Origin of the sequence: Vibrio cionasavignyae (assembly GCF_050337155.1) — a bacterium.
Taxonomy (GTDB): domain Bacteria; phylum Pseudomonadota; class Gammaproteobacteria; order Enterobacterales; family Vibrionaceae; genus Vibrio; species Vibrio nomapromontoriensis.
This window is the reverse complement of sequence record NZ_JAKJSR010000025.1, coordinates 1-57149: the sequence shown is the minus strand read 5'-3', so window position 1 is coordinate 57149 and position 57149 is coordinate 1. Positions and strand designations below refer to the sequence as shown.

60 protein-coding genes and 3 tRNA genes (1 of these 63 running past the window's edge) are annotated in these 57149 nt (G+C 45.4%); 31 read left to right on the top strand and 32 right to left on the bottom strand.

Features of this window, described 5'->3' with window-relative positions; genetic code table 11:
* The 3 genes from L4D74_RS19550 to L4D74_RS19540 form a co-directional block, all read left to right on the top strand.
* Positions 1-78: the 3' portion of a PAS domain-containing hybrid sensor histidine kinase/response regulator gene (locus tag L4D74_RS19550; protein ID WP_428754131.1), read on the top strand. 3351 nt of this gene lie to the left of the window's left edge; 78 of the gene's 3429 nt are visible here — the last part of the coding sequence; its start codon lies off the left edge, out of view; the stop codon is at positions 76-78.
* A gap of 163 nt (positions 79-241) precedes the next feature.
* The gene (locus tag L4D74_RS19545; RefSeq protein WP_428754129.1) at positions 242-574 is read left to right on the top strand and encodes a DUF3316 domain-containing protein; all 333 of its coding nucleotides are present in this window, start codon (positions 242-244) and stop codon (positions 572-574) included.
* A gap of 154 nt (positions 575-728) precedes the next feature.
* Positions 729-1064: a DUF3316 domain-containing protein gene (locus L4D74_RS19540; RefSeq protein ID WP_428754128.1), complete on the top strand. Its 336-nt coding sequence runs from the start codon at positions 729-731 to the stop codon at positions 1062-1064.
* Positions 1065-1165: 101 nt separating this feature from the next.
* Here L4D74_RS19540 and L4D74_RS19535 read toward each other — a convergent pair whose 3' ends face one another.
* Together L4D74_RS19535 and L4D74_RS19530 are read right to left on the bottom strand one after the other, a co-directional pair.
* Positions 1166-2869, bottom strand: coding sequence for a sodium:solute symporter family protein (locus tag L4D74_RS19535; RefSeq protein ID WP_428754126.1), 1704 nt, complete (start codon positions 2867-2869; stop codon positions 1166-1168).
* Positions 2870-2879: 10 nt separating this feature from the next.
* Positions 2880-3146, bottom strand: coding sequence for a DUF4212 domain-containing protein (locus L4D74_RS19530; RefSeq protein WP_250618715.1), 267 nt, complete (start codon positions 3144-3146; stop codon positions 2880-2882).
* Positions 3147-3479: 333 nt separating this feature from the next.
* On the opposite strand from L4D74_RS19530, the gene L4D74_RS19525 reads away from it, so the two are divergent.
* Positions 3480-5216 carry a potassium/proton antiporter gene (locus L4D74_RS19525; protein WP_428754124.1) on the top strand — a complete coding sequence of 579 codons (1737 nt, stop codon included), beginning with the start codon at positions 3480-3482 and terminating at the stop codon, positions 5214-5216.
* A gap of 115 nt (positions 5217-5331) precedes the next feature.
* Here L4D74_RS19525 and L4D74_RS19520 read toward each other — a convergent pair whose 3' ends face one another.
* The 4 genes from L4D74_RS19520 to aspA form a co-directional block, all read right to left on the bottom strand.
* The gene (locus tag L4D74_RS19520; RefSeq protein WP_428754122.1) at positions 5332-5961 is read right to left on the bottom strand and encodes a response regulator; all 630 of its coding nucleotides are present in this window, start codon (positions 5959-5961) and stop codon (positions 5332-5334) included.
* A gap of 99 nt (positions 5962-6060) precedes the next feature.
* Positions 6061-7848, bottom strand: coding sequence for a protein-disulfide reductase DsbD (locus L4D74_RS19515; protein ID WP_428754188.1), 1788 nt, complete (start codon positions 7846-7848; stop codon positions 6061-6063).
* A 158-nt stretch (positions 7849-8006) separates the two neighbouring features.
* A complete protein-coding gene (locus L4D74_RS19510; RefSeq protein ID WP_265674670.1) occupies positions 8007-9317 on the bottom strand; it encodes an anaerobic C4-dicarboxylate transporter in 1311 nt (436 codons plus the stop codon).
* A gap of 150 nt (positions 9318-9467) precedes the next feature.
* Positions 9468-10919, bottom strand: coding sequence for an aspartate ammonia-lyase (gene aspA, locus L4D74_RS19505; protein ID WP_265674672.1), 1452 nt, complete (start codon positions 10917-10919; stop codon positions 9468-9470).
* Between the two features lie 348 nt (positions 10920-11267).
* Between aspA and L4D74_RS19500 the strand changes: the two genes are divergently transcribed.
* Genes L4D74_RS19500 through mutM form a run of 3 tightly spaced genes read left to right on the top strand, consistent with a single transcriptional unit; the run spans position 11268 to position 13174 of the window.
* The gene (locus L4D74_RS19500) at positions 11268-11786 is read left to right on the top strand and encodes an FxsA family protein (protein WP_265674673.1); all 519 of its coding nucleotides are present in this window, start codon (positions 11268-11270) and stop codon (positions 11784-11786) included.
* Positions 11787-11792: 6 nt separating this feature from the next.
* Positions 11793-12347 (top strand): hypothetical protein, encoded by a 555-nt coding sequence (locus L4D74_RS19495; protein ID WP_428754121.1) that lies wholly within the window; start codon positions 11793-11795, stop codon positions 12345-12347.
* Between the two features lie 8 nt (positions 12348-12355).
* Positions 12356-13174, top strand: a complete 819-nt coding sequence (mutM, locus tag L4D74_RS19490; protein WP_428754120.1) for a bifunctional DNA-formamidopyrimidine glycosylase/DNA-(apurinic or apyrimidinic site) lyase — start codon at positions 12356-12358, stop codon at positions 13172-13174.
* 101 nt (positions 13175-13275) lie between these two features.
* Here mutM and lpxM read toward each other — a convergent pair whose 3' ends face one another.
* The 4 genes from lpxM to coaBC form a co-directional block, all read right to left on the bottom strand.
* Entirely contained in the window at positions 13276-14226 is a 951-nt protein-coding gene (gene lpxM, locus L4D74_RS19485) for a lauroyl-Kdo(2)-lipid IV(A) myristoyltransferase (RefSeq protein ID WP_428754119.1), read from the bottom strand.
* 7 nt (positions 14227-14233) lie between these two features.
* Entirely contained in the window at positions 14234-15175 is a 942-nt protein-coding gene (gene lpxL / locus L4D74_RS19480) for an LpxL/LpxP family Kdo(2)-lipid IV(A) lauroyl/palmitoleoyl acyltransferase (protein WP_428754118.1), read from the bottom strand.
* Between the two features lie 5 nt (positions 15176-15180).
* Complete coding sequence (gene slmA / locus L4D74_RS19475) at positions 15181-15771, bottom strand: nucleoid occlusion factor SlmA (RefSeq protein ID WP_250618704.1); 591 nt, start codon at positions 15769-15771, stop codon at positions 15181-15183.
* Between the two features lie 240 nt (positions 15772-16011).
* Positions 16012-17223 carry a bifunctional phosphopantothenoylcysteine decarboxylase/phosphopantothenate--cysteine ligase CoaBC gene (gene coaBC / locus L4D74_RS19470; RefSeq protein ID WP_428754116.1) on the bottom strand — a complete coding sequence of 404 codons (1212 nt, stop codon included), beginning with the start codon at positions 17221-17223 and terminating at the stop codon, positions 16012-16014.
* Between the two features lie 213 nt (positions 17224-17436).
* Here coaBC and radC point away from each other — a divergent pair, with 213 nt between their 5' ends.
* The 3 genes from radC to rpmG all read left to right on the top strand — a co-directional run bounded on the left by radC (position 17437) and on the right by rpmG (position 18826).
* A complete protein-coding gene (gene radC / locus L4D74_RS19465; RefSeq protein ID WP_428754115.1) occupies positions 17437-18111 on the top strand; it encodes a RadC family protein in 675 nt (224 codons plus the stop codon).
* A gap of 296 nt (positions 18112-18407) precedes the next feature.
* Entirely contained in the window at positions 18408-18644 is a 237-nt protein-coding gene (rpmB, locus tag L4D74_RS19460; protein ID WP_076589033.1) for a 50S ribosomal protein L28, read from the top strand.
* 14 nt (positions 18645-18658) lie between these two features.
* Positions 18659-18826, top strand: a complete 168-nt coding sequence (rpmG, locus tag L4D74_RS19455) for a 50S ribosomal protein L33 (RefSeq protein ID WP_002535344.1) — start codon at positions 18659-18661, stop codon at positions 18824-18826.
* A gap of 114 nt (positions 18827-18940) precedes the next feature.
* Here the strand turns inward: rpmG and L4D74_RS19450 are convergent, their stop codons facing one another.
* From L4D74_RS19450 to L4D74_RS19435, 4 genes are all read right to left on the bottom strand, one after another.
* A complete protein-coding gene (locus L4D74_RS19450; RefSeq protein ID WP_428754114.1) occupies positions 18941-19417 on the bottom strand; it encodes a tRNA (cytidine(34)-2'-O)-methyltransferase in 477 nt (158 codons plus the stop codon).
* Positions 19418-19596: 179 nt separating this feature from the next.
* Positions 19597-20721, bottom strand: a complete 1125-nt coding sequence (locus L4D74_RS19445; protein ID WP_428754113.1) for a M14 family metallopeptidase — start codon at positions 20719-20721, stop codon at positions 19597-19599.
* 89 nt (positions 20722-20810) lie between these two features.
* On the bottom strand, positions 20811-22199 hold the full coding sequence (gene cpxA, locus L4D74_RS19440; protein ID WP_428754112.1) for an envelope stress sensor histidine kinase CpxA: 1389 nt from the start codon (positions 22197-22199) through the stop codon (positions 20811-20813).
* A 2-nt stretch (positions 22200-22201) separates the two neighbouring features.
* The gene (locus L4D74_RS19435) at positions 22202-22885 is read right to left on the bottom strand and encodes a response regulator (protein WP_428754186.1); all 684 of its coding nucleotides are present in this window, start codon (positions 22883-22885) and stop codon (positions 22202-22204) included.
* A 184-nt stretch (positions 22886-23069) separates the two neighbouring features.
* Between L4D74_RS19435 and L4D74_RS19430 the strand changes: the two genes are divergently transcribed.
* The 3 genes from L4D74_RS19430 (at position 23070) to pfkA (ending at position 25889) form a co-directional block, all read left to right on the top strand.
* Complete coding sequence (locus L4D74_RS19430) at positions 23070-23576, top strand: CpxP family protein (RefSeq protein WP_428754110.1); 507 nt, start codon at positions 23070-23072, stop codon at positions 23574-23576.
* Positions 23577-23710: 134 nt separating this feature from the next.
* Positions 23711-24619: a CDF family cation-efflux transporter FieF gene (fieF, locus tag L4D74_RS19425; RefSeq protein WP_428754109.1), complete on the top strand. Its 909-nt coding sequence runs from the start codon at positions 23711-23713 to the stop codon at positions 24617-24619.
* 307 nt (positions 24620-24926) lie between these two features.
* Complete coding sequence (gene pfkA / locus L4D74_RS19420) at positions 24927-25889, top strand: 6-phosphofructokinase (protein ID WP_428754107.1); 963 nt, start codon at positions 24927-24929, stop codon at positions 25887-25889.
* Between the two features lie 165 nt (positions 25890-26054).
* Here the strand turns inward: pfkA and tpiA are convergent, their stop codons facing one another.
* Positions 26055-26825 (bottom strand): triose-phosphate isomerase, encoded by a 771-nt coding sequence (gene tpiA / locus L4D74_RS19415; protein ID WP_250618694.1) that lies wholly within the window; start codon positions 26823-26825, stop codon positions 26055-26057.
* A gap of 243 nt (positions 26826-27068) precedes the next feature.
* Here tpiA and L4D74_RS19410 point away from each other — a divergent pair, with 243 nt between their 5' ends.
* Together L4D74_RS19410 and L4D74_RS19405 are read left to right on the top strand one after the other, a co-directional pair.
* On the top strand, positions 27069-27416 hold the full coding sequence (locus L4D74_RS19410; protein ID WP_250618693.1) for a 5-carboxymethyl-2-hydroxymuconate Delta-isomerase: 348 nt from the start codon (positions 27069-27071) through the stop codon (positions 27414-27416).
* A gap of 14 nt (positions 27417-27430) precedes the next feature.
* Entirely contained in the window at positions 27431-27856 is a 426-nt protein-coding gene (locus L4D74_RS19405) for a DUF805 domain-containing protein (protein WP_265674863.1), read from the top strand.
* Positions 27857-27903: 47 nt separating this feature from the next.
* Here the strand turns inward: L4D74_RS19405 and L4D74_RS19400 are convergent, their stop codons facing one another.
* The 3 genes from L4D74_RS19400 to glpX form a co-directional block, all read right to left on the bottom strand.
* Positions 27904-28233: a DUF3135 domain-containing protein gene (locus L4D74_RS19400; protein WP_428754106.1), complete on the bottom strand. Its 330-nt coding sequence runs from the start codon at positions 28231-28233 to the stop codon at positions 27904-27906.
* A gap of 129 nt (positions 28234-28362) precedes the next feature.
* Entirely contained in the window at positions 28363-28986 is a 624-nt protein-coding gene (locus L4D74_RS19395; protein WP_428754105.1) for a helix-turn-helix transcriptional regulator, read from the bottom strand.
* Positions 28987-29134: 148 nt separating this feature from the next.
* Entirely contained in the window at positions 29135-30142 is a 1008-nt protein-coding gene (gene glpX / locus L4D74_RS19390) for a class II fructose-bisphosphatase (protein WP_428754103.1), read from the bottom strand.
* 335 nt (positions 30143-30477) lie between these two features.
* Here glpX and zapB point away from each other — a divergent pair, with 335 nt between their 5' ends.
* The 3 genes from zapB (at position 30478) to L4D74_RS19375 (ending at position 32610) form a co-directional block, all read left to right on the top strand.
* Complete coding sequence (zapB, locus tag L4D74_RS19385) at positions 30478-30720, top strand: cell division protein ZapB (RefSeq protein WP_428754102.1); 243 nt, start codon at positions 30478-30480, stop codon at positions 30718-30720.
* A gap of 151 nt (positions 30721-30871) precedes the next feature.
* Positions 30872-31516: a TetR/AcrR family transcriptional regulator gene (locus L4D74_RS19380; RefSeq protein ID WP_428754101.1), complete on the top strand. Its 645-nt coding sequence runs from the start codon at positions 30872-30874 to the stop codon at positions 31514-31516.
* A gap of 119 nt (positions 31517-31635) precedes the next feature.
* A complete protein-coding gene (locus L4D74_RS19375) occupies positions 31636-32610 on the top strand; it encodes a DHH family phosphoesterase (protein ID WP_428754100.1) in 975 nt (324 codons plus the stop codon).
* Between the two features lie 53 nt (positions 32611-32663).
* Here the strand turns inward: L4D74_RS19375 and L4D74_RS19370 are convergent, their stop codons facing one another.
* Both L4D74_RS19370 and gpmM read right to left on the bottom strand, forming a co-directional pair.
* Positions 32664-33794, bottom strand: coding sequence for a murein hydrolase activator EnvC family protein (locus L4D74_RS19370; protein WP_428754099.1), 1131 nt, complete (start codon positions 33792-33794; stop codon positions 32664-32666).
* A 125-nt stretch (positions 33795-33919) separates the two neighbouring features.
* On the bottom strand, positions 33920-35452 hold the full coding sequence (gpmM, locus tag L4D74_RS19365) for a 2,3-bisphosphoglycerate-independent phosphoglycerate mutase (RefSeq protein WP_428754097.1): 1533 nt from the start codon (positions 35450-35452) through the stop codon (positions 33920-33922).
* Positions 35453-35835: 383 nt separating this feature from the next.
* On the opposite strand from gpmM, the gene L4D74_RS19360 reads away from it, so the two are divergent.
* The 4 genes from L4D74_RS19360 to cysE all read left to right on the top strand — a co-directional run bounded on the left by L4D74_RS19360 (position 35836) and on the right by cysE (position 39047).
* Complete coding sequence (locus tag L4D74_RS19360; RefSeq protein WP_250618684.1) at positions 35836-36270, top strand: rhodanese-like domain-containing protein; 435 nt, start codon at positions 35836-35838, stop codon at positions 36268-36270.
* Between the two features lie 161 nt (positions 36271-36431).
* Positions 36432-36899, top strand: a complete 468-nt coding sequence (gene secB / locus L4D74_RS19355) for a protein-export chaperone SecB (protein ID WP_250618683.1) — start codon at positions 36432-36434, stop codon at positions 36897-36899.
* Between the two features lie 175 nt (positions 36900-37074).
* Entirely contained in the window at positions 37075-38097 is a 1023-nt protein-coding gene (gpsA, locus tag L4D74_RS19350; RefSeq protein WP_428754096.1) for an NAD(P)H-dependent glycerol-3-phosphate dehydrogenase, read from the top strand.
* Positions 38098-38225: 128 nt separating this feature from the next.
* Positions 38226-39047: a serine O-acetyltransferase gene (gene cysE, locus L4D74_RS19345; protein ID WP_428754094.1), complete on the top strand. Its 822-nt coding sequence runs from the start codon at positions 38226-38228 to the stop codon at positions 39045-39047.
* 50 nt (positions 39048-39097) lie between these two features.
* On the opposite strand, the gene L4D74_RS19340 is transcribed toward cysE, so the two are convergent.
* Positions 39098-40435: an MATE family efflux transporter gene (locus L4D74_RS19340; protein ID WP_489686387.1), complete on the bottom strand. Its 1338-nt coding sequence runs from the start codon at positions 40433-40435 to the stop codon at positions 39098-39100.
* A 232-nt stretch (positions 40436-40667) separates the two neighbouring features.
* Between L4D74_RS19340 and L4D74_RS19335 the strand changes: the two genes are divergently transcribed.
* From L4D74_RS19335 to L4D74_RS19325, 3 genes are all read left to right on the top strand, one after another.
* Entirely contained in the window at positions 40668-40958 is a 291-nt protein-coding gene (locus L4D74_RS19335) for a co-chaperone GroES (RefSeq protein ID WP_102471149.1), read from the top strand.
* A 69-nt stretch (positions 40959-41027) separates the two neighbouring features.
* Positions 41028-42665, top strand: a complete 1638-nt coding sequence (groL, locus tag L4D74_RS19330) for a chaperonin GroEL (RefSeq protein ID WP_428754090.1) — start codon at positions 41028-41030, stop codon at positions 42663-42665.
* A 188-nt stretch (positions 42666-42853) separates the two neighbouring features.
* Entirely contained in the window at positions 42854-43420 is a 567-nt protein-coding gene (locus L4D74_RS19325; protein WP_428754089.1) for a VC2662 family protein, read from the top strand.
* Positions 43421-43519: 99 nt separating this feature from the next.
* Here L4D74_RS19325 and L4D74_RS19320 read toward each other — a convergent pair whose 3' ends face one another.
* Together L4D74_RS19320 and epmB are read right to left on the bottom strand one after the other, a co-directional pair.
* Positions 43520-44002 carry an MgtC/SapB family protein gene (locus tag L4D74_RS19320; RefSeq protein WP_428754087.1) on the bottom strand — a complete coding sequence of 161 codons (483 nt, stop codon included), beginning with the start codon at positions 44000-44002 and terminating at the stop codon, positions 43520-43522.
* An 82-nt stretch (positions 44003-44084) separates the two neighbouring features.
* Positions 44085-45107, bottom strand: a complete 1023-nt coding sequence (epmB, locus tag L4D74_RS19315; protein ID WP_428754085.1) for an EF-P beta-lysylation protein EpmB — start codon at positions 45105-45107, stop codon at positions 44085-44087.
* A 34-nt stretch (positions 45108-45141) separates the two neighbouring features.
* On the opposite strand from epmB, the gene efp reads away from it, so the two are divergent.
* Positions 45142-45708: an elongation factor P gene (gene efp / locus L4D74_RS19310; protein ID WP_250618675.1), complete on the top strand. Its 567-nt coding sequence runs from the start codon at positions 45142-45144 to the stop codon at positions 45706-45708.
* Positions 45709-45791: 83 nt separating this feature from the next.
* Here efp and L4D74_RS19305 read toward each other — a convergent pair whose 3' ends face one another.
* The 5 genes from L4D74_RS19305 to frdA form a co-directional block, all read right to left on the bottom strand.
* A complete protein-coding gene (locus L4D74_RS19305) occupies positions 45792-46487 on the bottom strand; it encodes a VV20781 family protein (protein ID WP_428754083.1) in 696 nt (231 codons plus the stop codon).
* 152 nt (positions 46488-46639) lie between these two features.
* Positions 46640-47002: a fumarate reductase subunit FrdD gene (gene frdD, locus L4D74_RS19300; protein WP_265674879.1), complete on the bottom strand. Its 363-nt coding sequence runs from the start codon at positions 47000-47002 to the stop codon at positions 46640-46642.
* A gap of 10 nt (positions 47003-47012) precedes the next feature.
* Entirely contained in the window at positions 47013-47396 is a 384-nt protein-coding gene (frdC, locus tag L4D74_RS19295) for a fumarate reductase subunit FrdC (RefSeq protein ID WP_250618672.1), read from the bottom strand.
* Positions 47397-47398: 2 nt separating this feature from the next.
* Entirely contained in the window at positions 47399-48157 is a 759-nt protein-coding gene (locus L4D74_RS19290; protein ID WP_428754081.1) for a succinate dehydrogenase/fumarate reductase iron-sulfur subunit, read from the bottom strand.
* Positions 48157-49974, bottom strand: a complete 1818-nt coding sequence (frdA, locus tag L4D74_RS19285) for a fumarate reductase (quinol) flavoprotein subunit (RefSeq protein WP_428754080.1) — start codon at positions 49972-49974, stop codon at positions 48157-48159. Before frdA ends, L4D74_RS19290 begins: the two co-directional genes overlap by 1 nt.
* A 248-nt stretch (positions 49975-50222) precedes the next feature.
* On the opposite strand from frdA, the gene epmA reads away from it, so the two are divergent.
* A complete protein-coding gene (gene epmA / locus L4D74_RS19280) occupies positions 50223-51194 on the top strand; it encodes an elongation factor P--(R)-beta-lysine ligase (RefSeq protein WP_428754184.1) in 972 nt (323 codons plus the stop codon).
* Between the two features lie 35 nt (positions 51195-51229).
* Here epmA and L4D74_RS19275 read toward each other — a convergent pair whose 3' ends face one another.
* From L4D74_RS19275 to rsgA, 4 genes are all read right to left on the bottom strand, one after another.
* Complete coding sequence (locus tag L4D74_RS19275; RefSeq protein ID WP_428754078.1) at positions 51230-52123, bottom strand: DMT family transporter; 894 nt, start codon at positions 52121-52123, stop codon at positions 51230-51232.
* Positions 52124-52256: 133 nt separating this feature from the next.
* Complete coding sequence (locus tag L4D74_RS19270) at positions 52257-53672, bottom strand: SLC13 family permease (protein WP_428754077.1); 1416 nt, start codon at positions 53670-53672, stop codon at positions 52257-52259.
* Positions 53673-53913: 241 nt separating this feature from the next.
* Entirely contained in the window at positions 53914-54786 is an 873-nt protein-coding gene (gene asd / locus L4D74_RS19265) for an archaetidylserine decarboxylase (protein WP_428754076.1), read from the bottom strand.
* Between the two features lie 152 nt (positions 54787-54938).
* The gene (gene rsgA, locus L4D74_RS19260; RefSeq protein WP_428754074.1) at positions 54939-55997 is read right to left on the bottom strand and encodes a small ribosomal subunit biogenesis GTPase RsgA; all 1059 of its coding nucleotides are present in this window, start codon (positions 55995-55997) and stop codon (positions 54939-54941) included.
* A gap of 97 nt (positions 55998-56094) precedes the next feature.
* Here rsgA and orn point away from each other — a divergent pair, with 97 nt between their 5' ends.
* From orn to L4D74_RS19240, 4 genes are all read left to right on the top strand, one after another.
* Positions 56095-56640 (top strand): oligoribonuclease, encoded by a 546-nt coding sequence (orn, locus tag L4D74_RS19255; RefSeq protein ID WP_428754072.1) that lies wholly within the window; start codon positions 56095-56097, stop codon positions 56638-56640.
* A gap of 177 nt (positions 56641-56817) precedes the next feature.
* Positions 56818-56893: transfer RNA gene (locus L4D74_RS19250), tRNA-Gly, on the top strand.
* A 58-nt stretch (positions 56894-56951) separates the two neighbouring features.
* Positions 56952-57028 (top strand) — tRNA-Met (locus tag L4D74_RS19245).
* Positions 57029-57058: 30 nt separating this feature from the next.
* A tRNA-Gly gene (locus tag L4D74_RS19240) sits at positions 57059-57134 on the top strand.
* Positions 57135-57149 lie beyond the last annotated feature (15 nt).

Sequence of the window (57149 nt, the reverse complement as noted above, 5' to 3'; positions counted from 1 at the left end):
ATTAAATCTAATGGCTTTAGCTTTTTACCAAAACCCGTTAAACCCCTCAAATTAAGGGCGATGCTCAATCGCACTTAGTCAGATAAAAGTGATGGAAAACATTAATGTCATGATTGTGTTGTTAAGTTTTCCATTGCTTTACCTTATATAACGCTTCCTTTACATAGCTTGACAGACGCTTTACATCAGGTGAGTTACGCTAGAGTCCTCTTCAAACACGTCAGTTAGAAAAGGTGAATATATGAAAAAACGATTAGTTGTAGCGTGTGTTGCGCTTATGTCTGGAAGTGTATTCGCAGGAAGCGATATTGGTAATAGCAAGTTGGAAACCGAAGCATTTTCCAGCAAGCAGAAAGCCTATGAGGCTGGCTACCAGTTGGTTGATGAACTTAATGAGATGTCCAGTGGTGCCTTGGCGCATCAATTCAAGCTGAATGCTCACAGTGACAACATCCAAGATGTTGAATTAAAAAACACTGAAATATCAGTTCAAGAATTCTCCGAAAAACAAGGAACTATAAAGTATCGCGCTCAGGTGAATGTCAGTTATCAATATGACGCGAAAGATAGTTAGTACTGTTCAGGTCTTATCTTAGGAAAAGGCAATATAATAGGGTGGCAAAAACAGGTTTATTCTCAATATCACCAAACTTAACGAGAATACGAACTTTTATTTGACGCACTATCTTTATCTCTAATGAGAATTTAGTAAGTAATGAGGTGTCATCATGAATAAACTAGCATTAATTACCGCGTCTTTGGTTCTATCATCTACAGCAATGGCGACCACAACATCACTGGTTGGTGATGTCGACTTACATTCAGAAGGCTTTAGCACTAAACAGCAAGCTTATGATGCAGGCTTTCAGATGGTTAATGATTTGAAAGCGATGCCTTCGACGGATTTAGTTTATAAGTTGAGAGTGCATGAAGGCGATTTATTGCGAAACAGTGTCCAAGTTGACGATGCGCAGGTCACCGTGCAGGAATATGCAGAAAATCGCGGTGAAATTAAGTACCGAGCGATTATCGATGTTGAGTATTCGTATAAAGAGCGCTCATAGCGGCTTACTTACCGTTTAGGTGACTGCCTGCGAGTCGCGTAAAAAAGACCAATGCGAACGCATTGGTCTTTTCTTCTTTAGCCAACGAATAAACGTTGTTATTAGTGGTCGTGTGCCTCACCAGCACCTTTCGGGTAGCGGATAGACTCAACCATTTCTTGTACATCTTCAGGTACTTCAGCAGTAAACTTGTTCACTACGATAGAGACAACAAAGTTTAGACACATACCCAGCGTACCGATGCCTTCTGGGCTGATACCAAACCACCAGTTTTCTGGTGTGCTTGCTGCTGGGTTAATGAACTTGAAGTAAATGATGTAGCTTGCTGTGAAGGCAATACCTGACAACATACCTGCAATTGCGCCTTCCTTGTTCATCTTCTTGTAGAAGATACCTAGGATGATGGCAGGGAAGAAGGATGCTGCGGCTAAGCCGAAGGCAAACGCTACTACCTGTGCTACAAAGCCTGGTGGATTAATACCTAAGTAACCTGCACCGACAATCGCGACCATGGCGGCTAGACGAGCAGCTAATAGCTCCTGCTTGTCGGTCATATTTGGTCTGAAGCCTTTCTTCAACAAGTCATGTGAAATCGACGTTGAGATGACCAATAGTAGACCAGCGGCTGTTGATAGTGCGGCTGCTAGACCACCAGCTGCAAGTAGTGCAACAACCCAGTTTGGTAGTTTCGCTAGCTCAGGAGAAGCCAGTACGATGATGTCACGGTTAATCTTCATTTCGTTGCGTTCATCGCCCGAGTAGAACATTTTGCCATCGCCGTTCTTATCTTCCCAGCCTACTAGGCCAGTGCTTTCCCAGTTTTTGTACCAGCTTGGTGCTTCTGCTGCGGGTACCCCTTTCATATCAGGGCCGTTAATGGTCTCAATCATATTAACACGAGCAAAAGCAGCAACACCTGGCGCTGTTGTGTAAAGCAAAGAGATGAACAGTAGTGCCCAACCTGCTGAGATACGTGCATCACGTACACGAGGTACAGTGAAGAAACGAATGATTACATGTGGCAGACCCGCAGTACCGACCATTAGAGCTGCACAGATGAAGAAGACATCGACCATGCTCTTGTTACCTTCGGTATAGGCGGTGAATCCGAGCTCTTCGGTTAAGCCATCGAGTTTATCGAGTAAGTAAACGTCCGTGCCTGAGATGGTCGACCCCATACCTACTTGTGGTAACGGGTTACCTGTCATCATAATAGAGGTAAAGATTGCTGGTACTAGGAAGGCGAAAATGAGGACACAGAATTGAGCAACCTGCGTATAAGTGATGCCTTTCATACCACCCAGGACGGCATAGAAGAACACAATGCCCATACCAATGATGATGCCTAAGTTAATGTCAACTTCTAGGAAGCGGGAGAAGACGACGCCCACACCACGCATTTGACCTGCTACATAGGTAAATGAAACGAAGATGGCACAAAATACCGCTACCATACGAGCTGTTTTCGAGTAGTAACGCTCACCGATGAAATCAGGAACGGTAAACTGACCGAATTTACGTAAGTAAGGTGCTAAACATAGTGCGAGTAGTACATAACCACCAGTCCAACCCATTAAGTAAACCGCACCGTCGTAGCCAACGAATGAGATGATACCTGCCATAGAAATGAACGATGCTGCAGACATCCAGTCTGCTGCGGTAGCCATACCATTTGCGACGGGGTGAACACCACCACCAGCCACGTAAAATTCACTGGTCGAGCCTGCTCGAGCCCAGATTGCGATACCGATATACAGTGCGAATGTAATACCGACGAGAATAAACGTCCAAGTTTGAATATCCATGTTCTAGCCTCTAGTCTTCCTGTACGTTGTATTTTTTGTCGAGCGCATTCATGCGAGCAACGTAAATAAATATCAGCGCCACGAAGGTGTATATCGAACCTTGTTGAGCAAACCAAAATCCTAGCTTGAAACCGCCAAATTGAATGGTATTAAGGGCATCAACAAATAGAATGCCTGCGCCGTAAGATACAACGAACCAGATGGCGAGCAGTGTCCCCATGATTCCCAAGTTTTCCTTCCAGTAGGCTTGCGCATGTTCCGATGATTCGAACGCCATGGCTATCTCCTTATTAAGTGGTGTTAACGTTATGTTACGTTTAATAAGGTAGCAGGGTCGTAGCAAGAACTCTGTGCAACTTTAGTCGAGCGGGGAGTCGGGTGAAATGCATTAATAACAAGGTGTTGAGTGGGATGCTTGCCAAAAGTGTGATGTTAAATTGCTGTTAAATTAGCCAAAGGTCTAATATTTAATGGTATCAACAAGCCGCGAGAGTGAAATTAAGTACACATTAATACACATGTGCTTAGTAAATTAGCTGAATTGATAGCCCACAAGTATGTTTTAATCGTCATGTTAGTAATGGGTTACAGAAATCACGGAGAGTAATGAGTGGACGCAGATTCAATTAACGGCCTGTTTTTGACTGGAGCAGTACTTGTCGCATTAAGTGTGCTGTTTAGTCAGGTATCCGCAAAGCTGGGCGTGCCTATCCTAGTGATGTTTTTAGGTGTCGGTATGTTGGCGGGAGAAGATGGCCCAGGGGGCATCTATTTTGATGATTATTCCATTACTTATTTAGTGAGTAACCTAGCGTTAGCGGTTATTTTGCTTGATGGTGGCATGCGTACACGCGTGGCCAGCTTTCGAGTCGCTTTTTGGCCTTCAATCACTATGGCAACACTGGGCGTTGCTTGTACCACAACGCTGACCGGCTTAATGGCCATGTGGCTGTTTGACTTAGAATTACTGCAAGGCATTTTGGTGGGGGCCATTGTCGGCTCTACCGACGCAGCCGCTGTGTTTTCTTTATTAAAAGGACGCCAGCTCAATGAGCGTGTTGGAGCAACACTAGAAATTGAATCCGGAACTAACGATCCCATGGCGGTATTCTTAACCGTCACGCTTATTGCTGTGCTTGGTAGCTCTGGTATGGATTTGGGCGCGACCTTCCTTATCAAAAGCTTTCTGATGCAATTTGGTATTGGAATTATTGTTGGTTTAGCTGGAGGGTGGTTACTGTGGAAGCTTGTTAACCGTACGCAATTGCACGAAGGATTATATTCAATACTGGTGATTAGTGGTGGTGTGGCGTTATTGGCGTTAGCCAATCATCTTGGTGGCAGTGGTATTTTATCTATCTATCTTGTTGGGCTATTGCTGGGCAATAAGCCGACACGTTCGCGTCATTCAATACTTAGTGTACTGGATGGTATGACTTGGCTAAGTCAGATTGTGATGTTTGTGGTGTTGGGTCTATTAGTGACGCCGTCGAGCCTGGTCGACATTATGGTGCCGGGTTTTGCCTTAGCCTTTGGTATGATCTTCTTTGCCCGGCCAATTTCCGTGTGGCTAGGTTTATCTCTGTTTAAGAGTTTCGGTGCTCGTGAAAAGTGGTTTATTTCTTGGATAGGCTTACGTGGTGCGGTTCCCATCATTTTGGCTGTGTATCCGATGATGGCGGGTTTACCTAATGCTCAGCTGTATTTCAATATTGCCTTCTTCGTCGTACTGGTGTCATTGGTGGTGCAAGGAGGTACGTTAATGAAAGCGGCGGCGTTAGCCAAAGTTGAGCTCCCTCCTAAACCAGAGCCTATTTCTCGCTCTGGCGTGGAAATATTTCCCGCCAGCGAGTGGGAGATGTTCATCTACAAACTGAAACCAGAAAAATGGTGTGTCGGCGAGCCGCTACGTAAATTAAAAATGCCAGAAGGAACCCGAATTGCAGCATTATTTCGAGATAATCAGTTGTTGCACCCGTCGGGAAGCACAGAGTTGCGAGCGAGTGATACTTTATGTGTATTAGCGCAAGATCAAAATTTAGATGCATTGAGTTTATTGTTTAGTGAGGCCCCAGAAGATGAAAATCTTGCTCGATTCTTTGGTGACTTTTTCCTTGATGCCACAGCGAAGCTGTCTGATGTTTCGACGTTTTATGGCCTTGAGTTTGAGTTTGAGGATGTCGATGCGGATATGACTCTCAAAAGTTTGGTTGAAAAAGAGCTGGGTGCTCAGCCTGTCTTAGGGGATAGCTTTGAATGGCACGGACTGCAATGGGTTGTTGCCGCCATTGACGAGAATGAAGTGACGAAACTAGGGCTTTGTTTGCCAGAGGCTCCGGATGAGTAGCGATATGGCGTGAATGGCATTATGGCGTGAATAGCACTATCGCGCCTTAATACTACAACGATGGGTATAGAATAAAGAACCCCCAAGCAATCATAAGGATTGTTTGGGGGTGTTTTTATTCGCTCGCCTCATTGAGTAAAATGACCGCTTGGGTTCGATTCTTTACGCCAAGTTTTCTAAAAATTGCCGTCATATGCGCTTTAATAGTGGCCTCCGACACATTCAAGTCATAGGCAATTTGCTTATTTAGCAACCCATCAGACAACATGCCTAGCACCTTGTATTGTTGAGGTGTCAGTGTGGCAATTTTTTCTGCGAGGTCACTGTAAGCGGAGTCCTCAGACATTAACTCGATAGGGAAGTAGGGTTCGCCTTCAAGCACTTGATTTAGAGCACCGATGAGAACTTTCATATCGCTTGATTTAGGGATAAAGCCAAAAGCGCCATGCATTTTTACCTGAGAAACAATGCTGGCTTCTTCGCTTGCTGAAATAACCACGATGGGGATATCCGGGTGGTCTGCTCTAAGTTGAATCAGTCCCGACATGCCATTTGCGCCCGGCATTTTTAAATCAAGCAAAATCAAATCTGGCTCTTCGCTTTTTTCAAGCAAACTAAGTAGAGAAGACAATGAATCCGCTTCTAATAGGTTGGCACCACTTATCGCCATATGTACTGATTGAAAAAGCGCGTTTCTAAACAGCGGATGATCGTCAGCGATAATGATGGTGTACGTCGGTTCCATGCTATCTCAACTTTTTAAAAAAATGTTAATACTATTATTGATTCTCTTGCGCTAGCAAACAATTAGCTCAATGCAAAACTCTGATGAGAATCGAATTTTTTACCGAGTTAGTTGGTTTTTTCTCAGGTGTTGCAAGAAATCTTCAGCTGGTACAAACCCTGTCAACCTTGCATTGGGTTGCGCTTGCCCTTGAGCGTCCCAAAATTCAATCGTCGGTAGCCCTAAAACATTCATGGCTTTGAGCAGTTCAATATCTTGAGGTTGGTTTTTGGTGACATCCGCTTGCAGTAGCACAAAGTCATCTAATACCGACTCAACGGCAGGATCGTGGAAGGTGTACTTTTCAAACTCTTTACACGCGACGCACCAATCTGCATAGAAATCGAGCATGACAGGTTTACCCGCGAGCTTTGCTTGTTCGAGTGCTTGATTGAGCTCGTTGATATTATTGACGCGTGTAAAGGTAATCTGTGCTTCATTCTGGGCTGCGTCACCAAACCAATATTGTAAGGCGGGTTGAGCAGAGGCGAACAGGCCGAGGATCGCGACAATACCGACAAAGCTTTGCTTCCAGCCACCAAAAGTGAGGCTATTTTTTTGATGATATAGCCAGCCAAATGCGACTACCCCTAAACCAGACCAAAGTAGGGTTGCCCACAGCTCTGGTAGAATTCGTTCAAGTAAGAAAATAGGTGCCGCGAGTAATACAAAACCAAACAACACTTTCACGCGGTCCATCCATCCGCCCGCTTTAGGCAGTAGCTTGTTACCAAAGACGGCAGCGGCAATAAGCGGGATACCCATCCCGAGTGCCAGCGCATATAAAGCAATACCACCCACCAGAAGATCACCACTTTGTGCGACGTAAAGTAAAGCACCAGAAAGAGGGGCGGTTGTGCAAGGCGAACAGACGAGCCCTGAGATGGCGCCCATTAAGAACACACCGAGTAGATTGCCTCCCTGCTGTTGATTACTCAGGCCGTTTAACCAAGTTTGAACTTTAGATGGTAACTGTATGGTATATAGACCGAACATCGAGAGCGCGAGCGCGACAAAGAGCACACTAAGGCCAATTAGGACATAAGGGTGCTGCATCGCTGCTTGAAATTGCATGCCAGCCGAAGCGACGACTAAGCCAAGCAAGGTATAGGTAAGCGCCATGCCTTGAACGTAGACAAAAGAAAGACCGAGCGCTTGTTTTTGAGTACGTTTCCCTCCACCTAATACAATACTGGTCAGTATCGGATACATGGGGAGCACGCAGGGAGTAAACGCGAGTCCAACACCGAGTAATAAAAACAGTGCTGGTGTCCACCAGACCTGTGAGAGTTTACTGGTTAGATCATTGTCTAATGCTGGCGCAGGTATTGCGGACTCTGCGGGTGTATCATTGATTACTTGAGCGGAGCTTGTTGTCGTAGCGGCATCATCGAAGGTAAACGGGGCAATATCAATGATACGAGTTTCCGGAGGGTAGCAAAAGCCTGCTTTGGCACAACCTTGGTATTGAACAATCAGTTTGCCATCGGGTTGATATGACTCCAGCGGTACCTGAATAAATAGCGGTTCAGTGTAAATGTTAACGTTGCCAAAAAACTCATCTTGGTAGGGGGTGCCATCTTCCATTTCAATGGCGCCAATGGTGATATTATCACCACTGATAAGGATTCTATCTTGATATAGGTAATAGTCGTCTTTGACCTGCCAGTCGATAAAAACGCGCTGTCCTTGTTGATAATAATTAAGTGGAAATGCCTCATCTACTGGGACAAAGGTATTGCTAGATTTAGGCGTAAAGGCTAAATCGGATCCTTGTCCAAATTGTGCAAAGCTTGACCATGAGAAGGTCATAAGAGAGAGCAATACGAGCTTAACGAATATTCTTATCATAAGGCGTTACTTGTGAGTTCACGTTTGAGTTATCGAAAATTACCGAAAGTTATCTTAACCTAAGACAGGCAGATAGGAAGTTTTGTTTCAAGGAAGGATAAAAAAAGAGCAACGTAATGCGTTGCTCTTTTAAATGGAGGCTATGTAGGTCGTGCTTAGCCTATGAGTAGACCACCAAAAGCAAACCCAAGTGCGACGGCTGTACTAATCGTCGCAACACCTGGGATGAAAAACGGGTGGTTAAATACGTATTGACCAATACGTGTAGAGCCCGTGTCATCCATTTCTACCGCAGCCAGCAGCGTAGGGTAGGTTGGCAATACAAATAGTGCGCTCACCGCAGCAAAAGAAGCCACGGCGGTAAGCGGAGCAACACCAATCGCGAGTGCTGCTGGCATCAACGCGACGGTTGTTGCACCTTGAGAGTAAAGCAGCATGGAAGCAAAGAATAAGACTAGCGCTAGCATCCATGGGTAGTCTTGTAATAAGGCTCCTGCAAAGTCTTTAATTTCATCGACATGGGCATTGACGAATGTTGAACCTAACCACGCGACACCTAACACACAAACGCACGCTGTCATACCTGAACGGAATGTCGCCGCCGCAGGAATTTGTGAAGCATCGATCTTTGTAAAAAGCGTGATAGCGCCAGCGGCAGCCAACATGATGGTCATAATGGCTTCATTACGGCCTAGTGCTGGATTTTCAATCAAACCTACTGAGCCGGAGATAGCCGCGGCATAACAAACCACAAATATGATTGCTGCTAAGAAAATATAGGTAGCCGTCTTTGCTGTCGGCAGAATATCGCGCTTTTGGGTAGTGTTGAGCTTAATCAAACCCTGAGCAAGACGTTCTTGATAAACCGGATCATCTTTTAGTTCACTGCCCATAAAGTTGGCAACAAACGCACCAACCATACAGGCGATGAAAGTGGTTGGAATACAAACCGCAAGTAGCGTTAAGTAATCGACGCCCATTGGTGCCAGCATGGCGGCAAACGCTACCACTGCGGCAGAGATAGGCGAAGCGGTGATGGCGATTTGCGACGCAACAACGGCAATTGACAGCGGGCGAGAAGGACGAACACCTTGGCCTTTTGCTACCTCAGCGATAACTGGCAATGTAGAGAAAGCGGTGTGACCCGTACCCGCGAGCAGTGTCATGAGGAAGGTGACGATGGGAGCGTAAAAGGTAATACGCTCGGGGTGTTTTCGTAAGAAGTTTTCTGCAATTTGTACTAACCAGTCCATACCGCCGGCCACTTGCATCGCCGCGATTGCGGTAATAACAGACATGATGATCAAGATAACATCAACGGGGATGTATGATTGGCTTGTAGGGACACCTAAAATGAGAGAAAGAGCGATGACACCAGCGCCCCCTGCTAAACCAATACCAATACCGCCGATACGTGCGCCCAAATAAATGAACAGTAGTACGACGGCGAGTTCTATAGCAACCATAGTAATTCCTCGAGTTATCGTTCGCTTAATCAATCCCAACAAGCATAGGCGGAAAGCGAACGGTTGTTTTGCGTTAAATCTGCATTGTTGAATGCGATGTGTTCGTAATAACCAGTAAAAAGGCCCCCGATAGGGAGCCTTAAGTAAACGTTATTCGTAGCGCTTGGCTTTATACTGAGGTTTCATCAGGTTGTCTACCGAGAAAATATCATCAAGCTCTTCTTCTGATAGAAGACCACGCTCAAGTACCACCTCTTTAACACTTTTACCGGTTTCTGCGCAGATTTTTCCGACGATATCGCCCTCGTGGTGACCGATGTAAGGGTTCAGATACGTTACGATACCAATTGAGTTATACACATAACTTTCACAGACTTCTTTATTCACAGTGATGCCATCAACACACTTGTCTCGTAAGTTTACACAGGCATTTTTTAGGATCTCTAAGGATTCAAACATGCTCTGTGCAATGACTGGTTCCATCACGTTGAGTTGCAGTTGTCCACCTTCAGCAGCAAACGAAATGGTATTGTCATTACCAAGGACTTTAAAGCACACTTGGTTTACAACCTCTGGAACTACCGGGTTTACTTTTGCTGGCATGATGGATGAACCAGCCTGCAGCTCTGGTAGGTTTAACTCATTTAAGCCTGAGCGAGGGCCAGAGGAGAGCAGGCGAAGATCATTACAGATTTTAGATAGCTTAACAGCTAAGCGTTTTAGGGCGCTGTGCGTCATTACGTAAGCACCACAATCTGACGTTGCTTCAATCAAATCTTCTGCAGGTACACACTCAAGTCCGGTAACGCTGGATAGGTGCTTAACGGCTAATTCTTGATAACCAGGTGCTGCGTTAAGGCCGGTACCAATTGCGGTTGCGCCAAGGTTGACCTCGAGTAAAAGCTTAGAGGTATAGTCAAGATTTTTAATTTCTTCGTTGAGCGTCACCGCCCAGGCGTGGAACTCTTGGCCCACCGTCATCGGTACGGCATCTTGTAGTTGAGTACGACCCATTTTTAAGATACCAGAGAACTCTTGGCTCTTAGATTCGAATGCCCCTTTTAGGTATTCGATTGAGTCCATGAGTTTTTTTACGCTGTTAAAGACCGCGATACGGAAGCCTGTTGGATAGGCGCAGTTGGTTGACTGACTTTTGTTTACGTGGTCGTTAGGGTTAATGAATTCGTATTGGCCTTTTTCCTTGCCCATTAATTCAAGGGCAACGTTAGCAATCACTTCATTGGTGTTCATGTTAACAGACGTACCCGCACCACCTTGGAAAACATCCGACGGGAATTGATCCATGCACTTACCCGTTTCTAAGATCACGTCACAGGCTTGAATAATGTACTGCGCCACATCTTTAGGTAAGACACCTAGCTCGCGGTTAGCCAGTGTTGCTGCCTTTTTCGTCATGACCATGCCGCGCACAAAATCAGGCACGTCAGAGATAGTTGCATTAGAGATATTGAAGTTTTCAATCGCGCGTAGAGTATGAATGCCGTAATAAGCATCCGCTGGAACATGACGTTGACCTAATAGATCTTCTTCGATGCGAGTGGCTTTAGCCGCTGTGTTTGGAGCGAGGGTGGAAGTAGCCATACTTGGATCCTTAGATAATTGTTCTGCTTAGATTACAGGGTCTTTGCCATATCTGTTTTAAAGAATCCATTCGCCAGAATAATTGGCTAGTTATTACGTCCTGATTTATAGGAAACATATTACTTAAAGTGGCACATAAAAATAGTAGCTAGATCACCTTTTTAACCTAATTATTGCAGAAATCTTATCGATTGATGTGGGATGAGATGCGCATCAAATAATTCGTTGCTTACGTTGTGGGACATATCCTGAAAAACTATTTCTTTGTTAATGCCAAGCAATGTGAGCGAATTATTTGTGGTTTGCTTCAATGTGGGCGTAAACTGACAGCAAACCAAGGAGGACACTGTGTTTCCGATATTATTATTACTCTTTATTTGTGTGCCAATTATTGAAATTGGCTTGTTTATTCAAGTGGGTGGCTTTTTAGGGCTATGGCCGACCATTGGACTAGTCCTAATTACGGCTTTTGTTGGGGCAACATTAGTTCGTAGCCAAGGACTACAAACTTTGATGTCGGTACAAACGCGCCTTCAGAAAGGTGAAATGCCAGCCCAGCAAATCGTGGAAGGCGTTATGCTTGCTGTGTCTGGTGTGCTGTTACTGACGCCCGGCTTCATGACGGATGCGATGGGAATGTTGGTGCTATTACCGGCTCCTCGTGCCGCCATTGCAAAATACTTGATGAGCAAAGTAGTGGTTAACACCATGCAAGGTGGTTTCCATCAAGGCCACGGCTCTCAAGGTGGATTTCAGTCCCATGACCCGTTTCAGCGTGGTCCATTTGACGGCCAAGGGCAAGATAGCAATACGTTTGAAGGTGAATTCGAGCGTAAAGATGACAACGATAGAAACAAGTTGAACTAACGGGCTATGTTAACTCGCTTTAAACTGACTCGGCGACGTTGGAATAACGTTTTGATTGTCGCCATTTCTCTCTTTATGGGAGTCATGGCTGCACCAACGCTTATTAAGCAGTATCTTATTTCCCCACAACCCCAAGCCTCCGCTCAACTGCAGGGGTCGCCCGGGATAATTTTAAATCCTAACGATCACGTAATCGAAATAAACGCGGCGGGGCTGCAGCTCTATTTAGAGGATAGTTCGTCTTCGGTAGAGCGAGTTAATTGGCTCGCGATTCCAGAGCGCTTTAATGAACAGGCAAATCAGTTGGCGCAGAATTGGCAAGGGATCCGTGGCACGGTTGTGGATGAACCTACTTTACAGCGCCTGAAACCTGCCCTTGAAAACCCAATAACCATTGAAGTGTGGTATCAAGAGGCAGAGGAACCACAACGTGTCACGGCCTATCGACTCGACCAGTTTTGGTTAATGACCACTTATCAGCAAGAGTGGGTCGCGGTGAGCTTTGATGAAGGTGATCTTTTGCCACTTTACGAGACGTCATCGCACAATAGAAACAAATAGAGGAAGTTATGCCTGAGTTGCCAGAAGTAGAGGTATCCCGTCTTGGTATTAGCCCACATTTACTTAATCAAACCATTCAAGAAATAGTTGTTCGTAAGCGTCAGTTACGTTGGATGATCCCTGAAGATATTCACCAGTTACACGGTGAAGCGATTTTAAATATTCGCCGACGTGCTAAATATCTGTTGGTTGATACCGCAAAAGGTAGCGCTATCATTCATCTGGGGATGTCGGGGAGCTTACGAGTTCTTGATAGCCCTCCACCACCAGAAAAACATGACCACGTCGACTTAGTGTTAAGCAATGGTAAGGTCATGCGTTATAACGATCCTCGTCGCTTTGGCGCATGGTTATGGTGTGCGCCTGGCGAGTCTCATGAGCTTTTGGACAACTGTGGACCAGAACCACTAACGGATGATTTTTCTGCGCAGTGGATGATGGAGCGGGCTAAAAATAAGCGTGTTGCAGTGAAGACGTTTATCATGACCAATACGAATGTGGTCGGTGTTGGTAATATTTATGCAAGTGAATCTTTGTTTAGTGCCGGTATCCATCCATTAACAGCAACTCACAGTTTAAACATGTCCGATTGGCAACGGCTTGTTAAAGAGATAAAAGCGATACTCACCCAGGCCATTGCACAAGGGGGCACTACGCTAAAAGATTTCTCCCAAACAGATGGTAAGCCTGGATATTTTGCCCAAGAATTATTGGTGTATGGTCGAGCTGGTGAGCCCTGCAAGCTGTGTGGCGGGGAGATTAAAGAGCAAAAGATAGGCCAGAGAAACACCTTCTTTTGTGAGGTCTGCCAGCCAGAACGAAAATGAATGAACTAGGGTGTTAGGTGAGAGGGTTTGAAGGCACTATCACTTGATAGGACGAGACAAGTAAAAAGGGCTTACCGTGGATGACGATAAGCCCTTTTTTGTTATTGGTAGATCCTAGAACCGTCTCTTTGTGTTTCCAGTAGATACAAGTTCCACATATATTGTTCTGGTCTTTCTCTTAGTAGATCTTCAATAGCCTTGTTCATGGCGCGAGCATCTGATTCTTCATCACCCGTTGGGAAGTCCTCAATCGCTGGAAGGATGTGGACTTCATATTGGCTGGTTTTGTCGTTATAGGCAGGTAATACCGGTACCACTTTTGCTCGTGATAGCCGGGACATTTTACCAAATCCTTTTAGCGTTGCTTTCTCTGTTGCAAAGAAAGGGACAAAGACTGAGTTTTGAGGGCCATGGTCTTCATCTGGTAGCCAGTAGCCAATGTAGCCATCCTTGATAGAGCGTACGAATGGCTTAACACCCGCGCTACGAGCAAAGATTCTGCCGCCATATTGCATGCGCTGTACATGCATGAGCCAGTCGCCAATAGGATTGTTTTGTGGCTTCATAATCGTGGTGACTTTATGCCCTTGAGCGGCCAACATGACCGCTGGGTAATCAACGGCCCACGCGTGTGGCGCGAGTATGATGACGTTTTCTCCGGCATCGAGCAGAGGCAGTAAGTTTTCTTCGCCTATCATCACACCACGGCTTTGGTTGTGCTTGGTCGAGCGTACTAAAAATTCAGAGTAACCCAATAAGTACTGCGCCGCCTTGGCAAAGGTTTCATCAACAATGGCTTGAATTTCTTGCGGCGACTTTTCCGGAAAGCATTTCTCTAGGTTAATACGAGCACGGCGTATGACACGGCCGTTCTTTTTAACAATGAACGTTGATAGATAGCGAGCAAAGCGGTCGCGAGGTTTAGCCGGAATAAACGCTAAAAACGCCGCGAGCAGAATGCCTAACCATGTTCCCCAATGTTTTGGGTGTAGGAAAGACCATTGAAAACGCGGGTCATAGAGGTGCTTCTCAGTATTATTTTGGTTGCTCATAGCACTCCTATAGATAGCGAGAGTTAGTGAGTGAATGATCAGGAAGAGACTTAAAGCGCTTGTGCATCCATAACCATTGCTCTGGCGCTCGCAAGATAATCTCTTCGACATAGTGATTCATATAGGCTGCGGCAGCGACATCGTCTTTTTTAGGGTACTGATCTTCGATGGATTGACCGGCAATGATTTCATACTTGCCATCGGAGTTTCGAAAGCCAGAGCCCGGCACAATCGCGCAGCGACTGGTGTGAGCCAATATACTGGTGCCTGTTGTTGTACAGGTCTCTTGCACCGCGAAAAAAGGCACAAAAACCGATTTATTGTGGCCATAATCCTGATCTGGAAGATAAAACAGACGGTGACCCTGACGCATAACCTTGATCATTTTTTTTAAATCGGTGCGGTAAATTAGTTGGTTACCATTGCGTGTGCGTCCACGATATTGAATGAATTCGTAGGCAGGGTTGCTGTGTGGACGATAAGCCCCATAGCCAGGTAGGCCTAAGACGGCAAAGGCGCGGGCGGTAATTTCTAGATTCAGGGCGTGTACACAGCACAAGAGCACCCCTTTATTATCAGCGTCATGCTGTTTGAGAGCGGTGATGTCCTTGACGACGAGTAAGCGCTGAAAACGCCAAGTTGGCCAAAACCAAGTGATACCAGTCTCAATTAACGCCATGCCAGAGTTTTTGAAATTCTCTTCAATAAAGTCATCCATCTCTTGCGGCGTTTTTTCCGGGAAAGCTAACTCGAGGTTACGACGAGCGATATCGGCGCGTTTGCCCCCAAATCGCATACCAAACTTGCCAATACCACGACCTAACCTAAACAGTAAGGAGTATGGTAGTACGTTGACGATGAGGGCGAGTAAGCCAAATCCAACCCAGACACCCCAGTGTTTTGGGTGCAGTAAGGATAGAGTGAAATCGGGTTTCTTATCTATTTTCATAAGGGTTACTGTAGTTGCAATTTTAGGAGTGCCCAATATTCATCAAAGGTTGCTGTTGGTGAATACTTAAAATCAGAGCGAACGAATCGGTTCAGGCTGCCTTCAACTTGACCAAGTAATTGCGCGGCAAGGATCTTATCATCAACAGGAAAGCTTTTTCCTTCGCGAATTTTGCGCTCACGCAAGATTTGACGTAAAGATGTCTCAATTCTTTCGTAGAGCTGATTGATACGATCGCGTAATCGTTCATTCTCAAACATCAGGGCATGACCGGAAAGTATACGGCTGAGTCCTGGGTTACGCTCGGAAAAAACCAAAATGAGCTGTAAAACAAGTTGAATACGGGTAAGGGTATCTTTTTCTTCGTCTAGAATGCGATTAATACGAGACATGAGCGATTCTTCAATGAACTCAATTAATCCTTCAAACATACGAGCTTTGCTTGGAAAATGACGATAGAGTGCCGCTTCAGACACACCCACTTGCTTGGCAAGTTTAGCGGTTGTGATGCGAGAGGTGCCTTCGTTTGACTCTAGCATTTGAGCAAGAGCTTGCAGGATTTCCTCTTTTCTATTCGACTTTCTCGTAACGGACATAAATCCTATTCCTTTTGATTACAGCTTTGCCAATTGATCACAAAAAACCTTAAGTAGACTAAATAGTGTACCTAAGGTCATTTTATCCACGTAGGTTTAGATGCTAAATGATTGAGCTAGGTAACAATCTCTGTTCAATTCTCAAGCGTTATCTGATTGTAGAAATCACGCGTGCACCTGGCATAAACCTACGGGGTCAGGATGGGCTTCTATTAATGTGTCTTGCTAAATCGTGTTTTGCTAGCTCACAGCCAACATTTGATCGGCGATTGTCAGCATAATGCTATGGCTGAGTGCTAGCTTTGTTGCGCAGCCTAACGTTTGCTGGCCACCATTCCAGTACACGGTAATCGTATTTGTGTCGCTATTAAAGCCCTGTCCTTCCACAGAGACATCATTTGCACAAATCATATCCAGATTCTTACGTTTGAGCTTATCTAAAGCGTACGCTTCGACATCTTGAGTTTCTGCGGCAAACCCAACGGTGAATGGTCGAGAGACTGATAACGCGGCAACGGCGGCGATGATATCAGGGTTTTTCACCATAGTGATTTGCATATCATCATTATCGGCAGTCTTCTTGATTTTCTGAGTTGCAATATTAACGGGTCGGTAGTCAGCAACAGCAGCGCAACCTATAAAAACGTCGTGGCTGGTGGCTTGTGCCATCGCGGCTTGATGCATATCCTCAGCACTGACCACATTAATACGTTTAACGCCGTGTGGCGTTGTCATTGATACGGGGCCGGCAATAAGAGTGACGTCTGCACCGAGCTGCTGGGCGGCTGAGGCTAATGCGAATCCCATTTTTCCAGAGCTATGGTTGGAAATATAACGAACTGGGTCAATCGCTTCGCGGGTTGGGCCAGCAGTAATGACGACAGATTTACCGGCTAAAGGTTTAGGGCTAAAGAATTGCTCGCACTTCTCTACGAGTTGCATTGGCTCCAACATGCGACCAGGACCAACATCGCCACAGGCTTGTTCACCCGCGGCTGGGCCCCAAATCATCATATCGCGACGAGCAAGTGTCGCGATGTTTTCTTGGGTCGCGACATTAAGATACATCTGTTGATTCATAGCAGGAGAGACGGCAATCGGAGCGTCAGTCGCCAAGACTAAAGTCGTCAGTAAATCATTCCCCATGCCTGCAGACATTCTGGCGATCAGGTCGGCGGTCGCAGGTGCCAATAAAACCAAGTCAGCCCACTTTGCGAGTTCAATATGTCCCATTGATGCTTCGGCGGCTGGATCTAGCAAGCTATAAGAAACAGGGCGACCAGAGACAGCTTGCATGGTGAGCGGAGTAATAAATTCTTTGGCTGCATTTGTCATGACCACTTGAACTTGGGCGCCTCGTTCAATGAGTCGACGAGTCAGCTCGGCACATTTATAAGCAGCGATACCGCCACTGATCCCAAGTAGTATTTTTTTTCCCGCCAACGTTTGCATAACTAGCTCCTTAAATTTAGCTGCGGCTAAGATAGCAAATGCGTCCGAATCTCGCTACTTTCAAGCATTTCTCACGCGTCGCTCAGTATAAAGAAACATCATTATTACAGCGAAATAGCGCCTATCTCGCGTCTGGGTGTCACCGGACTATCTTTCTATCGATGATTAGGAAATAACCGACATCTTCATTTATAGAATAAATAGGTGTCAGTTATGGGGCTCAAATTGTTACCGCCAGAGTCACTTCCACGAGAAAAGCTGCTTAAGCAGGGCAGTTCAGCGTTAACCGATGCTGAACTGCTTGCTATCTTTTTACGAACCGGTATTAAGGGCACCAATGTGATTCAGTTATCTGACTCACTCATTAAGAGCTTTGGTTCATTGCGGGCACTTTTTTCATCCTCAGCTGAGGATTTTTGTCAGCATAAAGGGTTGGGCGTTGCAAAGTATGTTCAATTACAAGCGGTGCTGGAAATGAGCAAGCGATATTTGTCCGAACGGATAGAGCGTGGCGATGCGCTGCAAAGTGCCGAGCACACCAAGCAGTATTTGACGAGCATGCTTCGAGATCGTCAGCGAGAAGCCTTCTACGTGCTGTTTTTGGATAATCAACATCGCGTCATTGCTGATGAAGTGATGTTTGAGGGGACCATTAACGCAGCGTCAGTGTATCCGAGAGAGGTGGTTAAGCGTGCACTTGCCCATAATGCTGCTGCGGTGATACTTGCTCATAACCATCCTTCTGGCATTGCTGAGCCTAGCCAAGCCGATCGGCGAATAACCAGAAGGTTATCTGATGCATTGGGTTTAGTGGATATTAGAGTGTTAGACCATTTTGTGGTGGGAGAGGGGGAAGTGGTATCATTTGCGGAAAGAGGCTGGATTTGACCAGATTGGCGATGAAATTAACTTTTTATTGTAATATCTGTGAGACGGGTCTTTTGTTTTGATATTTTTCTGCTATTATTCGCGCACTAAAAGTATCATCTAACGCCAGCTCGCAGCAAAAAGATCAACAAATCCTAAAAAAGGATCTGTTCGGGTCTTGAGCAATGCATTGCAAGTTAGTATAATGCGCGACCTTTGATAGCCTTGTATGGGTATTCCATAATGGTAAGGCCTCTTGTATTTGAGGTTCGGCCACCAAGGTTGATATCGAGCTGAAACGATTTGGAGAGACATTCATGTCCCGAGTATGCCAAGTAACTGGTAAGCGTCCTGTAACGGGTAACAACCGTTCACACGCACGAAATGCTACTAAGCGTCGTTTTCTGCCGAACCTACAAACTCATCGTTTCTGGGTAGAAAGCGAAAAACGCTTTGTTAAACTACGTCTAACCGCTAAAGGTATGCGTATCATTGATAAGAAAGGCATCGATGCTGTTCTTGTTGACGTACGTGCCCGTGGCGAGAACGTTTAAGAGGAATTACGCAAATGGCTAAAGGCATTCGTGAGAAAATTCGTCTAGTATCTTCTGCAGGTACTGGTCACTTCTACACTACTGACAAAAACAAGCGTAACATGCCAGGTAAATTTGAGATCAAGAAATTTGATCCAGTTGTTCGCCAGCACGTTATGTACAAAGAAGCTAAAATCAAGTAATTGATTGGTTTCAATTTGTCATGTAATGAAAACCCAGCTTTTAGCTGGGTTTTTTATTGTCTGCAAGAAAGGCAACACCAGCGTGGTGCGTAGTCGTTACCTTTGTGTCAGCAATTAGCTTGCACCTTGAAAATCAAACTGACGCCATGCTTCGTAAGCGATAATAGCTACCGCATTGGATAAGTTTAGGCTTCGTGCATCAGGCATCATTGGGATGCGAATGCGCTGTTCCATAGGTAGGCTATCGATAAGATCTGCGGGCAACCCGCGAGTTTCTGGACCAAATAACAGCACGTCCCCTTTTTTAAAGTTAGCATCGGTATGATGTCCCGTCGTTTTTGTCGTACAGGCAAAGATGCGATGCCCCGGGTTATGCTCATCTAAGTAGGCAATGAACGCGGCATAGTCTTTGTGTCGCTTTACACGGGCTAAGTCATGGTAGTCCAGTCCAGCACGTCTCACTTTTTTCTCTTCAAGATCGAACCCTAGCGGCTCGATGAGATGCAAATTAGCACCACAATTGGCACTTAGGCGGATAATATTACCGGTATTAGGAGCGATTTCTGGCTCGTAGAGTGCGATATCAAACATCACGTGACTTCTCACTAATTTCTAAATTATGGCGAGAGTATACCTTATGTGGTTGGTAATGTGTTCAAGGGGAGTGTGGAGGAGTTCGCGGTATAAGCAAAGTGGCGAAGGGAATCCGAAAGCCCTATACCAATGGATGTGCATTTAGCATAGGGCGATATCCTTTCTAATTCATGTCGTTAGATTTTGTCGCTCACAGCAAGGGTTGCAGCGAGCATATCGTGGCCAAAGATAACGCTGCGCTCGGGTGACCAACCATAAAGAGGGTCTGGATAGCTGTTGTTATCTTTAAATGGCATTTCAATTGTGTACGACAAGCAGTGAAATTGCTCTGCTACCCAATTAGAACCAACGGTCAGGTTGGCTTTGCCTGGTTCGTCTTTGTCGTAACCGATGTCATCTTGGAATTCAGGTGTTATCGTTAATAATGCTTGTTTGAACGTGGATTCTAGCTCGGCAAAAGCAGTATCGTAGCTAGGGATGCCTTCAGAGCCGGCAGCAAAATTATAAGGGATGGCTTCGTCGCCATGGATATCGAGGAACATATCCACGCCAGTTTCTAGCATACGCTCACGCACCAAGAAGACTTCTGGACTCTGCTCCATTGAAGGGGTTTGCCACTCACGGTTGAGGTTAACCCCTGCTGCGTTAGTCCTTAAGTGTCCACGAATACTGCCATCTGGGTTCATATTAGGGACGACATACAGAACGGCTTTTTCTAGTAACGCTCGGCTTACAGTATCACTGTCATCAAGTAAACGCTGGATCATACCTTCAATGAACCATTCCGCCATGCTTTCCCCAGGATGCTGACGCGCAATGACCCAGATTTTCTTTTTTCCTTCTTCCGGCTCACCAAAGGTAAGCAGGCTCATGTCATTATTGTCTAGCGTATGACCAAGTGTTTCTAATGAGCAGTGGTGCGCGCTTTGCGCCATGTGCAGCAGGTCTTGATGGCGGTCATAGGTGTAAGGCGCAAAGTAAGCAAAGTAAATAGAACCATGCTCAGGAATGACGTTAAATGAGAGCGTGTCGCCATCAAATTCGGCGGGAATACGAAACCATTCTTCACGATCGTAAGAGGCAACCACATCATAGCCTTTCCAACCTTCAGGATAGGCGGATTTAGCCAAATCAATAAGCTTAATGGTATGTGACTGCTCCGGCGTCGTTTCTAGGCGGAAGTGAAACCATTGATAGAATTCAGATTGATTATCGTTGTTGATACGTAGTTGAATATCATCTTTGTTATCAGCGTTGACAACAGATATGTTGCCACTATCGAAATTACTAAAAATTTTCATTGGTTTTGATACCTTTTAGACTAAGCAATAACTGCGAGGCTACCACAAAGATAGCAGAATCTATATCGCTTGATAGAGTGATTTAGGTCTTAGGCCAAGGGCAGCTCTACACGCATCTTAAGTCCACCCAACTCACTGCGAGATGCTTCAATTTGGCCACTGTGCTGCAGTATGGCGCTTTGTGTTATTGCTAGCCCAAGCCCAGTTCCTCCTGAGTCGCGATCTCGCGCGGTTGAGACTCGATAGAAAGGTCGGAAAATATCGCTCAATTCATCTTCTGGAACTCCAGAACCATCATCTTCAACGGTGATAATCAAGCTTTCCGAGTGCTGCTGAATATTGACATTAATGACCGTATCACCATAACGAATCGCATTACGAATGATATTTTCGATGGCACTCATGAGTAGTTTTGGGTTTCCGCACACGCTTGCCTCTGGGATGGTTGAAAATGTGAGCGTTTTATTCATTTGTTCCGCCTCAAATTGTGCATCATCTAATATGGCTTCCCATAAGCTACTCGCGGGTTGAGTCTCACGAACAATATGGCTATCAGTGTTCATTCTAGACAGTTCAAGCAGCTCGCAAATCATTTGTTCGAGGCGTTGTGCTTCGGTGTCTATTCTGGAGAGTTCGGAGCTTTCTCCCTGTTTACGAGTCGCCAAAGCGGTAGCCATGCGCAGACGAGTCAAGGGGGAGCGTAACTCATGAGAAATATCGGACAGTAATCGCTGCTGACCTGAAATCATTTGATTCACTGCCGCCACCATTTGGTTAAAGCTTGCACCCGCTTGTTTGAATTCAGAGGTGCCTTTTTCTAAGCTTGGATCTGGCTTAAATTCACCTTTTGCTACTCGTTTTGCAGCACGCTCTAAGCGTCTCGCAGGTTGCGTTAATGCCCACGCAAGCCAGAGTAATAATGGGGTGCTCACGACCATGACAACGAGCAGTAGCTGGAATGGTTTATCAAACATTCTCAGTAGAAAAGGGGGGGGCTGGTTCCACTTTAAGCCAATGAATAACTGTAAATCTTGCTCGGCAAGTGTGACCGGTACTGGACCCGCGAGCATGTATTTACCATAGAGTTTTTGCATCGGTTTCTGTGGTGATTCTACCGAGGTAATGAAATTCTTTAGTGCTTTTATTTTAAAGTCTTCATGGCGCTGAGTGCTTAAGATGTTCCCATCCATGTCAGCGATAAATAGTCTTGGTCCACTAGAGTTCCGGTGGTTGTTTTTCCGTGTCGGGGGTTTATCAAAACGATAAATGATTTTACCCAGATTTTTTTGACCATCGAAGCGCTTTTCGACGCTATCGCGTAATTTGTATAGTCGTTCAAGGTGTTCACCTTGAACTTCACGAGCGACGCGTGGATCAAGGTGAGGTAAAGAGAGGACGGCAATAAGCACCAGCAACATGGTAAACCAGAAGATAGCAAAGATGCGGCCATATAAGCTGGTGAAATTAGGCAGTTTCATCATTACTCCTTAACAAACAGGTAGCCTCGGCCACGTAGCGTCTTGATTCTAGGTTTACCGTCTTGTTTTTCTGGTAATTTCTTTCTTAAGTTAGACACGTGCATGTCGACTGCACGATCAAAGGCGGATAGCCGCTTTCCTAATACATCTAGGCTGAGAGCTTCTTTCGTCAGGGTTTCACCCGGCTTTAAGACGAAGTAATGCAGTAATGCAAACTCGGTACTGGTGAGCTCTATGGTTTGTCCTTGGCATATTGCCTCTTGTTTGCCGGGGAAAACCTCAATGTCATCGAAGCAAACACAATCACGACTTGGCTCTGTTTGGGTAGATTGTGTGCGGCGTAAAATAGCTTTAATGCGTGCTAGAAGCTCTCGATCGCTAAAAGGTTTAGGCAGGTAATCATCGGCACCAAGCTCAAGGCCAATCACACGATCAATTTCTTCGCCTTTAGCGGTTAGCATCAACACTGGCGTTTGCCATTTTTCTCGTAGTTTTTTCAATGTGTCCATACCATTAAGACGTGGCATCATGACGTCCATCAACACAAGATCGATATCGTTGTTCATCGCCTCCAAGCCTGCTAGGCCGTCATTGGCCTCGCTGACTTGAAACCCTTCAAAGCTCAAGATGTCTTTCAATAAGCTTGTGAGTTCGGTGTCGTCATCAATAATTAGAATATTCATTATGGGGCCATCTCTTAAATACGGACTACGTGGTAATAATAATGCGTTAATTATTGTAAATATCTATCTTTACGATTCTTTACGCTCTGTGTGCGTTGCTTTACGTAGCAAGTTCTATTCTATACTCAAGCGCTGCAAAGCAAATGGATGCAAACGCAGCTACCCTCACAAAACAAAGGTATTGATTATGAAACTGACTAAAAAATTGGTTCTTGCTGCAGCTATTCTTCCATTAACGTTCGCGACGGCGAGTGCATTGGCCTACGGTGGTAAAGGTGGTAGTCACCACGGTAAGGGTGGTGATGGTCAATGTGGTGGTTTCGACCGTAACATGTTTAGCCAACTTGATTTGACGGATGCGCAGAAAGAACAGATGAAAGAGATGCGTAAATCGATGAAGTCAGAGATGAGAGCTAAGCACAGTGGCAACATTGGTGTTAAAGCAACAGAGATGCAAGCTCGCCATCAAAAAATGCAAGATGTCGTCCTTGCTGATACATTTGATGCCACAGCAGCCAACGAACTCGCTTCTGAAATGGTAGCTCAACAAACTGAGCGTCGCGTTAAAATGATGGAAAAACAACATGAGATGCTCAGCATCTTGACGCCAGAGCAAAAAAACAAGCTTAAAGAAGTACAGCAAGAGCGCATGCAAAAGTGCGTAAGCAAAATGGAATCAAGAGCGGCAAAGTAACGCTGTTTCTACTAATAGACTTCACTTAGCTTCGCTGTGGATATATTTTAAAAGTGGCCAATTGGCCACTTTTTCTATTTTTGTCACTAATAATAAGTATACTTGCGTCATGTTGAGCTAAAACGTCACGGAAGATGAAAAACAGTTACGCAAAACTCGTCACAATGGCAGCTTGGGCTGCAACCATCATTGCCACCCTTCTATTGATTACCAAAATTATCGTGTGGTGGACTACGGGCTCGGTGAGTTTGTTAGCCTCTGTGATCGATTCCTTACTTGATATTGCTGCCTCAGCGGTCAATTTAGTCGTCGTGCGGTATGCACTTCAACCCGCAGATAAAGAACATACTTTTGGCCATGGTAAGGCGGAGTCTCTTGCTGCGTTGGCGCAAGCGATGTTTATTTCCGGTTCTGCTTGCTTCCTTATTCTTAACGGGATTGACCATTTTTTCAGGCCAACCGAACTTCGTTCGCCAGAATTAGGTATTTATGTCAGCCTCTTTGCTTTAGTGGTGACATCTGGGTTGGTTGCTTTTCAGCGCTACGTAGTTAGAAAAACTGGCAGTCAGGCCATTGCTGCTGATTCGTTACATTATCAAACTGATATTTATATGAATGCCGCTATCATGTTGGCACTTGCTTTGAGTTGGTATGGAATTGGTCAAGCTGACTCCGTCTTCGCGATCGGAATTGGTGTGTTTATTTTGATTAGTGCCTTTAAAATGGCGTACACCGCCGTTCAATCGCTGTTAGACAGGCAGCTTCCTGAGGAAGAATTACAGCAAATTCGACAAGTGTGTACTGAAGTGGAAGGGGTATTAGGTGTTCATCAGCTAAGAACACGCATGTCTGGCCCTGTTCGTTTTATTCAGTTACATCTTGAGTTAGATGATTTAATGCCATTAATTGAGGCGCATCGAATTGCCGATGAAGTTGAAGAAAAATTGATGGTAGCGTTTCCTGAATCGGATGTACTTATTCATCAAGACCCTTACTCTGTGGTGATCAAAGACGAAAAACAGCAGTTAGAAGCGGATTGGTAGGATGGGGAAAAAGGGTGATAGATTGCAGTTGTGGCATAACGAAAATTGATTGTCTATTGTTAGGGCTCGTGATAAAAAAGTGCGATTCTGATGTGAATCAACACAATTTAGCCTATAAACTGTAATACTCTTACATAAGTAATAAAGTTACGTCGTCAATGTTTTGGGGAACAAGACGATTTTACGAAGCTGATGCGATGAAAAAGCAGCAGAAGTGATGTAAACGTAGCGAAAACAATAAGAATTCCGTATGTCGCGAAGTGCGCCATACTTAAATTGAAATTAGATTGCTAAATCGAGGGTGAGCATGATTAAGAAAATCGGTGTTTTGACAAGTGGTGGTGACGCACCTGGTATGAATGCTGCGGTACGCGGTGTGGTTCGTACGGCTTTGTCAGAAGGCGTAGAAGTATACGGTGTTTACGACGGTTATTTAGGTCTCTATGAAGATCGCATTAAAAAACTAGATCGTTCTAGTGTTTCTGATGTTATTAACCGTGGTGGTACATTTCTAGGCTCTGCACGTTTCCCAGAATTTAAAGAAGTCGAAGTTCGCGAGAAAGCGATTGAAAACTTGAAGAAGCACGGTATTGAAGCGCTAGTGGTTGTGGGTGGTGACGGCTCTTACATGGGCGCGAAAAAACTGACTGAAATGGGCTACCCATGTATCGGTCTACCGGGCACGATTGATAATGATATCGCTGGCACAGATTACACTATCGGTTACCTGACAGCACTTAACACGGTTATTGATGCGATTGACCGTCTACGTGATACATCGTCTTCTCACCAACGTATCTCTATTGTAGAAATCATGGGTCGTCACTGTGGTGATCTGACACTGATGTCTGCTATTGCAGGCGGCTGTGAGTACATTATTACACCAGAAACTGGCCTTAATAAAGAGCAACTGATTAGCAATATTCAAGATGGTATTGCCAAAGGTAAGAAGCACGCCATTATAGCGTTAACAGAGCTTATGATGGACGCCAATGATCTTGCTAAAGAAATCGAAGATGCAACAGGTCGTGAGACTCGTGCAACGGTTCTTGGCCATATTCAGCGTGGTGGTCGTCCTACAGCGTTTGACCGAGTACTGGCATCTCGCATGGGTAACTACGCGGTACACCTATTGATGGAAGGTCATGGTGGACGTTGTGTTGGTATTCAGAAAGAGATCCTTGTTCATCACGATATTATTGATGCGATCGAGAACATGAAGCGCCCTGTACGCGATGATTTGTACAAAGTTGCTGAAGAGTTGTTCTAATAGTTATACCAACCAATGAGTCATGTTCACTTCTACTTTTGGAGTGAACATACCGTTGGAGAGCAATGTTCAGACATAAAAAAAACCGCTGACTTATCGGCGGTTTTTTTATGTCTGATTCAATAGGTGGCGTCGTTGCTGGCGCTCACCTATTGAGCAATAAGCTTAAGCTTTTGCTTTTGCCGCTGCTTTTGCGATAGCTGCAAAGCTTTTCGCGTCTAGTGCAGCGCCGCCAACTAGAGCACCATCGATGTCTGGTTGTGCGAAGTAAGCTTCAGCATTTTCAGGCTTAACAGAACCGCCGTATTGGATAACAACGTTCTTCGCCACTTCTTCGCTTTTTGCTGCGATGTGTGCACGGATAGAAGCGTGGATGCGTTGAGCATCATCAGCTGTTGCTGCTTTACCAGTACCGATAGCCCAGATTGGTTCGTATGCGATGATTGCACCGTTAAGCGCTTCAACACCTGAGTTGTTGATTACTGCGTCGATTTGACGAGCACATACCGCTTCCGTTTCGCCCGCTTCGTTTTGAGCTTCAGACTCACCGATACAGAAAACAGGCGTTAGGCCATTTTCTTTTAGGAATGCAAACTTCTGAGCGATGAACTCGTCAGATTCGTTGTGGTATTGACGACGCTCAGAGTGACCAATGATGATGTGAGTTGCGCCAAAATCTTTCAGCATTTCTGGAGACATATCACCAGTGAAAGCACCACTGTTGTTCACGTCAGTGTTTTGAGCACCAAGGATGATTGCGCTACCCGCGTCAGTTAGCGTACGCTCTGCAAGGTCAACGTAAAGTGCTGGTGGAGCAACGGCTACATCAACGCCAGTTACGCCTTCAAGTTCCGCATTAAGTGCAGTAAGCAGATCCGTGACCATTGCTTTGCTGCCATTGAGTTTCCAGTTACCCATAACTACAGGTTGACGCATAAGATTTTCTCCAAAATCAATGTTTTTAAAAGTACGAATGTAAAAAACAAACGTGAATACGAAAGAATATAACAGATTAATTCATGTAGATCATGATTGGAGTCATGACTTTCTCGCTTTCATGAATCGTTGTGAGTATGCCCATCATCGTGACTTGGTAAACAGAATAGTAGATTAGTTCTCGGAATTTTCCTTTTAGCTTGCTATACCTTGTCGCTTAGCTCTCAATTCAAAGGAAAGATGATGCCAAATCTGGTAATGGAATATTCAAATACGGCTGATCAACGCTTGAATATACAAGGCTTACTGGAGGACTTGCATCAAGTTACGCTACACTGTGGCTTGTTTGAAATGGACTCAGTTAAGTCTCGCTCTCTACGGTGCCACAATTGGCTCATTGGCGAGCATGGTGACAGCGAAGATTTTGTGCATATTAGTTTCGAGCTTTTATCGGGTCGAACGGAAGAGCAAAAGCGAGAACTGTCGAGGAAGTTAATGGATGTCCTCAAGCAGCAAGCCGGGCATTTGAAGAGCTTGACGGTGAACATACGGGACATGGATAAGTCGTGTTTCCAAAAAATCAGTCAGTAAAGTGAGAATAGGTAATGTCGTTTAAATCACTGCTATTTTCGTCACAAGGGCGAGTTGGCCGTAAAACGTTTTGGGTATGGAACGTTTGTTATTATTTGAGTATTGTGGGTTTTGCACAGGGCATGAACGTGTTAGCGCCTGGGGCTATCCATATTTTGTTGCCTGCGTTCTTATTGGTTATTTTGATCCCGGATTTGCTGATTACCGCAAAGCGATGGCATGACCGTAATAAATCGAGTTGGTGGTTGCTACTGAATATTCCTTTGGTGATAGGGCGTTTAAGTCTACCTACTCTGGACCCGGCTACCGCAGCGCAACCTTCATTACTGCAGAACATGATTTCTTTAGCAGCGATTGGCTGTGGACTGTGGATCTTAGTCGAGTGTGGTTTTTTAAAAGGCACGTCTGGCGATAATCAATTTGGTAAAGACCCAGTCTAAATACTGCATTTGTTTAAATACTAAAAAGGAAGCGAGTGCTTCCTTTTTTATCGCCAATCTTCTTTTTTGTTGAAAGGTAAAATGGTCGCTTTTGGTTGACCGTCGCCCAGTTCGCCATTGAGTGCTTGTGAGAATTTCATAAATTGTCGATGCAGCTCTTGTCGCAATAATACGTTGGCATGAATAGGGTTGTTGGCACGTTTAAGCACTCGTTCAATGTGTGATTGTTGTGCTTGCAGGCGAGGTTGCATTTCTGTTGAGCAAGACTCTATCAGCTCCTGACACAGGTTTTGACGTAAGCGACTAAGTTGCTCGGGATTGTGCTTTGCCATTGCCGCAAGCTCATCGAAAGAAGGCAGCATAAGTGGATCAGCCATGATTCGTCCTCATCTAACATTGCTCCATGCATGTACAATGAGGTTAGGAGTTATCGATCAAAGTCACAGTTTAATTGTGTGCTGTCTCAATAATAAGACACTAAGAGCTAAGAGCTAAGAGCTGAGAGCTTATTGCTCTTGTTGAGTGAAACGATAGACGCAGCGTCGTGCACCAGAGACGATATGCTCATCTCGTTCGACGCGGGTGTTTTCGCCAACAAGAGACTGAAAGACATTGAGTTCAGATTGGCATAGGGCTTTGCATCGGCTCGCTGCTTTACAAATAGGGCAGTGGTTTTCAATCAGAATAAAGCTTGAATGATCTTTTTGATATTCTGCCATATAGCCATCCTTCTCACGTAATTCGGTGAGTTTGATGATTTTACTTTCGAGGTCGCTGAGCCCTGTCAATTGCTCGGCATAGTTAGCGAGAGTGTTTAATTCGCGCTCTTTTGCCACTTTTTCTAGCCCGTCAGAACCAAACACCGTTTCAATAGCATCAATAAATTGAACCGTGAGATCGGCATGTCGATCGGAGAAGTTCGCGTGACCTTTGTCAGTTAAAGACCAATGGCGGTTGGGGCGGCCCACTTTGACCTTTACATCTTCGATGTGCAGCAAACCTTCATTTTCAAGAGACTGAAGGTGTTGTCTAGCTCCCATGGTCGTGATCTTTAGCCTGAGTGCAACGTACTTTGCCGTGACCGCACCTTCGCGCTTAATGATATCGATGATGTGGTCAGTAGCTTTCATGTCGTGGTCCGGTTGCTCGATAGTGTAGTGAGAATCAATAACTGATGCTATTATGGCCGATACGCTTTATAAAGCAAATTATTTACTATCAACTAGATAGCAATAAAAAACGCTGCCGTTGCAGCGCTTTTTCGTTAATACGTCGACACTACAGAATAATGCCTCGGATCTCAGGGTCTTTTCGCTCTAGGTAGTGAATCGATTTAATGCGACGAATGGTACGACAACGACCACGAATCAGCAGTGTCTCTGTGGTAGCAATATTGCCTTGGCGTGTAATTCCCTCTAAGAGGTCACCTTTGGTAATTCCTGTCGCAGAAAAAACAACATTATCGCTACGAGCCATATCTTCCATTCTTAGCAAGACATTCGCTTCAACACCCATTTCTTTACAACGCTCCAACTCAAGCTCACCTGCTTTACGGTTTTCTTCGTTGTCGCCTTTTACTTCGTGGCGAGGTAGTAAGCGAGCGTGCATGTCGCCATCCAGTGCGCGAATAACCGCAGCCGATACTACACCTTCAGGTGCGCCGCCAATGCAGTACATCACATCCACTTCACTGTCTGGCATACAGGTTAGGATTGAAGCGGCCACATCACCATCTGGTACCGCAAAGACACGAACTCCCATGGCTTGCATTTCAGCAATAACGCTATCGTGTCTCGGTTTAGCGAGTGTGGTCACGACCAGCGTATCTAACGGCTTACCTAGTGCTGCAGCAATATTCGTTAAATTATCGGTTAGTGATAGGTTTAGATCGATAGCCCCTTTAGCGCCAGGGCCGACAACCAGTTTCTCCATGTACATGTCAGGTGCTTTTAAAAAGCTGCCTTTTTCTCCAGCTGCAAGCACAGCCAAGGCATTTGACTGTCCCATTGCTGTCATGCGCGTACCTTCAATTGGATCTACCGCGATGTCAACGGCATCGCCACCAATGCCAACCTGCTCACCAATGTACAGCATTGGTGCATCATCAATCTCACCTTCACCGATAACGATTTCACCACTGATGTCGGTTTTGTTCAGTAGGGTACGCATTACTTCAACGGCAGCCCCATCCGCGGCGTTTTTATCGCCACGTCCTAACCATTTATAACCAGCCAGAGCGGCACCTTCGGTAACTCGTGAAAAAGCCATCGCTAAATCGCGCTTCATATTGACTCCAATAGATGAAAGTTGACAAAAGAATTTACGGCGCGAATTTTAACATACCAAGAAGGAAACGTTTGCTTTTTTGTTTGATACTGCGCAAAGCTGAGTGTAGTTAGCTGATTATTCAATGCAATAGGAGTAAGAATATTGAACGACAAGGCATAGAAGCGAGTACTTGGTATGGTTTGAATACGCCTTTTGTTAGTTTGCGTTGTTTTTTTGACCGAATAGTGAAAAATCTGCAATATAGGGCGTGTCTATCTTCTCGAGGCTGAGTAGAATGGGGCAACGTAGAATGAAGCTATTTCATTACATAGAATTTAACAAGGTAGGCCGAGATGTCTTTTGAAGTACTGGAACAACTAGAAGCAAAAATTCAAACTGCAGTTGACACTATCGCTCTTCTTCAAATGGAAGTTGAAGAGTTGAAGGAAGAGAAAGTTCAACTGGCTAGTCAAGCAGACGAGCTGCGTAGCAGCCGCGAAGAACTTGAACAAAAGGCTGAAGTTATGCAGCGTGAGCACACCCAATGGCAAGAACGCATTCGTAACCTACTTGGTAAAATGGACGAAGTAGAATAAATCGTCAGTCTCTTAGATTTGTGAAAAGCACTCCTTGTGAGTGCTTTTTTTGTATTTAGTTGGTCGAACCAGTCAGACTATTGCGATCTCACGCTTTCGCTCACAAGTTGAACACGTATACTAGCGCAAAACAGGCAAAGGATAATTGAGAATGAAAACGCGTGATAAAATAGTGCATGCCGCCCTTGAGTTATTCAACTCAGACGGTGAACGTAACGTGACGACCAACCATATCGCTGCTTATATCGAGATCAGTCCCGGTAACCTGTATTATCATTTCAGCAACAAGCAAGAAATTGTTCGCGATATTTTCACGCTTTATTCTCAGGAGTTGATCGAGCGATTTACGCCTGTTCAAGGGCAGCAAGAAAGCTTAGCGTTGCTGAAGCATTACCTCAATTCGATTTTTACCCTGATGTGGAAGTACCGTTTTTTCTACGCTAACTTGCCAGAAATCTTACAGCGAGACGAAAAGCTGCATGAAGAATACATCGTCGTGCAAGAGAGATTACAAGGAAACTTAGTCAATATACTGCGTGCCTTTGTTGAGCTTGAATTACTTTGCTTAAACGAGAAAGAGCTAAAGTCCATGGTGACGACATTACATATGATGGCCGTGGGTTGGTTGAGCTATCAATCTGCTATGTCTCCCAAGACTAAAATCACGGAAGAGGTGATTCAACAAGGGATGCTGCATATGATTAATGTGGTTAAGCCAGTGGCGACATCAAAAGGCCAAGAGCAGCTCGCGCTGCTTGAAGATGGCGTAAAAATGATGGGTGGCGCGAGCGCTTAGTTAGCAGCGACACACTGTTCGCTCATGTCATATAGCCAATTCGTATTTCAATAAACCCTGCTGCCACAGTAGGGTTTATTGTTATTCAGTCGCAACTATTTCCGATGAAAGGACGCAAGATGCACTACGATGTTTTTAATGGCGATGCGGATGGTATATTGTCGCTATTGCAACTGAGGTTGTCAGATCCCAAACCGGCTAAACTCATCTCCGGTATTAAGCGTGATATTGCGTTGCTTGAGCGCGTACCTCTTCAAGAGGTTAGCTCGGTAACGGTACTTGATATCTCGATGGATAAGAACAGAGCGGCACTCAATGCTCTGTTAGCTCATCAGGTCCCCGTCACCTATATCGATCATCACAAGGCAACACAGCCACCAGAGTCGGTGTATTTGACCCGTCATATCGATCTCGATGCGAACACTTGTACGGCCTTAATCGTCAATGACCAACTTGCAGGGCAACATCGATTATGGGCAATCACTGCGGCGTATGGAGACAATATGATTGCTAGCGCGGAGTCACTGGCGGATAAAGCAAATCTCAGTGATGTTGATCGGCATTTTTTGCGTCAACTAGGCACCTTGGTTAACTACAATGGCTACGGAGAAAAGCTGGAGGATTTGCATGTTTCTCCGGTCGATTTATACCAACAGCTATTACGCTATCGAACGCCCTTTGCATGCAGAGAAGATGCCTATTCCCCGTATTACGTATTATTAGCAGCATTTGAAAAAGATCAGTCGGCACTGAGTCAAGCGACGACGCTTTTTGATTCTGACACGCTCCAAGTGGTGTCGCTACCTGCGACGGCGGCGGCAAGGCGTATGTCAGGGACGTATATCAATGAACTCGCCAACCGACACCCTTCGCGTGCGCATATTACGTTAGTAGAACGAGAGCAAAGAGGGAGTGATGGGCAGGTCTGTTATACCGTGTCGGTACGTGCGCCATTGAACAATAAGCAAGGCGCTGCTGCAATCTGTAGTCAATTTGATACAGGGGGAGGGAGAGAAGCCGCGGGTGGGATTAATCAGTTACCGCGAGCTTGCATCCAGCGACTTATTGATACGGCATTGGCTTATTACCAGTAATAAACTACCAGTAACAAGCTACTAGTAAGGCTTACCCTTAAGGCTGTGTTTGATTAGCGTTTTAGCCAGCTTTTTGGGTTTTGAACTTTACTGTTGCGACGAATCTCAAAATAGAGCGAGGCTCTTGATTGCCCACCCGTGTCACCAGCCAGTGCGATGGTTTCTCCAGCGGCGACTTTGTCCCCTTCTTTTTTGAGTAGCGTTTGGTTGTAGCCATAGAGTGTCATGTCACCTTTGCCGTGATCGAGCAACACTACCAGCCCATATCCCCGTAAGTAATCAGCAAATACGACCGTGCCCGAGTAGACAGACTTGATGGGCGTGCCGTATTTGGCGGAAATAACCATGCCTTTCCAGCTTGCTTGGCCTGTTTGCTTGGTACCAAAGTTATGTAAAACGCTGCCTTTGATTGGCCATGGCAGTTTGCCTTTTTGTCTGGCGAGTCCATCCATGGGGACTTGATTACGTTTGGCGGCTTTGACAATCTCGGCTTTTAGGCGGGTTTCATTACGCTGCAATTCAGTTAAGTAGGTTTTATCACTGGAGATGCTTTTCTTGATCTTGCCGAGTGTGCTTTTCCGGCTACGTTGATTTTTTGCCAATGTATCGCGTTTGTCTTTTTGTTGTTGAAGCAGCTGCGCGATTTGGTTGCGCTCTAATTCAAGGGCTCTTTCACTTTCAACAAGTTGTTGTTCCGTGGTGGACAGTTGTTCTAATGTGTCGGCCCGAGCGGCAGCAAGGTGCTGATAGTATTGACTGATGCGATCATCGTTGGAGTTGTTATTAAACATACTAGAGGTATTACGGTTCTGCTTGGTGATGTAATACGTCTGTACGAGTTCAGCTAATATTTTTTGCTGAATCTTTTTTTGTTCAGTGAGGGCAATAACACGCTGATGTAGGTTATCAATATTTTGATTAGCCGTGGCCAGTTGTGAGGTGGTGGATTGAATATTCTTTTCAATGTTCGAGATGCCAATCTCTTGCTCACGTAACGACTTTTGCAGCTTATCTAGCTCTTTTTGTTGCTGGCTTAATCCCTGCTGTTGACGCTTTATCTCACTTTTTACACCAGAAAGCTCATTTTGGCTCGCGGCGCTGTTTAGTGGTGCAATGGCCGTAGCAACACCAATAATGAGGGTCGTGAGAGCAACAAGGAAGTGCGTCTTGTGATTAGAGTGCATGTCGTATCCGCTGAGAGAAGAGGGCAAGTCCGTCTTAGGTCACTACTTTATTGAAAAGCGATAATAGGTGCAAGCATACAAAAACGCCGACGCATAAGCATCGGCGTTTTATCAGACTTGTGTCATTACTTTACAAGAATGTCGCCTGACATTTCAGCAGGAATGCTCATGCCTGTCATTGATAGCATGGTTGGTGCTAGGTCTGACAGTTTACCGCCTTCTTTGAACTCGATGTCCTGGTTACCAATATAGATAAGAGGAACAGGAAGATTGGTGTGAGCCGTATGAGTGCCGCCAGTGACTGGGTCAACCATCATTTCCGCATTACCATGGTCAGCCGTGATCAGCATTTGACCATCCACTTCTTTGATGGCTTCAACGATTTTCGCAACGCTTGCATCCAAAGCTTCAATCGCTTGTTCTGCAGCTTCGTAAACGCCAGTGTGACCAACCATATCTGCGTTTGGATAGTTACAGATGATAGTGTCGTATTTGCCTGACTTAATAGCAGCAACCATTTTCTCAGTCAGCTCTTCAGAGCTCATTTCTGGCTGTAGGTCATACGTCGCCACTTTTGGAGAAGCAACAAGCTGACGCTCTTCGCCGTCAAATTCGTTCTCAACACCACCATTGAAGAAGAAAGTCACGTGTGCGTACTTCTCTGTTTCAGAGATACGTAGTTGAGTCTTACCTTCTTTAGATAGCCACTCACCGTAGGTGTTTTCTAGAGATGCTGGTGGGAATGCGCAAAGCAGAGGGATATCGGCTGCGTATTGCGTTAGCATAACAAAGTCGACTGCTGGGAATACTTTACGCTCAAAGCCTTCAAATGCAGGAACGAATGCACGAGTGATTTCACGAGCACGGTCAGCACGGTAGTTCATAAAGATAACTGCATCGCCATCAACGATAGCAGCAGACTCTTGACCTTCAGCACGTAGCTCAGTTGGCGCAACAAACTCATCGTTTTCTTCACGAGCGTAAGCCGCTTCTAGACCAGCAACAGCCGAGTCAAACGTGTAGGCACCTTCTGCTTGAGTAAGCAGGTCGTAGGCTTTTTCAACGCGATCCCAGTTGTTGTCTCGATCCATTGCGTAGTAACGACCAACAAGAGAAGCCACACGGCCTTTACCAAGCTCAGTAAAGAGCGCTTCAAAGCGTTTTAGTGAACCTTCAGCACTGCGTGGTGGCGTATCACGACCATCTAGGAAGCAGTGTAGGTAGATTTTTTCAGCGCCACGCTCAGCAGCCATTTTAACGGCAGCGTAAATGTGGTCCTCGTGAGAGTGAACACCACCTGGAGACATTAGCCCCATAAGGTGAACCGCTTTACCTGCGGCGATGGCTTTATCCATTGCAGCAGCGAGTACTTCGTTTTGACCAAATTCACCGTCAGCGATAGATTTAGTAATACGAGTCAAGTCTTGGTAGACCACTCGGCCGGCACCAATATTAGTGTGACCCACTTCAGAGTTACCCATTTGACCATCTGGAAGACCGACGTCCATACCAGAAGCTGAAATAAGTGTGCGTGGATTGTTTGCCCACAAGCCGTCCATTACTGGAGTTTTTGCGTTGTTGATTGCGTTGCTTGCGTTATCTTCACGGTATCCCCAACCGTCAAGAATGACTAGAGCCATAGGCTTCTTAGCTGACATAGTTATAACCTCGTCGAATCTAAAATAACTTTACTGAAAACAAATTAGCGTAATTTTACTACACTTTTTAACCAAAACAGTAGTGGCAGATCAAATATTGTTTGTGATTACCGTAGCTTGTTTTCAGTTTTTTGAAAGTTAATTGCACACATTAATTGTTGTAATGAGGTAATCATAGACACAATGCGTCGCTGATTCCTTAAATGCTTAGCCATTAATAGCGCAGATGTAGGAGACAGACCAATTGTTTTGCGCTATTGCTGCAATAGCGAAAGAGGGATCTCAATTATTTATTCGAAACAAGTTCCCCCCTCGCCAGAGGGCGGCGAAGCCGTTATACTCCTCGTCTGAATTTCATCTTCAACTAATTAAGAGCGCAAGCTATGCAAGAGTACTTAGATTTTTTACAACAAAATATGATCATGGCCGTGGTTTGGGCCGCACTTTTTGTTGCTCTGATTGCCAACTTCGTGAAGTCTGCCAATGCAGCGTACAAAGAGATTTCAGCCGCGCAGGTGACTCAAATGATGAACCATGACAGTGCACTTGTTGTGGATATTCGTTCAAAAGACGATTTCAAACGTGGTCACATTACTGACGCTGTTAACGTACTTCCTTCTGATATCAAAGCTGAATCTACGCCTAGCCTTGAAAACAAAAAATCAGACCCAATCATTGTGGTATGTAAGACGGGTCAGACTGCACAAGAGAGTGCAAACTTGCTTGCTAAATCAGGTTTTGAACAGGTTTACGTGCTTAAAGGCGGCCTGTCAGCTTGGAGTGAAGCAAACCTGCCGCTGATTAAAGGTAAGAAGTAACCCTAGTAATTGAGTGTTTTCGCGGCATTTCTTACCTAGGGATGTGATAAATGCCACGGAATTAGCGGTTCGCCTAGTCATAAAACATCGGCTCGGCTAGTCTGCCAGACAACTCAAAAACGGTTTCGTTAATTTTAGACGTATTATAAAGGATATTCATCATGGCTGAAGCAGCACCTCAAGAAGCACAACAGAATTTCACAATTCAACGTATCTTTCTAAAAGATCTTTCTTTTGAAGCGCCGAACTCTCCGGACATGTTTCAAAAAGAATGGAACCCAGACGTTAAGCTAGACCTAGACACGCAAAGCCGTGAACTAGGACAAGGCGTTTACGAAGTGGTACTTCGTCTAACGGTTACGGTTAAGAATGCAGAAGACACAGCATTCCTTTGTGAAGTTCAACAAGGTGGTATTTTCACAGCTGAGCAAATGGAAGCAGGTCAATTGGCACATTGCCTTGGCGCTTTCTGCCCGAACATTTTGTTCCCTTATGCTCGTGAAACAATCTCTAGCCTAACGATGAAAGGTACGTTCCCACAATTGAACCTAGCACCAGTTAACTTTGATGCATTGTTCATGAACTACCTTCAGCAGCAAGCTCAAACAGAAGATCAAGCTGAAGCGTAATTCGCTGTGTGTTGCAGGGCTATCGCTTTGCAAGAACGAGTAATCTTTTTGAAAATGCACAGCGCCTAGCGATGTGCATTTTTTATTTTTACGGTTAAGGTTAAGCTTTTAGAAGACGAAAGTCTGAGAGACTAAACTGTTAGCTGTGGCTTTCAAATTATGACGTGGTGGTGTTATGAGTAACGCATACGGGAAAGAAATTTCAATGACAGTCATTGGCGCGGGCTCCTACGGGACATCGCTAGCCATTTCTCTGGCACGAAACGGTGCAAACGTAGTCATTTGGGGACATGATCCTGAGCATATGGCTCGCCTAGAGGCAGATCGAGCGAACCATGACTTTTTGCCAGGAATAGACTTTCCTGAGTCACTCATTGTTGAATCCGATCTTCAAAAAGCGGTGCAAGCCAGCCAGGATTTATTGGTTGTTGTTCCGAGCCATGTATTTGGTGTTGTGCTAGAGAGCATGAAGCCGCATTTGCGCGAAGACAGCCGTATCTGTTGGGCAACCAAAGGACTCGAGCCTGAAAGCGGTCGCCTTCTAAAAGACGTTGCTAGCGATATTATTGGTGATGGCTACCCTTTAGCGGTACTTTCTGGTCCGACATTCGCAAAAGAATTAGCGGCTGGAATGCCGACGGCTATTGCTGTCGCGTCGACTAATACGCAGTTTGTGACTGAATTGCAGGACAAAATCCATTGCAGTAAAACGTTCCGCGTTTATGCCAATGATGACTTCATCGGCATGCAACTAGGCGGTGCAGTTAAAAACGTGATTGCGATTGGTGCTGGTATGTCGGATGGCATTGGCTTTGGGGCCAATGCGCGTACTGCATTGATCACGCGAGGTCTAGCTGAAATGACTCGCTTAGGTGTCGCGATAGGGGCAAAGCCGGATACCTTTATGGGAATGGCCGGGCTTGGCGATTTAGTGCTGACCTGTACCGATAACCAGTCTCGTAACCGACGTTTTGGCTTGGCATTAGGTCAGGGTAAAGATGTCGATTCTGCACAAACTGAAATTGGCCAAGTGGTTGAAGGTTATCGTAATACCAAAGAGGTTTGGTTGTTGTCACAAAGAGTCGGTGTAGAGATGCCAATTGTTGACCAAATCTATCAAGTATTGTATCAAGGAAAGGATGCGATGCTTGCTGCGCAAGATCTACTAGCAAGGGATAAAAAAGCAGAGAAGCAATAAGCGTTGTAAAATAAGCGCTGAAGCATATGCGTCATCGCTTTGTGTGTTACGTTTACATTGATGTTACGCAAGATGGTGAAGTTACGACGCACGGCTTTTAAGGCTAGATACTACTCTTAGGACAGAACATGAAACACTGTGAAAAACAAAAAGTATGGCAGTGCATTATAAAAGAAGCGCGTAAGCAGTCGGAAGAAGAGCCGATGCTGGCGAGCTTTTATCATGCCACAATCATTAATCATGAAAGCTTAGGGGCGGCATTAAGTTATATTCTCGCGAATAAACTTAAGACCGCGTCTATGCCGGCCATGGCGGTACGTGAAGTGGTAGAGCAAGCTTTTGCAGCAGACCCTTCGATTACTGATGCTGCGGCTTGTGATATTTGTGCCACAGTGAATCGTGACCCTGCAGTTTCTATGTATTCAATGCCGCTTTTGTATCTAAAGGGATTTCATGCCCTGCAGGGTTATCGCGTCGCCAACTGGCTATGGAAGCAAGGCCGAGTCGCATTAGCCACGTATTTACAAAACCAGATCTCAGTGGCGTGCCAGGTGGACATTCATCCTGCGGCATGTATTGGTAAAGGTATCATGCTCGATCACGCGACAGGTATCGTCGTCGGTGAGACGGCGGTGGTCGAAAATGATGTGTCGATACTTCAAGATGTGACCTTAGGTGGTACAGGAAAAGAGGGCGGTGACCGTCACCCTAAAATTCGCGAAGGCGTGATGATAGGCGCTGGTGCCAAGATTCTTGGTAACATTGAAGTGGGCGTAGGTGCAAAAATTGGTTCGTGTTCAGTGGTACTGCAGGCCGTCCCTGCGCATACCACTGTCGCTGGGGTGCCTGCTAAAATCGTCGGTAAGCCTAAAACGGATATGCCTTCTTTAGATATGGACCAGCAATTTAATGGTAAGTCACAAACTTTTGTCGGTGGTGATGGTATCTAAACCTTAGTCAAACCAGCGATATCTTAATGGAACGTCTCAGAGGAAAAAGCTCAGTGTAAGCACTGGGCTTTTCGTATTTTTACCGCGTATAAATACGCCAGTATGCCGCCCACAACGTTACCCACCGCTACGCCAATGAAGAGCCCTTCCAACGAATACCAGTAATTGCCAATCGCCGCGGCGGGGAGTGTGAATATGAACAAACGCATCGCACTCCACATAAAGGCCTTATTCGGTAAGTGAAGCGCATTGAGTCCGCTGCCTAACATCATGATAATCCCCTGGAACCCGTAGCTAAATGGAACAACGAGCAAGTAATGCCACAGGATTTCCCGTACCGCCGCTTCTTGAGAAAACATGGCTGAAATCGGAATACTGAGTGGCACCATCATAATAAATACCATCAGCTGAAATAGGATTGAAAAACGCATGCTGAGGAATAACCCTGAGAAACTTCGCTCCGGTTGTTTGGCACCAAAGTTCTGCGACATAAAAGGCGTTAAGGCTGAGCTTAAAGAAATGAGGACCAGAATGAGTAAAGACTCCACTCGTTGCGCTGCGCCATAAGCGGCGATGGCAGCCGTGCCGTGAACGGAGAGCATCTTCATTAAGATAGCGCCAGAAATAGGCGACATCGCAGTGGATAAAGCAGACGGAGTGCCAATTTTCAAAATAGCTGCCCAGTCTTTTAGTAGAGCGGCGGGGTTAATTTTCCCCAGCAGTTTTTCGCGTTTAGTTAAGACGAAAAGCGAACCCAGCAAAGCGCCAAACCAAGCAAAACCACTGGCAATGGCGGCACCTTGAATACCGAGTTCAGGGAACGGACCTATGCCAAAGATGAACAGTGGATCCAAAATACCGTTTAATACTCCAGAGAGCATCATGATTTTAGCTGGCGTTTTGGTATCGCCTGTGGCTCGAATGGCACTATTACCTGCCATCGGGATAACCAACAGTGGGATAGTAAAATACCAAATCACCATGTATTGGTCGATGAGTGGAATGATATCGTCGCTGGCACCTAGCATGCGAAACAGCGGATCAATGGTAAATAGCCCAAGCGTAGAGGCGAGGGTGACCAAGATAACCGCAAGAATGAGACCATGAGTGGTAAATTGTGCGGCATTGCGAGTATTACCTTGTCCCAGTAGTCGACCAATGATCGTAGAAAGGCCAACACCAATGCCCATGGTGATGCAATTCACCCCAAATGTGACGGGAAAAGTAAAACTGACCGCGGCGAGTGACTGGGTACCCAGTAAAGCAATGAAGAAGGTGTCAACGAGGTTGAAAGCTAAGATTGCCACCATGCCAAACACCATGGGAACCGTCATTTGCTTGAGCACTGTGGGAATAGGGGCAGAAAGCAGCCCGTGCTTATCTTGCATAGAATTCATCGTTGATGAAACAGGGGCTTAGGATACAGGAATTCCATAAATCGTGCGAGAATCACATGGATCCTTATCTCTTGATGGTGGCAAAGCTCAATTTCGTTATTTTTGTCACAAAATTTTGGCGTCTGCCCCTTGGGATCAACCCAATCGCCCCCAACATAATTATCACAAGCCGAATTAAGGCATTCTCAAGCTAACATATTAATTAATTCAGGAGACACGACCGATGAATATCCGTCCTCTACACGACCGCGTGATCGTTGAGCGCAAAGAAGTTGAATCTAAATCTGCTGGTGGCATCGTTCTTACGGGTTCTGCTGCAGAAAAATCAACACGTGGTACGGTGCTGGCTGTAGGTAATGGCCGCATTTTAGAAAACGGGTCAGTTCAAGCATTGGACGTTAAAGTGGGTGACACGGTTATCTTCGCTGAAGGCTACGGCACGAAAACAGAAAAAATCGACGGTAAAGAAGTCTTGATTATGTCTGAAAATGACATCATGGCTATCGTAGAATAATTAAGTAGACGTTGAGTAATTTTTTACTCTAAACAAGCTATCCACTGAATTTAGATAAGGAAATAAACAATGGCTGCTAAAGACGTTAAGTTTGGCAACGACGCACGAATCAAAATGCTAGAAGGTGTTAACGTTCTAGCTGACGCGGTAAAAGTAACACTGGGTCCTAAAGGCCGTAACGTGGTACTAGACAAATCTTTCGGTGCACCAACGATTACTAAAGATGGTGTTTCTGTTGCGCGTGAAATTGAACTGGAAGACAAATTCCAGAACATGGGCGCACAAATGGTGAAAGAAGTCGCTTCTCAAGCTAATGATGCGGCGGGTGACGGAACCACGACAGCAACCGTACTGGCTCAATCTATCATTTCAGAAGGTTTGAAAGCCGTTGCTGCTGGCATGAACCCAATGGATCTAAAGCGCGGTATCGACAAAGCAGTATTGGCTGCGGTTGAAGAGCTAAAAGCGCTGTCTGTTGAGTGTAAAGATACCAAAGCTATTGCTCAGGTGGGTACGATTTCTGCAAACTCTGACGCGACAGTGGGTAACATCATTGCTGAAGCGATGGAAAAAGTAGGCCGTGATGGCGTTATTACCGTTGAAGAAGGTCAGGCTCTACAAGATGAGCTAGACGTAGTAGAAGGTATGCAATTTGATCGCGGTTACCTATCTCCTTACTTCATCAACAACCAAGAAGCTGGCAGTGTTGATCTAGAGAGCCCGTTCATTCTTCTTATCGATAAGAAAGTATCGAACATCCGTGAACTGCTACCAACACTAGAAGCGGTTGCTAAAGCATCTCGTCCACTGCTAATCATTGCAGAAGACGTAGAAGGTGAAGCACTAGCAACGTTAGTTGTGAACAACATGCGCGGCATCGTGAAAGTGGCTGCTGTTAAAGCTCCGGGTTTCGGTGATCGTCGTAAGTCTATGCTACAAGATATCGCAATCCTAACTGGCGGTACGGTGATTTCTGAAGAAATCGGCCTAGACCTTGAGAAAGTAACATTAGAAGACCTAGGTCAAGCTAAGCGCGTAACAATCACCAAAGAAAACTCCACCATCATTGATGGCGCGGGTGATGAAGCGATGATTCAAGGTCGTGTAACACAGATTCGTCAGCAAGTTGAAGACGCGACATCTGATTACGACAAAGAAAAACTTCAAGAGCGCGTAGCGAAATTGGCTGGCGGTGTAGCGGTGATTAAAGTAGGCGCTGCAACAGAAGTTGAAATGAAAGAGAAGAAAGACCGTGTTGAAGATGCACTTCATGCAACACGTGCTGCTGTTGAAGAGGGTGTTGTTGCTGGTGGTGGTGTTGCACTTATCCGCGCGGCATCGAAAGTTGCTGGCCTTGAAGGCGACAATGAAGAGCAAACAGTGGGTATCCGCGTAGCACTTCGCGCAATGGAAGCACCAATTCGTCAAATCACAGCAAATGCAGGTGATGAAGAGTCTGTGGTAGCTAACAACGTGAAAGCGGGCGAAGGTAACTACGGTTACAACGCGGCAACAGGTGAATACGGCGATATGATTGCAATGGGTATCCTTGACCCAACAAAAGTAACGCGTAGCGCACTACAATTTGCCGCATCGGTTGCGGGTCTTATGATCACAACGGAAGCAATGGTGACAGACGCACCACAAAAAGACGCACCAGCGATGCCTGACATGGGCGGAATGGGCGGCATGCCAGGTATGATGTAATTCATCAGAAAGTGCCTACAGAGCCAGGGGGAGACCTCTGGCTTTTTTTGTGCCTGCTTCAATAATAATCAATATCATCGCTAACATGTTACAGGATATGACAATATACTGACATTACCTATGGTTACCAACCATAGCATCGTCTATAGTTATGAAAGACAAACGATCATGTCAGTGGAGACAAAATAATGAAAAAAGTCGTATCAGCCATCGCAGTGGCAGCAGCACTATCTATTTCCCCGATGGCGCTAGCAGATAGCACGCCAGTTATGTTTTCATCTTTAAATGGATTTAATGCACCCGATGCCAATGCAGTTGGTGGTGTTCGTTTATCTGTTCTTCACGGTCAAGTGAATGAAGTGAAAGGTGTCGACTTCTCTGTATTAGGTATGTCTGAAACACAGCGTACAACCGGTGTAAACTTTGGTCTTTTCTTTGGTGCTTCTAAAGTGACTCAAGAAATGAAAGGTGCGTCACTTGGTATCTTTAACTGGAATACAGGTTTAACAACAGGTGTTAACCTTGGTATGGTCAACGTAACGAACGACGTAAAAGGCCTGAACTGGAGTGCGGTGAACTACTCTGAAGGTAACACTATGGCTGATATTGGTATCGCCAGTTTCTCTAAGAAATCTAATTTCCAATTGGGTATTTTTAACAAAACGAATACTATCGACGGTGTTCAGATTGGTCTAATTAACTGTGCAGACAACGGTTTCTTCAAGTGCTTCCCAATTGTTAACTTCGCTAAATAATTTTGATTCACTCAGTGTAATAACACGGAGTTAATTGCCAAAGCGTGAGATAAAAGCCCCGAATACTCGATGTTTCGGGGCTTTTTTATGCCTATATTTTTACTTTCTACGTTTTGAGCGTCGTTGGAAGGTTTGGTGGACACCGCGGCGTAAGCTTTGAAAGCTGCTCTCTGCTTTATCGACACCAAGTAGTATGGTGAGTGCCAGTAAAGTTAGGATGATGGAGGCCTTGTAATGCCCTAGCCCAATCATCATGCCCAGACCAGCAAGCAGCCAGATGACAGCAGCAGAAGTCACACCGTGGATTTTACCATTTTCAGACATCATGACTCCAGCGCCTAAAAAGCCGACACCAGTAATGATTTGTCCTAATACTCGGGCTTGATCAAGGGTATTTGGGGATAAGGATATCGCCATTGACATGAAGAGGTAGGTGCCAGAGAGCACTAAAATGGATGTTCGGATGCCAACGGGTTTACCACGTGTTTGCCTTTCAAGGCCAATAAGTGTGCCATTGAGCATACAGCATGTCAGTGCCTGCCATGAGAATGGACCTAAATCGAAAAACGCTGCTAATTCCACAAATATGCTCCCCTCAAAAAAAGCAGTATCTGTTTATTAGACCGGGCAGGCGAACAAATAAATTTTGTCGAGACGAAAAACGTTATTCAAGATGAAGATCGAGTGGCGTCTTGCTGGTTTTGCCTCCCTCTTCACGAGTAAGTTTGGGAACTAAATAGCCGGAGACACGCTCGATTAATCCATGCATTAGCTGTTTCGCTTGATGATCGTCGACAAAGTAATGCGCCGCACCTTGCACTTTATCAAGTACGTGCAGGTAGTAGGGCAGTATTCCACTGTTAAACAGTGCATGACTCAGCGCAACTTGGCTCTCAACATTGTCATTGATGCCTTTTAGTAACACGCTTTGATTAAGTACTGTGACGCCTGCTCGCTTGATTTGTTGTATCGCCAGCGATAGGGCGGGATTAATTTCGTTAGCATGGTTGATGTGTGTAACCAGAACGGTATTTAATCGCGTCTCTTGTAGTATCTCACACAGTGACTCCGTGATGCGGTCAGGAATCACCACTGGCAAGCGAGAGTGAATACGTAGAGTATTAACGTGCGAGATAGATTCTATATGTTGGATAAGCCATTCGATATCTTTGTCCTTCGCCATTAATGGATCACCCCCCGAGAGAATGACTTCGTTGATGTCTGGTTGGTTGGCAATATAGTCCAGCGCTAACTGCCAGTTTGCTTTGTTGCCTTTATTATCTTCATAGGGGAAGTGACGTCGGAAGCAATAGCGGCAGTTAACCGCACAGCCACCTTTGACTATCATTAACGCGCGACTTTGGTACTTGTGCAGTAATCCGGGAACCACGGAACCTTGTTCTTCTAGCGGATCTTCTGAATACCCAGCATGGACGTCGAACTCTTGGCTTAATGGCAGTACTTGTTGTAAGAGCGGGTCGTATGGGTTGCCTTTTTCCATTCGTTCGACAAAGCTTTGAGGGACACGCATCGGAAATAGTTTCCTTGCACGTAGGCCGCTTTCCCATGGCGCCGTATCAATTTCTAGTTGTTTAAGCAACTGATACGGGTCTGAGATCGCATTGGATAGCTGTTTGAGCCAGTTTTGCTCAACAGAAACAAGATTTCGGGTTATGATAGGCGACATTAAATTTTAACTCGAAGAATACTAAGAGGATACAATGGCTACTGTTAGCACTAATGAATTTAAAGGCGGTTTGAAATTAATGCTGGATAACGAGCCTTGCGTGATTCTAGAAAATGAATACGTGAAGCCAGGTAAAGGTCAAGCATTTAACCGTGTTAAAATTCGTAAACTACTGTCTGGTAAGGTGTTAGAGAAAACATTTAAGTCAGGCGAGAGCTTTGAAGTCGCTGACGTCATGGATATCGATCTAGATTACCTATACTCAGACGGTGAATTCTACCACTTTATGAACAATGAAACATTCGAACAAATCGCTGCAGACGTAAAAGCGGTGGGTGACAATGCGAAATGGTTGGTAGAAAACAACCCTTGTATGATTACACTTTGGAACGGCACGCCGATTTCTGTTACGCCAGCTAACTTTGTTGAGCTAGAAGTAACAGAAACCGATCCTGGTCTAAAAGGTGATACACAAGGTACAGGCGGTAAGCCTGCGACATTAACAACGGGTGCCGTTGTACGTGTTCCGCTATTTATTCAAATCGGTGAAGTGGTAAAAGTTGACACTCGTACTGCAGAATATGTAGGCCGTGTTAAGTAATATTGCTTTCGAGATTAAAAAGGTCGCTTAGGCGACCTTTTTTTATGTTTGAAATCCAGTTTATGTTTAAGACATAGAGGGCGTTATTCCTGCGGACGCCAACTTAATGCACTGGCAACCGTACCGAGCGCAAGGGTATTCATTTCTGTATTGGGTAAGTTGGCCAGTGTTTGAAGTGTTATCGTACCATTGGTTTGCGCGGCAGCAATCTCTTGGCTGCCTCTGCTAAAGCTATAGCCAAGCGGATTATCGACACTCATCAGTAGACCTTCACCTTCGTGAATCGACTCAACGTTAAAGTGGGTACTACCGAGTCGAATGAAGCCGATTTCTTTCTTCGCCGTTGATAGGCTGATCGCTTCAGACTTTCTTGCCATCTCATACTCACCAATCGCTTGACCCGCTTCACTGATCTGACAAATGTACGGCCCGTTACCACCAAACGAAAAGCTGCCGAGATCGACGCTGGTGCCACCGCCACTACAAACAAGTGTCCAAGTTTCCCCGCTGTCAGTGCGAGTGATTTCTGCAACCATGTCCCCTTCTTTACTATTAATGGTATTAAACCAAGAACTCGTGGACGCACTACGTGAGTATTTTCCGTGATAGAGACCCGCTATATCAAATGAACCTTCGGGACCGAATCCCCAAAATGTGCCATCGGTTTTTAGTGTGAGCTCTGGTTGTGCAGAAACCGCGTCTGATTTTTTCATATCAACGGTGCTACCACACCCAAAAAGAGCACTGGAAATAACCAGTGCGCAAATAGACTTTTTCATTGTTACATCTCTTTTTTATTATAAATCGGCGCGGATTGTATAGGGGGAGGAAATGAAGGAATGTAAGAGATTGTCTGAATGGATGATGGCTCACACACTGGTAGATAATAAAAAGGGTAGCGAATTCGCTACCCTTTTCGGCATTTTGAACGTTAAATCATAAAGATAAAGATCACTGCTAATGCACTAATAAGACCTGCAAAGAAATAGCACGCAATTTTGCCTGCCACACCAGCGTGAATTTTTAGATCATGCATACCATGGTGAAGGCGGTGCATCGCATGCCACATTGGTAAGGCTAATGTGGCGATGACAAAGAGTGCACCGATAAAGCTAGTGGCAAAGCCTGCAACTCGCTCATAGCTTAATGCTTGCGCGTCGATGATGCCCATTGGCACAAGAATGCCAAGGACAAGAATAGTAACAGGAGTAATCATGGCAAACCATGAGCCGCCTGCACCAAATAGTCCCCACCATACGGGCTCGTCTGAACGTTTAGGGTTTTGGTTAATCACAGTGGTCTCCTTAGACGATAATCAGCACAATGAGAGAAATTGCTGCAACGGCCGCCCATTGCGCGAGCACGATGGTTTTCTTTTCTACCGCTTTACCTTTTAATTTAATCGGCATGACTTGCGGCATCATGCTAAAAAAGGTTTGAGCGTGGAATAAGCTGCCCGCTAGTGCAACAATGTTGATGGCAATCACGATTGGATTGGCCATAAATGCTAGCCAGCCTTGCCAGGCCTCTGGTCCTTTCACCAGCGCCCCTAAACCAAAGGTTAGGAAAATTGTGAATAGAATCAGTGGCAATACCGTGGCTTCACGCAGCATGTAGAAACGGTAGAAAGGGTGATTTTTCCACCAAGTGCGTTTTATTTCACGAACGTACGGTTTTCTATTGCTCATGGTTATGCCTCCACATTCTTTGGTGAGCCATCAGGCTTAAGCATGGCAATAACAAAGTCTTTTGAAGATTCAATTTTGCCTTGGTTTACCGCAGCAGCCGGATCGACATTTTTAGGGCAAACATCCGAGCAATAGCCGACAAAGGTACAACCCCATGCGCCATTTTCACCGTTAATTAGCGCCATGCGCTCGCTCTTGCCATTGTCACGGCTATCGAGGTTATAGCGATGGGCAAGTGTCAGAGCGGCAGGGCCAATAAACTCAGGGTTTAGTCCGAATTGAGGGCAAGCCGCGTAACAAAGGCCACAGTTGATACAGCCAGCAAACTGTTTGTATTTGGCCATTTGCTCTGGCGTTTGCAGGTTTGCGCCATCTTCTGGGGTACGGTCATTGCCAATGATATAAGGTTTAATGGCTTCTAGGCGCTCAATAAACGGCGTCATGTCGACAATCAAATCTTTTTCGATTGGGAAGTTTGCTAATGGCTCGATGGTGACGCCACCCGTGTAGTCTCGTAAGAAGCTTTTACAAGCTAATTTAGGCACACCATTTACCATGATGCCGCAAGATCCACAAATCGCCATGCGACAAGACCAACGGTAAGATAAGTCTTTGTCTAGGTTATCTTTGATATAGCCAATAGCGTCAAGTACAGACATGGTTTCATCAAATGGGACATCAAACATCTGCATGCGAGGCTCAGAGTCTTTCTCCGGGTCGTAACGCATGATTTCTACTTTTTGAATGCGATTTGCTGACATTATGCTTGCTCCTCTGCATTGTTTTCTTGAGCAGCTTTTGCTTCGGCAGCGGCAGCTTTCTCAGCAGCTTCACCGTAAAGGCGCGCTTTAGGTTGGGATTTGGTGATTTTCACGTCGCTATAATCAATGCTCGGCGCGTTGTCTTCTTGGAAGAAAGCGAGAGAGTGTTTTAGGAAGTTTTCATCATCACGTTCTGTGCAGCCATCGTCTAAACGTTGGTGCGCGCCACGGGATTCTTTACGCAGAATGGCGGAGTGCACCATTGCTTCTGCTACTTCAAGACCGTAACCGACCTCGATGGCATAAAGTAAATCTGTGTTGAAGACTTTTCCTTTATCTTTAATGCCAATATTTTTATAACGCTGCTTAAGCTCAGCAATCTTGTCAAGTGTCGCTTGCATGAGATCTTCTTGACGATAGATGCCACAACCCGCTTCCATGGTATGACCCATCTCAGTGCGGATATCTGCCCAGTTTTCGTCACCATCTTGGTTGAGTAGGGCGGCAATGCGCGCTTCAACGGCTTCCACTTGTTTCGCAATTGCTGCGTCATCCCAGCCTTTAAAGGCTTGTGCACGTTCAACGGCTTGTTCACCTGCAACACGACCAAATACAACAAACTCAGCCAGTGAGTTGGAGCCTAGTCGGTTAGCACCGTGAAGGCCAACAGATGCACATTCACCGACTGCGAATAGACCTTGTATACGCGTTTCACATTGACCATTGGTCTCGATACCACCCATGGTGTAATGGACAGTTGGTCTAATTGGGATTGGCTCTTTGGCTGGATCAACGTTGACGTAAGCTTTGGCAAGTTCACAGATAAACGGTAGACGTTCTTGTAAGTACTCTTCGCCAAGGTGACGCAAGTCTAGGTGAACCACATCACCCAGTGGGTGTTTGATGGTATTGCCTTTTTGCTGCTCATGCCAAAATGCTTGAGAAACTTTGTCACGAGGACCCAGTTCCATGTATTTGTTTTTCGGCTCGCCTACTGGTGTCTCAGGGCCCATGCCGTAATCTTGTAGGTAACGGTAGCCGTTCTTGTTGACGATAATACCACCTTCACCACGACAACCTTCGGTCATCAGGATACCAGTGCCCGGAAGCCCTGTTGGGTGGTATTGCACGAATTCCATATCACGTAGTGGCACACCATGACGATAAGCCATTGCCATACCATCGCCAGTCACAATGCCGCCGTTAGTGTTACAGTGATAAACACGACCAGCGCCACCCGTTGCGAGTACAACAGACTTCGCTTTAATGGTCACGAGTTCGCCTTCCGACATATGAATGGCAATCAGACCTTGGACTTCGCCTTCCACAACAAGTAGATCAACCACAAAGTACTCATCAAATCGTTTGATTTGGTCATATTTCATTGAGGTCTGAAAAAGCGTATGTAGCATATGGAAGCCGGTTTTATCTGCAGCAAACCAGGTTCGTTCCACCTTCATGCCACCAAAACGACGAACGTTGACTTCGCCATTTTCTTTACGACTCCAAGGGCAGCCCCATTGCTCCATTTGGATCATTTCTTTGGTTGCGCTTTTGACGAAATACTCAACAACATCCTGTTCACAAAGCCAGTCACCACCGCCAACGGTATCGTTGAAGTGATTGTCTAGGCTATCTTCATCCTTGATTACAGCGGCAGAGCCACCCTCAGCCGCGACCGTGTGCGATCGCATCGGGTAAACTTTCGAGATAAGAGCAACTTCCATGTCAGGATTTGCTTCAGCGGCTGCAATAGCAGTTCGAAGACCAGCGCCACCAGCGCCGATGACTGCGATATCTGTGGTAATTGTCTTCACAGTTATCCTCCAGTGTGAGAGCGAGTTGAACTCGCGGGTGATAATTAGCGCTTAAATAAGCAGATAAAAACTAAGGGCTATAGTAGATAAGGCGCAGGGTAAAAAAATTGATTGAGTTAGGTTTTTTCATCGGAAATGCAAAGAGAGGCATAGTATTTATATGATGTGTGATTAACGTCACTTATAATTGTGGGGTATCTTTAAATTTGTACAATTATCAATAACTACAGCTAATGAGTTTGATTATGATTTACAACGACTGGCAACCTACAGCATCAATAGCTTTGCTAAAAAAACGAGCAGAGATTATTCACAACATGCGTCAATTTTTCTTATCAAGAGATGTCATGGAAGTGGAGACGCCAGCCATGAGCCATGCCACGGTCACGGATGTGCACTTGCAAACGTTTGACACTGAATTTGTTGGGCCAGGTTATGCAGACGGCAGGCGCTTGTATTTCATGACTAGCCCTGAATTTCATATGAAGCGACTGCTGGCGGCGGGGAGTGGCTGTATCTATCAGATAGCGAAGGCTTTTCGCAATGAAGAGAGCGGCCGTTACCATAATCCAGAGTTTACTATGTTGGAGTGGTACCGCGTTGGGTTTGATCATCATAAGCTGATGGATGAAATGGATGAACTATTGATGTTGGTATTAAAGGGAGAGAAAGCGGAGCGAATGACGTATCAACAAGCGTTTATTCAAGCACTATCCGTTTGTCCACTTACCGCTTCTATGTCTGAGCTTCGCGCCGCTGCCGGGACATTAGGCTTGTCTGATATTGCTGACAGTGAAGAGGACCGAGACACCTTATTGCAACTGCTATTTAGTATGGGCGTCGAAAGCCAAATTGGCTTGAACTCTCCCGCTTTTGTTTATGATTTCCCTGCTTCACAAGCGGCATTGGCGAAAGTGAATGCTAATGACCCAAGGGTGGCCGATCGCTTTGAGGTGTATTTCAAGGGAATCGAACTTGCCAACGGCTTTCATGAGTTGGATAACCCTAAAGAGCAACTCGCTCGCTTTGAGCAAGATAACCAAAAGAGGGTAGCAATGGGCTTACCTGTTCAACCGATTGATCATCATCTGATTGCTGCATTAGAGGCAGGGTTACCGCAATGTGCGGGCGTAGCGCTAGGGATTGACCGGCTGATTATGCTGGCTATCGGTGCTGAACATATCGATCAAGTGACGGCCTTTCCATTTCCGATAGCGTAATGTTCCTTAGTATCATTCGTTCCACTATTTTTAGCTTAACTGACGAGTATACCTGTACCAGTAACGGCGAGTAATGCACCTAGCCACGCGTAGCGGTTAGGTCGTTGCTTGGTGTATAACCAAAGTAGTGGTAATACCATAATAGGTGTTGTCGAAGAAAGCAGCGCCACCATGCCAACATTACCCGTTTGCAGTGCAAAGAGAATGAGCGTCATGCCAACAGCCATGGCAAGAAACCCGTTTAATGCAGTAATGCCGAAGATGGGCAGGGTAATTGGGTTGATACTTTTGGCAAGTCTCGCCCCAGTTAACCAAAATAGGCTATGGGCAATAAATGCTGTAATCATACGAATCGCAGATGCGGCAATAGGGTCGATAGCTGTTTGCATCACGGGTTTTGCTATAATCCCCCCAAGCGCCTGACACAGTGCCGCAGTAATACCGAGTGCGACACCCACCCAAACCTTTCCCTGAATCTCCTCTAAGCGACTTGCTGACGGCTTCGCCTGTTTACGACCAAAAAAGATAGCGGTGGCGACCCCAGAAAACACTAAAACCGAACCCATCAGTTCAATGGTATTCATGGTTTCAGAAAAAAGAAAGTAACCGAGTATGGCGGAGAAAACAGCGTGACAAGAGAACAGCAAACCCGCTTGGCGTGGTCCCATTCGATTTAAGCAAGCAAATAAGGCGGTATCGCCAATAAAGATCCCGATAAGGCCCGATAGTGCCATGGGGGTAATATGCGTATAGGCAACGCTTCCCCAGCCATTGGTGAGCAGTGCCATGGTGGTCAGTATGCAGGCAGTGCACCCCATTCTCCATCGACTATAGGCAAAAGAGCCGAGGTGGCGCGCTGGCGTGACAGAAATAATACTGGAAACCGCCCACAAAAAGGCGGCAATAAGCGCAAACCACTCAAACCCCATGAGTTTCCCTATTCAATTCGAAATCCTATCGCTAAACAGGTTGTACTATGCGGTGTAGTAAAGTGCAATGAAATCCCCCCGTTAGGATTGATTTCATTGCTGCCAAAGTGCTCGACTAAGTGCGATATCGTGCTTAGGTTAGGATCCAAGCTGCGAGATAGACGATGAGTAGGCCAACAACGCCTAGGATAAGCCCCATTTTTGCCATGTCTTTGCTTTCAATTAGACCAGTAGAGTAGGCAAGCGAGTTTGGAGGGGTGGAAACAGGAAGAATCATCCCTAAAGATGCTGAAAATGCGACAACGACGAGCAGACCTTGTAAACCACCAATAGTGGCCAGGCTTTCCATTGAGGCGCCAATGGCGGCAGCGATAGGCATGAGTAAGTTTGCTGTGGCAGTATTCGACATGAAGTTAGCCATTAACCAACATACGACAGAAAGTGTTAGCACTACAGCCATTGGCGATAGTGATTCATAGTCGATAGCGTGGGCGAGTGCTACGGCGAGTCCGGTTTTATCTAAGCCAATGCCAATAGCAATCCCCCCTGCCACTAACCAAAGCACATCCCAGTTAATGAGCTTAAGTTCTTCTTTACCCATGATCCCTGTCAGAGTAAATACAGCAAGAGGAATAATGGAAACCACATAGGTATTCATACCGTGTAGCTTGGTCGTCATCCAAAGCAAAATGGTGGTGGCGAACGTAGCGTATACCACGATAGCTCGCCAGTTCTTTTGGAATGACCCATTTAGCTTTAACACCATCTTATCCTGTGAGGATGGGAAAAAGCGTTGTAATAAAAACCAAGCAATGGTCAGTTGAATGATGACAAAAGGCAGCCCCATCATCATCCACTGCAGGAAGTCGATAGTGTTCTCCCCTGTGAGGTATTGCAATGCTATCGCATTGGGTGGCGTGCCGATTGGTGTCGCTATCCCCCCTGTATTCGCGGCAATAGGAATACATAACACTAAGGCTTTGATGCCAATGTCACCTTTAGGGGCAGAAGCGACAATGGGACCAAGTAATGCCAGCATCATCACGGTAGTGGCGGTATTCGACATAAACATCGAAAAGACAGCGGTGATCAGCATTAAACCCAGCATGATAAATTTCGGCTGCTGGCCAAAAGGCTTAAGTAAGACGCGTGCGAGGTTGTTGTCGAGTTCGTATTTAGACGCGGCAATCGCTAAGGCAAAGCCACCCATAAATAAAATAATAATCGGCGATGAAAAAGCGCTAAAGATGTCGGTATATTTCATCAACTCACCTAAGTCGTGTCCCGCTGGTGGCGTGCGAAATAGGTGCAGTCCTTTATCTGAAATCATCACCAGTTCTAAGGCGATGATAAGAATTGAGGTGGCAAAAACAGGAACAGGTTCTAGAACCCAGAGTAGCGCTGCAAGCAAGAAAATAGCGAGTAGTCGATGTTGAATAAGCGTGAGATCGTCGATGGGAATGGCATCAATAGGCATCATTAACACACCAAGGGGAACCATGAAGCAGATCAGGAGCCGGATCAAAACCCCGTTATTTATCTTGGGCATAGGCAATATCATCTCAAATCAAAAATTCATCTAACAAATAGATTAAAAGATAATCGCCATAAGGTCTTCGACTGAGGTTAGAGTTTTGAAAACATAGAGGATTTTTTGGTGAGATTATTGTCTTACGTCAACAATTCGTATCAAGCAGAATCGTTAAGAAAACTGAGAATAAGGCAATAAAAAACGGCGCAAATTTGCACCGTTTCTTTTGACTGGCCTAGTTATTTACATACTTAGCTAGTTAGCTGTCGCTACGTTCTGCCGCATGAGCATAAGGTGTGCCCATAACAGTAGGGGTGGTATTCGCCATCGTCTCATCAAAACGGATGCTATTATGGGCAAACAAGTTAATAACCGTTGAGCCCAGCTTAAAGCGACCCATCTCTTCACCTTTTTTCAACACAACAGACTTATTGCCTTCGGCAGGGTAATCCCAAGTGTGAACCGAACTTCCAGTCGGTGGTGTTACAGTGCCAGCCCAGATCAGCTCGATACTGCCGACAATTGTTGCACCGACAAGAACTTGCGCCATTGGGCCAAACTCTGTATCAAAGATACATACCACTCGTTCGTTGCGGGCAAACAGATTGGGTACATTTTCTGCTGTGAGCGGGTTGACCGAAAACAGGTCACCAGGTACATAAATCATTTGGCGCAATGTACCATCGCATGGCATGTGTACGCGGTGATAGTCGCGGGGAGAAAGGTATAGTGTTGCAAATTCGCCATCGGTAAACTCTTTAGCGAGGTCTTCACTTCCGCCCAATAGTTCTTGTGCCGTGTAGTGATGGTTTTTAGCTTGGATTAGCTTACCATCTTCAATGGGACCAAATTGGCTCACACACGCATCTGCGGGGTGGGTGATGACAGATTCACCTTCGGCAATTGGTCGAGTACCAGGTTTGAGTTCACGAACGAAAAACTCGTTAAAAGTTTCGAAGTGAGCCGGGTCTGAGTACAAAGCCTCATCTAAATTGACGTTATATTGTTTTACAAACCAACGAATGATAGCTGTCGTTAGACCACCAGCTTTTGCTGATGCTAGTTTACCGACTAAACGGGTTAAACCGTGTTTTGGTATCCAATATTGAAGTCCAACTTTAATCTTATCCATTGCTTACTATTCCAACATTAATTGAGTATTTCTAATTCAGGGCGCGAGATATTAATGTAAATCTCACAAAATGTCAGTACTTAGTCCAATTCCAGTGCTGACGTTGTGCGTGATGGCAAACTCGCGGCATAAAGACAAACGTAGATTCTTAATCAACCAAGATCCGCTTTCTTGTTGCGCGAGTATTGTCGATTGGCTTTGTTTTCACCCATGCTTTCCAAAATTCGGTGATAGTTATCAAAGCGACCTTTATCGATGTTACCGTTTTCAACCGCTTCCCTTAGAATGCAGCCAGGATCGTCTAAGTGTTTGCAATCTCTAAACTTACAGCCACCTAGGTAAGGGCGAAATTCGACGAACGCTTCGGTAATTTCATGAGGCTCTAAGTGCCACAGTCCAAATTCACGAACCCCTGGAGAGTCAATAAGATCGCCCCCTGACGGGAAGTGATAGAGTCTGGCGGCCGTGGTTGTGTGTTGGCCTAACCCTGAGTTCTCAGAGATCGCGCCTTCTTCAATTTCTAATTCAGGCATGAGTGCATTGACTAAGCTTGATTTGCCTACGCCAGACTGCCCAACAAAGATGTTCACTTTATCTTTGAGGTAGCTTTCCAGTTCTTGGATTCCTTCGCCGGTTTCTTTACTGACAAAGGCAACGTCATAGCCAATGCGCTTATAAGCGTTCAAAGAGGCATAAATATCAGCTTTGTCGTCTTCAGAAATCAGGTCAACTTTGTTTAAAACCAGCAGAGGCGCAATTTGCAACGTTTCCGATGCAACAAGATAGCGGTCAATGATGTTAAACGATAAATCCGGCGCAATGGCAGAGACAATAACCATTTGGTCAACGTTGGCTGCAACGGGCTTTAGACCATCGTAATAGTCTGGACGGGTGAGTATTGAGCTGCGCGGCTCAACGGCCTCTACAACACCAGAAATACCATGCATCGATTCAATGCCTACACGCCATTTTACATGATCGCCAGAGACGAGAGACTCGATTCCACGTCGTAAATTACAACGATGAACCTCTTGAGTTTCAAGATCTTCAATGTCGGCATGTTGGCCAAAGCGAGTAATCACTAAACCTTGTTTGACCGCTCCTAGCATGGTTTCATCCCATTGAACGGTTTCTTCTTGTTTAAGTTTTTTGCTTTGGTTGCTGCGTACTCGACGCACTTGACCTTTGGTTAGTTTTTTCTTTTTCGCCACGATATTCTATGATGCCAATGCATCAAACCATTTGGGTTACTGAAATTTATTTCGGTATAGTACCTCTTTTAGCGGAAAACAAATAGACGAGGGCGTTATGTCTTTTAGCGATCAGAATTTAATCTGGGTTGATCTCGAGATGACAGGACTCGATCCTGAGCAACATAAAATCATCGAAATAGCGAGTATAGTGACAGACAGTCAATTGAATATTCTTGCTGAAGGTCCAGTGATTGCGATTCATCAGCCTGAGGCTGAGTTAGCAAAAATGGATGAGTGGTGCACGAATACTCATACTGCGAGCGGGCTCGTTGCTCGTGTGACAGAGAGTACGTACACAGAACAGCAGGCAATTGCAGAGACGATAGCGTTTTTAGAGCAGTGGGTACCAAAAGGGGTATCACCGATTTGTGGCAACAGCATTGGGCAAGATCGTCGTTTCTTATACAAGCACATGCCAGAGCTTGAGGAGTATTTCCACTATCGTTACATTGACGTAAGCACCTTAAAAGAACTGACTCGTCGTTGGAAGCCAGAGATTTTAGATGGCTTTAGCAAACAAGGTACGCATTTGGCGCTTGACGATATTCGTGAGTCGATCGCTGAACTAAAATACTATCGTGGAACTGTTTTCTCCATTTAGTTGAATCTTTATTGGAAGCGGAGCGGGGTTGATTTGCTCTAGTTTCTAGAAAAATAAGGTGTTTTTGTGTGCTTTTTCATCAAACAGAAAAAAAATGAATGTTTTTTATCGATAGGACTTGCATCACAAAAAAATGCTCTTATAATTCGCAGCCCTGAACAACGAAACACGTTCAATGCGATACTAGCTCAGTTGGTAGAGCGCAACCTTGCCAAGGTTGAGGTCATCGGTTCGAACCCGATGTATCGCTCCAYTTTCTCTTRGTAGAAAGTGAYAGTTCTCATCGTACTTAACGRTGACTACAATTCGGACGCGGGATGGAGCAGTTTGGTAGCTCGTCGGGCTCATAACCCGAAGGTCGTTGGTTCAAATCCGGCTCCCGCAACCAYATTTAATCAATAGCATTTGCTGTTGATATGCGATACTAGCTCAGTTGGTAGAGCGCAACCTTGCCAAGGTTGAGGTCATCGGTTCGAACCCGATGTATCGCTCCATTTTCTCTTAGCAGG

Bases quoted from the DNA above. Each gene is read 5' to 3' on its own strand.
- L4D74_RS19545 (WP_428754129.1), top strand. From the start codon at position 242: ATGAAAAAACGATTAGTTGTAGCGTGTGTTGCGCTTATGTCTGGAAGT.
- L4D74_RS19540 (WP_428754128.1), top strand. From the start codon at position 729: ATGAATAAACTAGCATTAATTACCGCGTCTTTGGTTCTATCATCTACA.
- L4D74_RS19535 (WP_428754126.1), bottom strand. From the start codon at position 2,869: ATGGATATTCAAACTTGGACGTTTATTCTCGTCGGTATTACATTCGCA.
- L4D74_RS19530 (WP_250618715.1), bottom strand. From the start codon at position 3,146: ATGGCGTTCGAATCATCGGAACATGCGCAAGCCTACTGGAAGGAAAAC.
- L4D74_RS19520 (WP_428754122.1), bottom strand. From the start codon at position 5,961: ATGGAACCGACGTACACCATCATTATCGCTGACGATCATCCGCTGTTT.
- L4D74_RS19510 (WP_265674670.1), bottom strand. From the start codon at position 9,317: ATGGTTGCTATAGAACTCGCCGTCGTACTACTGTTCATTTATTTGGGC.
- aspA (WP_265674672.1), bottom strand. From the start codon at position 10,919: ATGGCTACTTCCACCCTCGCTCCAAACACAGCGGCTAAAGCCACTCGC.
- L4D74_RS19495 (WP_428754121.1), top strand. From the start codon at position 11,793: ATGTTAACTCGCTTTAAACTGACTCGGCGACGTTGGAATAACGTTTTG.
- mutM (WP_428754120.1), top strand. From the start codon at position 12,356: ATGCCTGAGTTGCCAGAAGTAGAGGTATCCCGTCTTGGTATTAGCCCA.
- lpxM (WP_428754119.1), bottom strand. From the start codon at position 14,226: ATGAGCAACCAAAATAATACTGAGAAGCACCTCTATGACCCGCGTTTT.
- lpxL (WP_428754118.1), bottom strand. From the start codon at position 15,175: ATGAAAATAGATAAGAAACCCGATTTCACTCTATCCTTACTGCACCCA.
- slmA (WP_250618704.1), bottom strand. From the start codon at position 15,771: ATGTCCGTTACGAGAAAGTCGAATAGAAAAGAGGAAATCCTGCAAGCT.
- coaBC (WP_428754116.1), bottom strand. From the start codon at position 17,223: ATGCAAACGTTGGCGGGAAAAAAAATACTACTTGGGATCAGTGGCGGT.
- radC (WP_428754115.1), top strand. From the start codon at position 17,437: ATGGGGCTCAAATTGTTACCGCCAGAGTCACTTCCACGAGAAAAGCTG.
- rpmB (WP_076589033.1), top strand. From the start codon at position 18,408: ATGTCCCGAGTATGCCAAGTAACTGGTAAGCGTCCTGTAACGGGTAAC.
- rpmG (WP_002535344.1), top strand. From the start codon at position 18,659: ATGGCTAAAGGCATTCGTGAGAAAATTCGTCTAGTATCTTCTGCAGGT.
- L4D74_RS19450 (WP_428754114.1), bottom strand. From the start codon at position 19,417: ATGTTTGATATCGCACTCTACGAGCCAGAAATCGCTCCTAATACCGGT.
- L4D74_RS19445 (WP_428754113.1), bottom strand. From the start codon at position 20,721: ATGAAAATTTTTAGTAATTTCGATAGTGGCAACATATCTGTTGTCAAC.
- cpxA (WP_428754112.1), bottom strand. From the start codon at position 22,199: ATGAAACTGCCTAATTTCACCAGCTTATATGGCCGCATCTTTGCTATC.
- L4D74_RS19430 (WP_428754110.1), top strand. From the start codon at position 23,070: ATGAAACTGACTAAAAAATTGGTTCTTGCTGCAGCTATTCTTCCATTA.
- fieF (WP_428754109.1), top strand. From the start codon at position 23,711: ATGAAAAACAGTTACGCAAAACTCGTCACAATGGCAGCTTGGGCTGCA.
- pfkA (WP_428754107.1), top strand. From the start codon at position 24,927: ATGATTAAGAAAATCGGTGTTTTGACAAGTGGTGGTGACGCACCTGGT.
- tpiA (WP_250618694.1), bottom strand. From the start codon at position 26,825: ATGCGTCAACCTGTAGTTATGGGTAACTGGAAACTCAATGGCAGCAAA.
- L4D74_RS19410 (WP_250618693.1), top strand. From the start codon at position 27,069: ATGCCAAATCTGGTAATGGAATATTCAAATACGGCTGATCAACGCTTG.
- L4D74_RS19405 (WP_265674863.1), top strand. From the start codon at position 27,431: ATGTCGTTTAAATCACTGCTATTTTCGTCACAAGGGCGAGTTGGCCGT.
- L4D74_RS19400 (WP_428754106.1), bottom strand. From the start codon at position 28,233: ATGGCTGATCCACTTATGCTGCCTTCTTTCGATGAGCTTGCGGCAATG.
- L4D74_RS19395 (WP_428754105.1), bottom strand. From the start codon at position 28,986: ATGAAAGCTACTGACCACATCATCGATATCATTAAGCGCGAAGGTGCG.
- glpX (WP_428754103.1), bottom strand. From the start codon at position 30,142: ATGAAGCGCGATTTAGCGATGGCTTTTTCACGAGTTACCGAAGGTGCC.
- zapB (WP_428754102.1), top strand. From the start codon at position 30,478: ATGTCTTTTGAAGTACTGGAACAACTAGAAGCAAAAATTCAAACTGCA.
- L4D74_RS19380 (WP_428754101.1), top strand. From the start codon at position 30,872: ATGAAAACGCGTGATAAAATAGTGCATGCCGCCCTTGAGTTATTCAAC.
- L4D74_RS19375 (WP_428754100.1), top strand. From the start codon at position 31,636: ATGCACTACGATGTTTTTAATGGCGATGCGGATGGTATATTGTCGCTA.
- L4D74_RS19370 (WP_428754099.1), bottom strand. From the start codon at position 33,794: ATGCACTCTAATCACAAGACGCACTTCCTTGTTGCTCTCACGACCCTC.
- gpmM (WP_428754097.1), bottom strand. From the start codon at position 35,452: ATGTCAGCTAAGAAGCCTATGGCTCTAGTCATTCTTGACGGTTGGGGA.
- L4D74_RS19360 (WP_250618684.1), top strand. From the start codon at position 35,836: ATGCAAGAGTACTTAGATTTTTTACAACAAAATATGATCATGGCCGTG.
- secB (WP_250618683.1), top strand. From the start codon at position 36,432: ATGGCTGAAGCAGCACCTCAAGAAGCACAACAGAATTTCACAATTCAA.
- gpsA (WP_428754096.1), top strand. From the start codon at position 37,075: ATGAGTAACGCATACGGGAAAGAAATTTCAATGACAGTCATTGGCGCG.
- cysE (WP_428754094.1), top strand. From the start codon at position 38,226: ATGAAACACTGTGAAAAACAAAAAGTATGGCAGTGCATTATAAAAGAA.
- L4D74_RS19340 (WP_489686387.1), bottom strand. From the start codon at position 40,435: ATGCAAGATAAGCACGGGCTGCTTTCTGCCCCTATTCCCACAGTGCTC.
- L4D74_RS19335 (WP_102471149.1), top strand. From the start codon at position 40,668: ATGAATATCCGTCCTCTACACGACCGCGTGATCGTTGAGCGCAAAGAA.
- groL (WP_428754090.1), top strand. From the start codon at position 41,028: ATGGCTGCTAAAGACGTTAAGTTTGGCAACGACGCACGAATCAAAATG.
- L4D74_RS19325 (WP_428754089.1), top strand. From the start codon at position 42,854: ATGAAAAAAGTCGTATCAGCCATCGCAGTGGCAGCAGCACTATCTATT.
- epmB (WP_428754085.1), bottom strand. From the start codon at position 45,107: ATGTCGCCTATCATAACCCGAAATCTTGTTTCTGTTGAGCAAAACTGG.
- efp (WP_250618675.1), top strand. From the start codon at position 45,142: ATGGCTACTGTTAGCACTAATGAATTTAAAGGCGGTTTGAAATTAATG.
- L4D74_RS19305 (WP_428754083.1), bottom strand. From the start codon at position 46,487: ATGAAAAAGTCTATTTGCGCACTGGTTATTTCCAGTGCTCTTTTTGGG.
- frdC (WP_250618672.1), bottom strand. From the start codon at position 47,396: ATGAGCAATAGAAAACCGTACGTTCGTGAAATAAAACGCACTTGGTGG.
- L4D74_RS19290 (WP_428754081.1), bottom strand. From the start codon at position 48,157: ATGTCAGCAAATCGCATTCAAAAAGTAGAAATCATGCGTTACGACCCG.
- L4D74_RS19275 (WP_428754078.1), bottom strand. From the start codon at position 52,123: ATGGGGTTTGAGTGGTTTGCGCTTATTGCCGCCTTTTTGTGGGCGGTT.
- L4D74_RS19270 (WP_428754077.1), bottom strand. From the start codon at position 53,672: ATGCCCAAGATAAATAACGGGGTTTTGATCCGGCTCCTGATCTGCTTC.
- asd (WP_428754076.1), bottom strand. From the start codon at position 54,786: ATGGATAAGATTAAAGTTGGACTTCAATATTGGATACCAAAACACGGT.
- orn (WP_428754072.1), top strand. From the start codon at position 56,095: ATGTCTTTTAGCGATCAGAATTTAATCTGGGTTGATCTCGAGATGACA.